We start from the raw sequence: 54,954 nt of genomic DNA, 5'->3' as shown, positions 1-54,954 counted from the left end.
TTCCCGTGTGAAAGTAGGTCATCGTCAGGCTCTTACAGTGAAAACCCCGTAGTCGAAAGATTACGGGGTTTTTTATTTGATCAATCGGTATTCTTGATATTGCTTGCGCAGTAGCGGACAGGGAAGGGATGAGCATGCAGCTGCAGGACATGTTGTATTCACAGGGCTTTGGCATTCGCCGTGTCTGCTCCGGCTTGGTGCAGCAAGGCTGGGTGGAGCTGTGGAACCCGCAGACTTCTGACTGGGAGAAGGTCCTGGATTCCACCCAGCAGGTGGATCCCGAAGGTCTGCGTTTCAGGGTGCAAGGCGTGGAGTGGGAGTATCACGAGCTGGGTTATGTGCTGCTGAACAAGCCAGCCGGCACCGAATGCTCGCAAAAGCCATCGGCCTATCCCAGCATCTATACCTTGCTACCGGCTCCGCTGCGTCAGCGACCCAACAAAGGGGCGGTGCAAGGTGTTCAGGCGGTGGGTCGTCTGGACCAGGATACGACGGGCATGCTGCTGCTCAGCGATGATGGCCAGTTCATCCATCGCATGTCGTCGCCCAAAAAGCATGTCTCCAAAGTTTATCGAGTGACTTGCAAGCATCCGGTGGATGCCAAGCAGATACAGCGGCTGCTGGATGGTGTCGTACTCGATGATGATCCCAAGCCCGTCAAGGCAGCGGCCTGCGAGCAGGTTGACAGCCATGTGCTGGATCTGACGCTGACCGAGGGCAAGTATCACCAGGTCAAGCGCATGATTGCGGCTGTGAGCAACCGGGTCGAAGGTCTGCATCGCAGAAGAATCGGCGGCATGGAGTTGCCCGCAGAGCTGGAGCCTGGCCAATGGCGCTGGCTTACGGCGGATGAGCTGGAATTGTTCAAGCCGGGCAAGTAAGACAAAGCAAGATAAAAAGCCTGCTGGCTTGCGCCAGCAGGCTTTTTGATTGGCGACACGGGAAATCAGTGCCGCTGCGCAGGGAGCATGGACGCCTGCTGGAGCTGGCCCGAAGTTTGCAGCGCAGCGCCGGGCAGGAATTCGATGCCGGTGCGGCGCACCAGCTCCGCATAGCTGATGGGCTCGGTGACGCGGGCTGCGTCATCATTGGCCTGCCAGTGCGCCCAGGTACGCTGGCTCTGAGCGTCGTAAACCAGCTTGTAGAGAAAGCTGGGCACACGCACCTGGTTGTGGCCGACGGAGGCTGCACCGGCCTCAAAGACCGGGCCGGTGATGATGTAGACATCGCCCTGAGCCCGTTGTGCATAGCTGCGCGTGTCTTTCTCGATACGGGCCCAGGGGCCGCCGTTCTGCTTGATGGACTGGGGCACCATATTGGCCAGCGAGAAGCTCTGGGCCATGGCCTGTGCGCTCGGCATGTCGCCAGCGGGAGCCATGTGGCCGCGTGAGTAGCCGGAGCGCTTGTAGTCGTCCAGCTCGGCGCGTTCATCGCGGGGCAGGCGGGCATCGCTGTAGAACTTGTTGGTGCGCTTTTCGTCGGCATCGGCGACCAGGGCCTTGTTCAGACGTTGAGCAACGAAGACGGGCGTCTTGCTCTGGCCGCTGTGCAGCACGGCAAACGCGTCATAGCACAGCGCACGCAGCTTGGGCTGATCGCTGAGCACGGGGGGCTTGCCATTGGCAAAGAACTGCGGGCATTGCTCAAAGCCCTGGGTGCTGCGCGTGGGATTCTTGACCTGGATGAGCGATGCTGGGCCGACCGCTGCCGAGGGTGCAGGCATCCGGGCGGAGCAGGCCACGCTGCCGATGGCCAGCATTGCGATGCCGGCATGGCGCAGCCATAGCGGGACTCGTGAGGAGAAAGAGGAAAGCGGTGCTGAAAAAGCGAAAGACATGCGCGAAGAAGGCCGAGGGAGATGAAAAGAGTGCCAGCAGCCCAGGCGCAAGAGCGAGTCTGGCCGTCATCGAGGAGGAGTGATTGCTACTTGAATAAGAGCTGCTTGCGCAAGCTTTGAAAGCTTTTCAAGGTAAAAATTTCTTGAAAAGCTTTATAATAAAGCGCTAAGTGCTCATATTTTATAAGGGTGGACTTTGCCACAGCCCAGCCCCGGCTTACTTCGCCTAGTTGCGAATCCCCCGAGGGCGTTCCATGCATGAGCAGAATCTGCAGTGCGGCTTGGGTTTGCAGATGCAGCTGCTTGAGCGCCTCATCTTTCTGGGGCGGCAAAATGTACTGGCCCTGTGCGTTCCTGGCGTAGGGCTTGCCCAGAATGTCGGCCATATCGATCTGGTAGTAGCTGCGGTCGCCGTACGGGCGCTTGCCGTCGATATAGGGCAAGGGCCAGATCGCCTGGCCGTCTTCCTCCTCGGCCAAGACATAAGGCAGGTCATCGGTACCGACTTCACGCCACAGGGCGGCATGCAGCAGCGTCAGGTGTTCGGGGCGAAAGTCGAAGCTGCTGTCTGGCGCCTGACCTGAGAAGTCGGGCGGCAAGGCATAGCGACCGGGCGCCAAGGTTGCGGTGGCCACAAACTGCGGCAGCCAAAGGCAGACCTCGGCCAGGAGCCGGGTGGCCAGAGCAGGATCGTGACTGCGCAGCACTTGCTGGGCCGTGTCGAGGGTGGACAGATCGCCGCCAAAGGGCTGCACGGGATCGAAGCCGGGTGCCCCAGACTCTACGGGCATCCACCGCACCCGCAGCAGGCGCATCAGCTGCAGATGCTGGGCGCTCAGCGGCGGCAGCGCCTGGCTGAAGACGGTCTGGATCACGGATCGACGTTCGGTACTGCCCTGACGCTTGCGCAGCCACGACCAGCTCAAGGCGCCGGTTGCCGCAACTGCCAGGGTGGAGAGTGTGGAGATCAGCAGCCTGCGCTTCATGGGCGAAGGTTTTCAGTCATCGATGGAAGCGCTCCAGCGGTCGCCCCAGCCGCTGCGGTCCTGACGCACGCGATCGATTTCGCGGCGGTCGCGCTTGGTGGGGCGGCCGGTGTGCTGGGCCGCCAGTGCTTCGGCGGGCTCGGGTGCCAGACGGCGCTGCTCGGCCAACTGTTCGCGCTGGGCAATGCTTTGCGCCGTTTCCTCGTATAGCTGTTGGGCCACGGGTGCCGGGCCGCGCATGCCGCTCAGCCCGCGCACTATGACTTCCTTGGGAATATTGCCCTGGCGCAGGTGGATGTGGTCGCCCGGGCGGATTTCACGCGAGGCCTTGGCATTGGCGTTGTTGACCGTGACCCGGCCTTTGCCAATCTCCTCCACAGCCAGGCTGCGGGTCTTGTAGAACCGCGCGCACCATAGCCATTTGTCCAGACGCATGGATTCAGTTTCACTCATATCGGTATTTTGCGGCGTGAAGGGATGACGATTCAAGTCAGAGCAGTATCCATGTCCTGGGCATCGCCATTGTGCAGGGGCAGCTGAATCAGCGCCTGCAGGCCACGCACGCGGCCGAGTCCGTCGTGCAGGTTGCGCAGCTCGATCTGGCCGCCCAGGGTCTGCACGATTTCCTGGCAGATGGCCAGGCCCAGGCCGGAGCCGCTGCGCGTATTGCCCGCCGAAAAGGGCTGGAACAGCCGCTGGGCCAGTTCATCGTCGATGCCGCTGCCGCTGTCTTCGATACTCAGCTGCACCATGCCATCGTGCGCGCGCACATCGACCTGCAGACTCCCGTGCCTGGGGGTGTGGCGTATGGCGTTGTGCAGCAGGTTGCGGGTCAGCTCGCGCAGCATCCATTCATGGGCGGCCACGCAGCAGGCCTGGGTTTCGATGCCGAAATCCATGTCGTGATCGGCAATCAGCGGTGACAGCTCCAGCGCCACGTCGCGCACGATATCGTCGAGCTGGGCGAGCATGGAGCTGTTCTGGCTGCTGTCTTCCTGGCGCAGCTGCTCGACCTTGGCCAGGGCCAGCATCTGATTGGCGACGCGGGTGGCGCGGTCCACCGTGTCGTCAATCTCGGCAAAGGCCTGGGCCGGTGGAATATCGCCGCGCTTGGCAGACTGGACCTGAACCTTGAGCACGGCCAGCGGCGTGCGCAGCTGGTGCGAGGCGTCGCGCACAAAGCGCTTCTGATTGCTCAGCAGGCCTTGCAGGCGCTGCATGGTCTGGTTGGTGGCTTCCAGCAGAGGCTGGACTTCGCGCGGGACCTCGGGCGCAGCCAGCGGACTCAGATCCCCCTGGGCACGGCCCTGCAGGTCCTGGCTGAGCTGGCGTATGGGCTGGGTGGCGCGCTGTACCACGATGATGACGATCAGGGCGACGACCAGCACCAGCAGGGCCTGACGAATCAAGGTGTCACGCAGAATCTGCAAGGCCAGGGATTCGCGCAGTTCCAGGGTTTCGGCCACCTGGATCACGGCCATGCCGCGTCCGTCGGCGCTGGCAACCGGCTGCAGCAGCACGGCCACGCGCACGGGGTGGCCGCGAAACTCGTCGTCGTAGAAGTCCACCAGCGCCGCATAGGGCGGGCGCTGAGGAATCCTGCCGTTCCAGACAGGCAGTTCCTCGAAGCCGGAGATCAACTGTCCGTCCAGCGTGGAGACGCGGTAGAACATGCGGCTCTGGTTGTCAGCCTCGAAAATTTCCAGTGCCGAATAGGGAACGATGGCGCGCAACTGTGCCTGATCGTCGTATCCCATGACGCCAATTTGCTCGCTGATGCTTTTGGCCGAGGCCAGCAGGGTTCTGTCGTAAGCCGTGTGCAGCGATGCCAGGGTTTGCTGATAGAGGCTCCAGGCGTTGAGGGCAATCAGCGCCAGCACAGGCAGCAAGATGCCGGTGAGCAGCAGGCGCCGCAGCGACCAGGCTGTCTTGGGCCGCGCTTTGGCCGCAGCGGCTGTCATGCCGCGGCCTCGGCCTTGACCAGATAGCCCAGTCCGCGCAGTGTGACCAGTTGCACGCCGGTGCCGCCCAGCTTTTTGCGCAGCCGGTAGGCCACGACTTCCACGGCCTCGTATTGCACATCGACCTCGCCGGGGAAGACCAGACTGAACAGCCGTTCCTTGGTGACCGCATGGCCTGGGCGGGCCAGCAACGCATGCATCATGGACAGCTCGCGCGGGGTCAGCTCCAGAACCTTGTCGTCGAGATAAATGGCGCCGCTTTCCTTTTCATAGCGCAATGCGCCCAGGGTGATAACTTCAGAGGCCGATCTGGGGGTGAAGCTATCCTGGCTGCGGCGCAGCAGGGCGCGCAGGCGTGCTTCCAGTTCGTCCAGGTCAAAGGGCTTGGCCAGATAGTCGTCGGCACCGGCGTTCAGCCCCATGACGCGGTCGCCCACGGTGCCACGTGCCGTCAGTATCAGCACCGGTGTGCGCAGGCCCAGGGCCCGGGCGCGCTCCAGCACCTGCAGGCCGTCGAGGCCGGGCAGACTCAGGTCCAGCACCACGGCATCGGGTTCGCGGGTCTGCCAGTGAGCAAGGGCACTGGGGCCGTCGGCCGCCACATCCACATGCAGCCCGCGGCGCATCAGGGTGCGCTGCAGCGTGGTGCGCATGGCGGAATCATCTTCAACAAGCAGTAATTGCATGCAGCCGAACATAGCACTGCGCTGCGAATGCGAAGACAAGTCGTGAAACTACCGGGCTTGCTTAAGGGATAGCCCTAGGTGATTGGACAGCCGTTTGACAGGCAGGCTGTCCATGATTGCATTCACCAACTACATAAGGAGTACATCATGCGTCGTGATACGTTTCTGAAGTCTCTGGCAGCCCTGGCGGCGGCCGGTGCTTTGCCCCTGTCGGCCCAGGCAGCGGCAGCCATCAAGATGATGCTGCCCGCCAACCCTGGTGGCGGCTGGGACACGACAGGCCGTGCCCTGGGCAAGGCCTTGCAGGACGCAGGTGTGGCTTCTTCCGTCACTTATGACAACAAGGGCGGCGCTGCCGGCGCCATCGGTCTGGCCCAGTTCGTCAACGGCAGCAAGGGCGATCCCAATGCCATGATGGTCATGGGCGCCGTGATGCTGGGCGGCATCATTACCGGCAAGCCTCCTGTCAACCTGAGCCAGGCCACGCCTTTGGCGCGCCTGACCAGCGAGTACAACGTGTTTGTGCTGCCCGCCAATTCGCCCTACAAGAACATGGCGGAAGTGGTGGCCCAGCTCAAGAAGGACCCTGGCTCCATCAAGTGGGGCGGTGGCTCGCGCGGCTCCACCGAACACATTGCTGCAGCCATGATCGCCCGTGAAGTGGGTGTGGACCCCGCCAAGATCAACTACGTGGCTTTCCGTGGGGGCGGTGAGGCCATCTCCGCCATTCTGGGCGGCAACGTCACCGTGGGCGGCAGCGGCTTCAGCGAGTTTGCCGAGTACATCGCGACCGGCAAGATGAAGCCCATCGGCGTGACTTCGGCTCAACGCCTCAAGGGTGCGGCGTCCAGCATTCCCACGCTCAAGGAGCAGGGCATCAATGTGGAAATCGGCAACTGGCGCGGTGTGTATGGCGCGCCCGGCATTTCCAAGGCCCAGCGCGACGAGCTGGTGGCCCAGATTGAGAAAGCCACCAAGAGCAAGGCCTGGGCTGAAGCGCTGCAGAAGAACGACTGGACACCTGCCTGGCTGAGCGGCGATGCCTTTGGCAAGTTCGTCGACGACGAGTTCGCCAGCCTGCGCGCCACCATGGCCAAGTCCGGCATGATCTGATGATCTCCAGGCCGCTGCGTTCTGCAGCGGCCTTTTCAGGACATGGGACAGGGCTGGCGACTTCAGCCCTGATCGCGTTGTGTCCTGCTGTTTTCCCCCGCACTGATTGATGGCCTGCCCCTGACGGCGCAAGCCAGGGTTTGTGCAACCCCATGATGCCGTGAGAGCTGCTGGCAAGTTTGCTCTGACGGGTTCCGAAAACCATTGAAATCAAACACATTCATCATGTCTGATTCATTCCAAGATCTGGCCCGGGCAGCGGAGGCCGCACAGGTTTCGGCCTATGCAGACCCCGATGAGCCGCAAAGCCCCAATGTACCGTCCAAAAGAGCACAAACCATTGTCGGTTCAGGCGTGCTGCTGGTCGCTGTCGGCCTGGCTGTCGGCGCACTGCAGATTCCTTCCGATTCGGGCTATGGTGGCGTCGGCCCCAACTTTCTGCCCTGGCTGTGCGCCATCGTGCTGGCCGTTTGCGGTGCGTTGCTGATCTGGGAAGCTCGGAGCGGCGGCTTTCGCCATGCGGCGGATCCTGGCGGCCATGCCAAGGCCGATATATTGTCTTTTGTCTGGGTTTCTGCAGGCCTGCTGATCAATGCGGCTTTGATTGGAGCCGTCGGCTTTATCTTCAGCTGCACGATTTGCTATGTCTTGGCCGTGCAAGGCCTGCGCCGCGCCGCGCATCAGCCTCAGGCCTCTGAAATCGGTACCTGGGTGAAGGATGTGATCACTGGCTTGCTGATTTCAGCGCCCGTTTTCTGGATGTTTACTCAGTTCCTGGCAATCAATCTGCCTGGCTTGACTCAGACGGGGTGGCTGTAATGGATATCTTCAATGCTTTGATGGCAGGCTTTGCCACCGCCATCACGCCCGTCAATCTGTTGTGGGCTCTGGTGGGTTGTGCCCTGGGTACGGCTGTGGGCGTGCTGCCCGGTATCGGCCCGGCCGTGGCAGTGGCCATGCTGCTGCCCATCACCGCCAAGGTGGATGTGACGGCTTCCATGATCTTTTTTGCCGGCATCTACTACGGTGCCATGTATGGCGGCTCGACCACCTCGATTCTGCTGAACACGCCCGGCGAAACGGCGTCCATGGTCACGGCCATGGAGGGCAACAAGATGGCCAAGAGCGGCCGAGCGGGCGCGGCGCTGGCAACCGCCGCCATCGGCTCGTTTGTCGCGGGGACCTTTGCCACAGTGGTGGTGACCCTGTTCGCTCCCTATGTCGCCGACTTTGCCGTGAAGCTGGGCCCGCCCGAGTACTTCATGCTGATGGTGCTGGCCTTCACCACCGTGAGCGCCGTGCTGGGCCAAAGCTCGCTGCGCGGCATGACGGCGCTGTTTGTCGGCCTGGCTGCAGGCTGCATCGGCATGGATCAGATCTCCGGTGCCGCGCGCTATACCGGCGGCAAGATGGAACTGCTGGACGGCATCGACATCGTGCTGGTGGCAGTGGGTCTGTTTGCCGTGGCTGAAGTGCTGTATGCCGCCATGTATGAAGGCAAGGTCGAGGAGTCGCAGAACAAGCTGACCCGTGTGCACATGACCAAGCGTGACTGGAAGCGTTCCTGGCCCGCCTGGATGCGCGGCACGCTGCTGGGTACACCGTTTGGCTGCATTCCCGCTGGCGGCACCGAGATCCCGACCTTTCTGAGCTACGCGACCGAGAAGAAGCTGGCCAAGGGCGAAGACAAGGCCGAGTTCGGCGGCAAGGGCGCCATCGAAGGCGTGGCCGGTCCGGAAGCTGCCAACAATGCCACCGTGACCGCAGCCCTGATTCCGCTGCTGACGCTGGGCATTCCTACCAGCAACACCACGGCCGTGCTGCTGGGCGCCTTCCAGAACTACGGCATCAACCCCGGCCCCCAGCTGTTCACCAGTTCGGCGGCCCTGGTCTGGGCGCTGATTGCCTCGCTGTACATCGGTAACGTGATGCTGCTGGTGCTCAACCTGCCCATGGTGGGTCTGTGGGTCAAGCTGCTGAAGATTCCGCGTCCCCAGCTGTATGCCGGCATCTTGATCTTTGCAACGGTCGGTGCCTACGGCATGCGCCAGAGCGCGTTCGATCTGTTCCTGCTCTACGGCATTGGCTTGCTCGGTGTGATCATGCGCCGCTTCGACTTCCCCACCGCTCCCGTGGTGGTGGGCATGATCCTCGGCCCCTTGGCGGAAGCGCAGATGCGCAATGCCGTGTCGATCGGCGAAGGCAGCTGGTGGATCTTCCTGCAGCGTCCCATGTCGCTGACGCTGATCATCATCGTGCTGGCCGTACTGATCATTCCCCGCGTGCTCAAGCGCCTGTCGGAGGCCAAGCAGGCCCGGGAGGCAAGCGCCGCCTGAGTCCCGTTTCCTAGCCTGCTGCGGGTGCTGTACGCATGGAGCCCGTTGCATTCATATCCCCTGTTCGGTGAGCTGGACAGGGGATTTTTTTATGGAGGCCGGCTAAAGCATTGCTTTGAATGCACTAGCTGGAGGTCTGTGCCGATGGTTTTGGGGCAATGTCGCCCTACCATGGCGCAATGATGGAAATGAGCCAACGGCTACCCAACGATTTCGCTTGCGAGCTGCCCGACGATGCCGACGGCATCTATGCATTGGCGGCACGGTCCATGTTTCAGCTGTTCTCGTCAATGAGCCAGGGCATGTTTCTGGTCGACAGAAGCGGGCGCATTGTCTGGGTCAACAAAGGCTACGAGCGTTTTTTGCCACGCCTGGGAGTAGCCGGTGTGGGCGATTTTCTCGGGCATATGGTGGAGGAGGTCATCCCCAACACGCAGATGCGCAGCGTGCTGGAGACCGGCAAGCCGGTCCTGATCGATCTGCTGACCAATAGCGCCGGAACCTTTGTCGTCAGCCGCCTGCCGCTGCATGACGATGAAGGTGGCGTGATCGGTGCCATCGGCATTGTGCTGTTCGACCAGCCCGAGACAACCTTGCAGCCGCTGATCAGCAAGTTTGCGATGCTGCAGCGCGATCTCGATGAAGCGCGGCGCGAGCTGGCTGCCCAGCGCAGCCGCAGCCTGCAGGCGTCCGTACAGGGTTCGCGCCGCAGCAAATACAGCTTTGCCAGCTTTGTGGGCAGCAGCCCGGCTGCGGTCGAGGTCAAGCGCCAGGCGCGACGGGCGGCCCAGTCCATGAGCCCGGTGCTGCTGCTGGGCGAGACCGGTACCGGCAAGGAGGTGCTGGCCCATGCCATCCATGCCGCATCGGCGCGGTCTGCCGGTCCTTTTGTGAGCGTCAATATCGCGGCCATTCCCGAAACGCTGCTGGAGGCCGAATTCTTCGGCGTGGCTCCGGGCGCATTCACCGGAGCCGACCGCAAGACGCGCGATGGCAAGTTCAAGCTCGCCGATGGCGGCACCCTGTTTCTCGACGAAATCGGCGACATGCCCGCCAGTCTGCAGGCCAAGCTGCTGCGGGCCTTGCAGGAGGGAGAGATCGAGCCGCTGGGCTCCAACCAGATCGTGCATTTCGATGTACGCGTGGTGGCCGCCACCTCTCGGGATCTGCTGCAGATGGTGCGCGACGGGCGCTTCCGGGAAGACCTGTTCTACCGGCTGCATGTGCTGCCCGTGCGCGTGCCGCCGCTGCGCGAGCGCAGCAGCGATATCCCGGCCCTGGTGGAAATGCTCTGCGAGGACCTGGCGCTGCGCAACGACATGGTTCCACCGGAGCTGGGAAAGGGGGCGCTGGAATTGCTGGTCGCACAGGCCTGGCGCGGCAATATTCGCGAGCTGCGCAATGTGCTGGAGCAGGCAGCCATGCGCTGCGATGACTCGCACATTGATGCCGGCCTGCTGGCACAGGTGCTGCGCTCGTCCGGGGTAGAGCTGCAGGTTCCGCATCGGCAGCCCTTGACGCAGGAACCCGTGGCTGCGGCGGGCGATTTGCTCAAGCCGCTTGCCGAGCAAATGGCCGAGCTCGAAGCCCGTGCGATAAGGGCCGCGATGCAGGCCCATGGAGGCAACAAGCTGGCCGTTGCAAGGACGCTCGGCATATCGCGCGCCAAGCTCTACGACCGGCTCGAGAAGCTGAATTTCTGAGCCATGCTAGGGATTGCCCTTGGTGGGTAGGACTTGGTTTGTTTTTATAGTTATAAAAAATATCTAATTTGAGTCCGGAGACAGCATGGCATTGGTACAAGGGCAGGAGTTGTGGAGGCCCACGCAGCAGCAGCAGGAGCAAAGCGGCCTGTGGCATTACATGGACTGGCTGCGCGACAGCCGTGGCCGTGACTTCTCCGACTATGAAGCGCTGTGGCAATGGTCGGCGACGGATATCGAAGGCTTTTGGCGCTCCGTCTGGGACTATTTCGGCATTCAGGCCGATGGTGACCCGACGCAGGTGCTGGCCGGCCGCAAGATGCCGGGTGCCGAGTGGTTTCCCGAAACCCGGCTCAACTATGCCGAACACATCTTCCGCCAGGCCAGCGACCAGCGTCCGGCCATCATTGCGCGCTGCGAGGGCCAGACCCCGGTCGAAGTCTCCTGGCAGCAACTGCAGCGCGATGTGGGCGCCCTGGCGGCAAGTCTGCGCGGTCTGGGCATAGTGCGTGGCGATCGCGTGGTGGCCTATCTGCCCAATGTGCCGCAGACCGTGGTGGCGTTTCTGGCCTGTGCCAGCATCGGCGCCATCTGGTCCAGTTGCGCGCCGGAGATGGGCGTATCCGTGGTGCTGGATCGCTTCCAGCAGATTGCGCCCAAGCTGATTTTCGCGACCGACAGCTATAGCTATGCCGGCAGGCAGTTCGATCGCCGTGAAGTGCTGGACGAGGTGCTCCAGGGTCTGCCCGATATTGCCCGGGTGATTCATGTGCCGGGGCCCTTGTTCGGCAGCGATGCCGAACACGCGGCCGTGCCCTGGCGTGACTGCATGAGTTGGGCCGATGCAACGTGCCATGCAGCGCCGCTGCAGTTCGAGCGCCTGCCGTTCTCCCATCCGCTGTGGGTGGTGTACTCGTCGGGAACCACCGGCCTGCCCAAGGCCATGGTGCACAGTCATGGCGGCATCGTGCTCACCCATCTCAAAACCAATCGCCTGCAGCACGACGTGTTGCCCGGCGATCGTTTCATGTTCCTGGGCAGCACGGGCTGGATTGTCTGGAACCTGATGATAGGCAGCCTGCTGGCCGGCGCGACCGTGGTCCTGTCCGATGGCAACCCGACGGCGCCGAGCGACGATGCGCTCTGGGACTTCATCGACCAATACCAGGTCAGCATCTTCGGTTGCGGTGCGGCCTTCCTCACCAAGAGCATGAAGGATGGCGTCTCGCCGAAGAAGGGGCGCCAGTTCGAGAAGCTGCGTGCCATCAACTCCACGGGCTCGCCGCTGCCTCTCGATGCCTATGCCTGGGTCTACGATAACGTCAAAAATGATCTGTGGCTGGCCTCGATCAGCGGCGGCACGGATATCGCCTCGGGCTTTGTGGCCTGCGCGCCCATACTGCCCGTCAACGCGGGCGAGATTCAGTGCCGCGAGCTGGGCGTGGCCGCCTATGCCTTCAATGAACAGGGGCAGAGCGTGGTCGGCGAAGTCGGCGAGCTGGTGATCACCGAGCCCATGCCCTCCATGCCCGTGTTCTTCTGGAACGACAAGAGCGGGGCGCGCTACCACGACAGCTATTTCGACGTGTTTGCCGGCTGCTGGCGCCACGGTGACTGGATCGAGTTCAGCGAGCGCGGCACGGCCGTGATCTACGGACGCTCGGACAGCACCATCAACCGCTTCGGCATACGCATGGGCACGGCGGAGATCTACCGTGTCGTCGAGGAGCTCGACGCCGTCAAGGACAGCCTGGTAGTCGATCTCGAATACCTGGGTCGACCTTCCTTCATGCCGCTGTTCGTGACTCTGGCCGAAGGCCAGGCATTGACGGGCGAGCTGACCGCCCAGATCAAGAACGCCATCAAGACCAAGGCTTCGGCACGCCACGTGCCCAATGTGGTGGTTCAGGTGGCCGAGATTCCGCGCACCCTCACCGGCAAGAAGATGGAGGTGCCGGTGCGCAAGCTGCTGCTGGGAGCGGACGCCGCCAAGGTGGCCAGCCCCGATGCCATGGCCAATCCATCCAGCATTGATTTCTTCATTCAATTTCGAGAGCAGGTACCGCAGGCGTGACAAGCGCTTGAGGCTGATTTGACTCAATACCCAAAGCAGGCCCACCCATGAACCATCAAGATCTGATCGCCATCGACTTCCACACCCATGCGGAAGTCAGCTGCCGTAATCCCTTTGACAGCTACGGCGAGGAGTACGACCGCGCGGCCGACAAATACTTCGGCAGCTCGCTGCGCCCGACGATCGCCGAAACCATTGCCTATTACCGCGAGCGCAAGATCGGTCTGGTGATGTTCACGGTGGACAGCGAGGCGCAACTGGGTCGCCGCCGCATCCCCAACGAAGAGATTGCCGATGCCGCGCGCGAGAACAGCGACATGATGGTGGCGTTCGCCAGCATCGACCCGCACAAGGGCAAGATGGGCGCGCGCGAGGCCGAACGCCTGATCACCGAATGCGGCGTCAAGGGCTTCAAGTTCCATCCCACGGTGCAGGGCTTTCATCCCTACGACCGCATGGCCTGGCCCATCTACGAGGTCATCAACCACTACAAGCTGCCCGCCATCTTCCACACCGGCCACAGCGGCATCGGCAGCGGCATGAAGTGCGGCGGCGGCCTGCGCCTGGCCTACAGCAACCCCATGCTGCTGGACGACGTGGCCGTGGACTTCGGCGATATGCAGATCGTCATGGCCCATCCCAGCTTTCCCTGGCAGGACGAGGCGATCTCGGTGGCGCTGCACAAGCCCAATGTCTGGATCGATCTTTCGGGCTGGAGTCCCAAGTATTTCCCCAAGCAGTTGGTGCAGTACGCCAACACCCTGCTCAAGGACCGTGTGTTGTTCGGCAGCGACTTCCCGCTGATCACGCCCGAGCGCTGGATGAAGGACTTCGAGGTCGCCGGCTTCAAGCCCGAGGTCATGCCCGGCATTCTCAAGGACAACGCCGTGCGGCTGCTGGAGCTGGACGGAAAACGCGATGCCGCATGAAAGCCACAAGGATCACCCCGGTGATCCTTTTTTCATGGCGGATTGAGCAAAGCCTGGGATGGGCCCTAAGGCGGCTGTTGATTTGTATTGAAATCAGTCACTGTATGAATTAAAGACATTAATTGTCTGATTTTCAGTCGATATGGAGCTGCGTATGGTGGCTCTTCAGAGGAAAACCAGACTGGCACGAAGACTGCTGTCTGCACACCATAGAAAGACAAGCGGACAACCGCATCCATCCTCAAGGAGACAATACATGCACAAGCGCAGCCTGCTGCAGGCGGCCGTTCTGGCGGCCATGGTGGTTCATGTTCCCGGCGCCCTGGCGCAATCCGAAATCCGCATTGCCCATGTCTACAGCAAGACCGGGCCTCTGGAAGCCTACGGCAAGCAGACCCAGGCGGGCCTGATGATGGGCCTGGAATATGCGACGGCTGGCAGCATGACGGTGGCGGGCAAGAAGCTGGTGGTGATCGAGAAGGACGACCAGGGCAAGCCCGACCTCGGCAAGAGCCAGCTGGCCACCGCGTATTCGGACGACAAGGCCGATCTGGCCGTGGGGCCCAGCGCTTCGGGCGTGGCGCTGGCCATGCTGCCCGTGGCCGAGGAGTACAAGAAGATCCTGCTCGTCGAGCCTGCCGTGGCCGATTCCATTACGGGCGACAAGTGGAACAAGTACATCTTCCGCACGGGCCGCAATTCCAGCCAGGACGCGATCGGCAATGCCGTGGCCATAGACAAGCCCGGCGTGACCATCGCCACGCTGGCCCAGGACAACGCCTTCGGCCGCGACGGCGTCAAGGCCTTCAAGGAGGCTGTCAAAAAAGGCAAGCTGGTGCATGAGGAGTACCTGCCCGCAGCCACGACCGACTTCACGGCCGGCGCCCAGCGCCTGATCGACAAGCTCAAGGACCAGCCGGGCAAGAAGATCATCTGGATCGTCTGGGCCGGCGCCGGCAATCCGTTCAAGATCGCCGACATGGACCTCAAGCGCTACGGCATCGAGATCGCCACGGGCGGAAACATCCTGCCCGCCATGGCGGCCTACAAGAACCTGCCGGGCATGGAAGGCGCGACCTATTACTACTACGGCATTCCCAAGAACCCGGTCAACGAGGCGCTGGTGTCCATGAACTACAAGCAGTTCAAGGCGCCGCCGGACTTCTTCACGGCGGGTGGCTTCTCGGCCGCCATGGCCATCGTCACGGCTCTCAAGAAGACCAATGGCGACACCAAGGCGAATACGCTGATCAAGGCCATGGAGGGCATGAGCTTCGATACGCCCAAGGGCCAGATGACCTTCCGCAAGCAGGACCACCAGGCCATGCAGAGCATGTACCACTTCAGGATCAAGAACGACCCGGCCTTTGCCTGGGGCGTGCCCGAGCTGGTGCGCGAGATCAAGCCTGAAGAAATGAACGTTCCCGTCCGGAACGGGCGCTAACCCCCTGAGTTACTTCGCCCAGGCGGCCCCGCGCCTTCCCTTAACCGGGCGTCCCCTCTCTCTTTGGGAGGGAGACGACGCCATCGCCGCGAGGCGGCTCTTGCTCGGCGTCTCTGACTTGGTCAGCGCGCGGGCAAGGTTAAGTTCACTTTTTGATAGCTGCATGCGCTTGTGCATAGGGCGCTAGGGGCTGATTTGCCTATTTCTCATGCTGACCACTGACAAGCTCACCATTCGCTTTGGCGGCCATGTGGCGGTCAATAGTGTGACCTGCTCCTTCGAGCCGGGCACGCTGACGGCCATCGTCGGCCCCAATGGCGCGGGCAAGACCACCTACTTCAATCTGATCTCGGGGCAGTTGCGGGCCACGGAGGGCCGGGTGTCGCTGCAGGGGCGCGACCTTACGGGTCTGGCACCCTCGGCGCGCACGCGCGCCGGCCTGGGACGGGCCTTCCAGCTCACGAATCTGTTTCCGGCCCTGTCGGTGCTGGAGAACGTGCGCCTGGCCGTGCAGGCCACGCGCCAGGGCGCGCACCGGCGCGGCATGAACCTCTGGAGCATCTGGAGCGACCACCGCGCATTGCTGGCGCGCGCGCAGCAAATCCTGGAGCAGGTGGCGCTTTGGGCGCGGCGCGATGAGCCGGTTTCGGCCCTGCCGCATGGCGACCAGCGCAAGCTGGAGGTGGCGCTGCTCATGGCGCTGGAGCCGCAGGTCTATATGTTCGACGAGCCCACGGCGGGCATGAGCCATGACGAGGCGCCGGTGATCCTCGACCTGATTCGCGAACTCAAGAAGGACCGCAGCAAGACCATTTTGCTGGTGGAGCACAAGATGGACGTGGTGCGCGAACTGGCCGACCGCATCATCGTGCTGACCAACGGCACGCTGGTGGCTGACGGCAAACCGGCCGAAGTCATTGCCTCGCCCGTGGTGCAGCAGGCGTACCTGGGGCTGACGCCCCAGGATGCCGTTGGCGGCACTGACGCTCCCCCCCATCCCAGCCTTCCCCCGTCCGGGGGAAGGGGAGAACAGCCATGAGCGAGCTACTGTTGGAACTCCAGGGCGTGCACACCCATATAGGCGCCTATCACATCCTCCACGGCGTGGACTTGGCTGTGCCGCGCGGAGAGGTCACCATGCTGCTGGGCCGCAATGGCGCGGGCAAGACCACCACGCTGCGCACCATCATGGGCCTGTGGCAGGCCAGCCAGGGCAGCATCCGTTTCGGCCAGCAGTACATCACGCGCCTGGCCACGCCGGCGATTGCCCAGCTCAACATCGCCTATGTGCCCGAGAACATGGGCATTTTTGCCGACCTCACGGTCAAGGAAAACCTGCTGCTGGCTGCACGCTCGGCCTCGCATGCTGCGCGCATGGACCGCTCGCGCCTGGACTGGATCTACGAGCTGTTCCCGGCCGTGCAGAAATTCTGGGACCATCCGGCCGGCAAGCTCAGCGGCGGGCAAAAGCAGATGGTGGCCGTGGCGCGCGCCATCGTCGAGCCGCGCGATCTGCTCATCGTGGATGAACCCAGCAAAGGTCTGGCTCCGGCCATCATCAACAACATGATCGAGGCCTTCGCCCAGCTCAAGGCCGGCGGCGTGAGCATTTTGCTGGTCGAGCAGAACCTTGCCTTCGCCAAGCGCCTGGGCGACGGCGTGGCCGTAATGGACAACGGCCGTGTCGTACACGCGGGCCGCATGGCCGATCTTGCGGCCGACGAGGAACTGCAGCAGTCGCTGCTGGGGCTGGCGCTATGAGGTCACAAAAATCAAAGCCAAAAGCAGCTCAAGCGCTGGCAGCTATGGATATGAAAGTTGGTGCCGAGGTAAAGACATGATGCGCAAGGACCTGGATTACAAGCCGCTGCTGCTGGTGCCGCTGCTGGCGCTGGCTACCTTGCCCCTGGTGGGCTCTCCCAGCACCTGGCTCACGCTGACGGTGGCGGGCCTGGCCATGGGCATGATCATCTTCGTCATCGCCTCGGGCCTGACTCTGGTGTTCGGCCTCATGGACGTGCTCAACTTCGGCCATGGCGTGTTCATCGCGCTGGGCGCCTTCGTCGCCACCAGCGTGCTCGGTGCCATGGGCGACTGGACGGGCTCGGCGCAGCTGTGGCGCAACCTGGTGGCCGTGCTGCCGGCCATGGTCGTGGCCATGCTGGTGGCGGGGGCCCTGGGCCTGGCCTTCGAACGCTTCATAGTGCGGCCTGTCTACGGTCAGCATCTCAAGCAGATTCTCATCACCATGGGCGGCATGATCATCGGGGAGGAGCTGATCAAGGTCATCTGGGGGCCGCAGCAGATTCCGCTGCCGCTGCCCGAAGCCATGAAGGGCGCCTGGCTGCTGGGCGACGCGGCCGTGGAGAAATACCGGGTCTTTGCCGTGCTGGTGGGGGCTGCCGTGTTCGCCGTGCTGGCCTGGACTCTGGCGCGCACCAAGATTGGTCTGCTGATCCGCGCCGGCGTGCAGGACCGCGAGATGGTCGAGTCCCTGGGCTACCGCGTGCGCCGATTGTTCGTGGCCGTGTTCGTCGCGGGCTCGGCCCTGGCCGGCCTGGGCGGCGTGATGTGGGGCCTGTACCAGCAGAACGTGGTGGCCCAGATGGGCGCCCAGGTCAATGTGCTGATCTTTATCGTCATCATCATCGGCGGTCTGGGCAGCACGGGCGGTGCGCTGATCGGTGCGCTGCTCGTCGGGCTGATGGCCAACTACACGGGCTTCCTCGTGCCCAAAGTGGCGCTGTTCTCCAATATTGCGCTCATGGTGGCCGTCCTGCTGTGGCGGCCCCAGGGCATCTATCCGGTCGCCAACAGATGAGATACCCCTTGAGTCGCTTCGCGCCTTCCCCCTGGAAGGGGGACGCCACCCTCGCTGCGGGGCGACGCGGCCGGCCCAGGCCCTTGCTCGGTGGCAACGGGCTTGGTGCATGCCGGCTGCATACGTGGCGCCATGAAAGTTTGAAAGGCTAGTCTGATGCTCAACCGTTTGCTCTCCGGCGACCTGCCGCGCAGCCGCGTGCTGGCCGTGTTGCTGCTGGCCGTCTTCGCGGGCCTGGCCCTGGCGCCGTTTCTCTTCCCTGGCGTCAAGGCGCTCAATGTGGCGGCCAAGGTGCTGATCTTCGTGGTGCTGGTGGCCAGCTTCGACCTGCTGCTCGGCTATACCGGCATCGTGAGCTTTGCCCACACCATGTTTTTCGGCATAGGCGCCTATGGCGCGGCCATTGCCTCCACGCGCCTGGGCGCGGGCTGGGGCGCGCTGGCCGCGGGGCTGGGCGGTGCGCTCGTGGTCTCGCTGCTGCTGTCGCTGGCCATAGGCCTGTTTTCGTTGCGCGTGCGGGCCATCTTCTTCGCCATGATCACGCTGGCCGTGGCGGCGGCCTTCCAGACTCTGGCATCTCAGCTGTCGGACTGGACCGGGGGCGAGGACGGCCTGACCTTCAAGATGCCCGAATGGCTGTCACCCAGCTTCGAGCCTTTCGAGAACGATATCTTCGGCGTGACCATCGACGGCAAGATCCTCAGCTATTACCTGCTGTTTGCCGTGGCCGTGGCCCTGGTGCTGATGCTGCTGCGCATCGTCAATTCGCCGTTCGGCCGCGTGCTGCAAGCCATCCGCGAGAACGAATTCCGTGCCGAGGCCATTGGCTACCGCGTGGTGGTCTACCGCACCACCTCCAGCGTGCTATCGGCCCTGTTTGCCTGCGTGGCGGGTGCCATGCTGGCTGTCTGGTTGCGCTACAACGGGCCCGATACCTCGCTCTCGTTCGAAATCATGATGGACTGCCTGCTCATCGTGGTGATCGGCGGCATGGGCACCATCTACGGCGCGGTGATAGGCGCGGTGGTGTTCCTGATCGCTCAGAGCTATCTGCAGGATCTGCTGCGCATGGCCAGCGAGGCCAGTGCCGGTCTGCCTTGGCTGGCCGCACTGCTGTCGCCCGACCGCTGGCTGCTGTGGCTGGGCCTGCTGTTCGTGCTTTCGGTCTATTACTTCCCCACGGGTGTCGTGGGGAGGCTGCGCGCGGCTGCGGCGCGCAAGCCCTGACATCTTTTACTGGCATCCCTTCTCTGACTGCTTTCACTACGACAGGAGACAAAGCCCATGCAGAAGACCTATGCGATTGCCTTGCCACCCGCGGCCCTTGCGGTGCTGGCGGCTGCCGTGCTGACCGCCTGCGGGGGCGGTGATGGAGGCGAGCTCAATGCCAAACCCGGTTACCTGGGCACGGTGCGGCAGCAGAGCTATGACGGCAGCAGCGATGACCTGCTGACCGCGGGCCTGGGCAAGAGCGGCCTGGCCGTGGCCACGGCGCCGGGCTTTGCCAGCGCGCTCCAACCCACGGCGGCCGAGCTGCGCCGCCTGGCCATCTATACCAATTACCGCGCCATGCTGGACATGACGGCAGCGGGCGGCTACGGCACGCTCTACGGCCCCAATGTGGATGCGCAGGGCCGGGTGACGGCCGGCGAAGGCAGGATTGCCGGCACCGAGTACATCGCGTTCTCGGACGACGGCACGGGCCGCAAGAACGTCACGCTCATGGTGCAGGTGCCGGACAGCTTCGATCCCAGGAAGGCCTGCATCATCACCGCCACGGCTTCGGGCTCGCGCGGCGTGTACGGCGCCATCACCACGGGCGAATGGGGGCTCAAGCGCGGCTGCGCGGTGGCCTATTCCGACAAGGGCACGGGCGCCGCGCCACATGACCTCATGAACGACACCGTGCCGCTGATCGACGGCACGCGCAGCACGGCTGCCGCAGCGGGCAAGCAGGCTGCATTCAATGCGGGGCTCACGGCTGGCGAACTGGCCGCCTTCAACACTGCCACGCCCAACCGCTTTGCCTTCAAGCATGCGCACTCGGGCCAGAACCCCGAGAAGGACTGGGGCCGCACCACGCTGCAGGCCGTGGAGTTCGCCTACTACGTGCTCAACGAGCGCTATGGGGACCGCAATATTCTGGGCGAACGCCTGCGGACGCTCAAGCCGAGCAACACCATCGTCATCGCGTCCAGCATCTCCAACGGCGGCGGCGCGGCGATTGCCGCCGCCGAGCAGGACTCGCAGGGGCTGATCAACGGCGTGGCCGTGTCCGAGCCTGCGGTGGAGTTGCCCGCCAGCCCCGGCGTGACCGTGCAGCGCGGCGGCACGGCACTGCCAGTGGTGGGCAAGACGCTGGTGGACTTCACGAGCTATGCCAACCTCTATCAATCCTGCGCCTCGCTGGCGGCATCGGTCAGCGGCTCTCCCTATGCGGCTGCGTTTGCTGCGGGGTTTGCCAGCACGGCTCTGCCGATTGCGCCCAACCGCTGCGCGGCACTCAGGACTGCCGGCTTGCTGAATGCCACGACCACGGCGGCCCAGGCCGAAGAAGCTTTGCAGAAGCTGCGCGACTATGGCTGGGAGCCGGAGTCCAGCGAGCTGCATGCCTCGCTGGCCGCCTTTGAGGTGGCGCCCGCCGTGTCGGTCACTTTTGCCAACTCGCTCTCGCGCGCCAGCGTGAAGGACAACCTCTGCGGCTACAGCTATGCCGGTACGACGGCTGCGGGCGCAGTGACGCCGCTGGCCCCAGAGGCGCTGGCCAGCATGTTCTCCACGGGCAACGGCGTGCCGCCATCGAGCGGCGTGCAGCTCATCAACAACAAGGGCAAGTTCGGTGCCGCGCGCGACTTCCTCTCCGTCTCGGTGAACTCGGGCCTGGCCGACTGGAACACGCCGGGTGCGCTATGCCTGCGCAATCTCGTCACGGGCAATGATGGTGCCGCCAGGGCGCTGCAGGCCGGTGTCGACGAGACAAGGCGCAACGGCAATCTGCAGGGCAAGCCGGCCATCATCGTCCATGGCCGCGCGGATGCGCTGCTGCCCGTGAACCACACGACGCGGCCCTATGTGGCGCTCAACCGGAAAGTGGAAGGCGCTGCCAGCAAGCTCAGCTATGTGGAGGTCACGAATGCCCAGCACTTCGACAGCTTCATCGGCCTGCCCACCGTGCTGCCGGGGTACGACACGCGTTACATCCCGCTGCATGTCTATCTGAACCGCGCGCTCGATGCCATGTATGACCACCTTGCCAACGGCAAGGCGCTGCCTCCCAGCCAGGTGGTGCGCACCGTGCCTCGTGGTGGCAACCCGGGCCAGGCACCGGCCATACAGCCAGCCAATCTGCCGCTGATTACCGGCACGCCGGCAGCGGCCGACAGGATAGAGGTCAGTGCCGGAGCCATCCGCGTGCCGGACTGATACGCATGACCGGCCGGTGGCTACGGCTGCCGGCTGACTACCGAAGTTGATAGCTGATAGCGCTTATCACATATGCGCTGGAGGCCTTTTTGATGCTGAAACCTGCCATGCCCAACCACTGCGCTTCTGCGGCCATCGTGCCGGCATCCTGCTATGCGAACTGCGCTGGCTACGAGATTCATTACCTTGACTGGAAGCCGCAAGGCCCGACCAAGGCTACGGTGATCGCCTGGCATGGCCTGGCACGCACGGGGCGCGACATGGATGCACTGGCGCAGTTTCTTACGGTGCAAGGCTATCGCGTCATCTGCCCGGATACGCTGGGCCGCGGTCTGAGCCAATGGAGCCGCAACCCGCGCGAGGAGTATCAGCTGCGCTTCTATGCCCGGCTGGCACGCGAGCTGATGGATGCGCTGGCGCTGCAGCAGGTGCACTGGGTGGGCACCAGCATGGGTGGAGCGATAGGCACGGTCTGTGCATCCGGCCTGTTCGAGCCGGCTCTCAGGCAGCGCATTCTCACGCTCACGCTCAACGACAATGCGCCCGAACTGGCCGAGGCTGCGCTGGCCCGCATCAAGAGCTACGCGGGCCGGCCGCCGGTGTTCGACACCGTCGCCGAGCTGGAAGGTTTTTTCCGCGCGGCCTACAAGCCCTATGGCTGGCTCAGCGATTTCGAGTGGCGCAAGCTGACCGAGACCAGCACGCGTCGTTGCGATGACGGCCGCGTCACCCCGCATTACGATCCGCGCATGATCGAGCAGTTCACCGAGCATGACAACGACTATCTGCTCTGGACTCACTATGACGCGCTGCAACTGCCCGTGCTGTTGCTGCGCGGCGAGGAGTCCGATCTGGTGCTCAAGCCGGTGGCCGAGCAGATGCAGCAGCGTGGCCCCGGTGCTCGAGGTCTGCTGACCTGGCTGGAAGTGCCGGACTGCGGCCATGCGCCGGCGCTCAATGTGAGTACGCATTTCGAGGCCGTTCTGTCCCATTTGCACCAGGCTTGAAGCGCAAAACCTCGCAGCCCCGGGGATGTTCGCGTCTCGCTAGCATCGGTGGCTAACCCTGGTCGGGGTAAGGAGCGTGGGTCATGGGTTTTGTCGTGGATCTGATTCGGGAATACGGCTTCGGCATTGTCTTTCTCAATGTGCTGATAGAGCAGCTGGGCGCGCCCATCCCTGCCTATCCGGTGCTGGTGGTGACCGGAGCGCTGGAGGGGGGCAGCCTGGCACGTCTGGGCTGGCTCACCGTGATTGCAGTGGCCGCAGCGCTGATAGCCGATGTGCTCTGGTACCACGCTGGCAGGGCCTATGGGCACAGGGTGCTGGGACGTATCTGCCGCATTTCGCTCTCGCCCGATGCCTGCATACGCCAGACCGAGTCGGTTTATGGGCGTTGGGGGGCCAAGTCCCTGCTGGTGGCCAAGTTCGTGCCGGGCTTTGCCTCCATTGCCAGTGCGTTGGCCGGTGTGGTGGGCACGCCGCTGCGCACCTTTGTGTTGTTCGATACGCTGGGGGCCCTGATCTGGGTGGGCTCGGCGGTGTTTCTGGGCTCGCTGTTCAGCTCCACGGTGCAGGATCTGCTCGATGTGCTGACGGCGCTGGGCAAATGGGGGCTGCTGCTGCTGTGCGTGGCGTTCGCGGTCTTCGTGGCGCGCAAATGGTGGCAGAGGCAGCGCGTCGTGCGTTCGCTGAAGATGCCGCGCATGTCGGTCGAGGAACTGGCGGGGCTCAACGCCCAGGGCATCACGCCGACGGTGATCGATGTGCGCGAACCCCTGCTCTTCGGTCAGGGTCATATTCCCGGAGCCAGCTCCTGGCTGGAGCATCAGGGCAAGGGCAAGGCGGCCTACGAACATTTGCTGCCGCGCGAGCGGCATGAGCATGGCCTGGTTGTGTACTGCGACTGTCCCGACGAGATCTCCGCCGCGCGCGTGGCCCGGCAATTGCAGCGTGCGGGATTTCACAACGTCCGGCCATTGTCCGGTGGCCTGACGGCCTGGGAGGCAGCGGGCTTCGAGCTGGAAAAGCCCCGGGCCTGAGCAGGCGCCAAAGAAAACGCCCTGACCGTAGGGCAGGGCGTCGGAGCAGGGACTGTGGCGCTTATTTTCCGGCAGGCATGGAGCAATGTCCGCCCTGTGCAGCCTGGCCGGAGCCGGCTGCGATCAGCGGCGCTTCAAAGCGCAGGTCGATGGCCGGCGATGTATGAAAGTCCCAGGCCAGAAAGACGAGCAGCAGAGCCCAGAATACGGTGCGCAAGGTGCTTGGTGAGGTCATGGTTGTTCCTTGCTCAGAAGCCGAAATGGCGGCGGATGCGCAGGCCGAAGATGGTGCCTGCAAATGCCAGCGGCACCCAGATCCAGCCGTGGATGGAGCCGGTGGAGATGCCCGAGAGCATGGCGCCCACATTGCAGCCGAAAGCCAGGCGCGAGCTATAGCCGAGCACCAGTCCCGCCACCAGGGCCACGACCCATTGCGCGCCTGTCAGTGCCTTGGCAGCCGCGGGCTTGCCGGCGGCAATCCACAGTGCGCCGCCCAGAATGCCGATATTGGTGATGCTGGTCACGTCCAGCAGCACGGTTTCGTGCAGGCGCGCCGCATTGCCGGGCTGGCTCCAGAACCAGTTGCTGGCCAGATCGACGGCGCCCGTGGCGTTGACGATCTTGGCGGCCCACAGACCAAAGCCGTAGACCACGCCCCAGGGCTGGCCCGCAATGATCAGATTGAGCGTGGCCAGGATGGCCAGCAGCACGGCGCCGACCAGCCATTTGCGCACCAGCAGCGGCTTGGCCGGGCGGTTCAGGGCGGCATTGGCCTTTTTCACATACAGGGCCACGCCTGCCGCTATCACGGCCAGTGCGACCAGCGTGGCGATCAGCGCTGGAGCCCAGCCCCATTGCGTGACCAGACCCACGGGTGCCGTATTGCCCAGGTCCAGCCACCAGCCCAGGTGCAGGCTGCCCAGAAAGCTGCCGATCGCAAACAGGGGCAGTATGGCCGTGTTCATGGGAATGCCCATGCCGGCTTTGTACAGCGTGCCGCTACCGCAACCGTCGGCGATCTGCATGCACAGGCCAAAGACAAAGGCTCCAACCAGCAGGCTGATGCTGGGGGGGCCGAGAGCTGCCGTCAGCTCGGGGAAATGGCCCAGCAAAGGCATGGCCAGGGCTGCAGCCAGCGCCAGCAGCAGCAACTGGCCAAAGATGCCGCTGCCGTCTTTTTCCTCGACCAGCATGCGCCAGCCCGTGGTGAAACCAAAGCGCTTGCCGGCCAGCACCGCGCCCAGGCCTATGCCCACAGAGAACAGCGCCGCCTGGCGCACCGAGACCGACCACAGCAGCCAGCCAAAGAAAACGGCCAGCAAGGCCGTTATGGGAAGTCGTTTCATGTTTTTAGTGTTAATTCAGTGCCTCAAGAGTTCGAGGCGTGTAATACCGCCACATACCAAGTCAGAGACACCAAGCAAGTCCTAGGCGGCCCCGCTGCCTCGCAGCGAGGGTGTCTGTCCCGCTTGGGGGCGTCCGGATTGGGGAAGGCGCGAAGCGACTCAGGGGCTTACTTGAATGTTTTTTCCCACCATTTTTGGGCGTCATAGGCCAATGACTGGGCGCGGCCTGGCTGGTTGGCCATGCGCGGCGCGTCCTTGGATTGCGTCCAGTCCACCATGGAGCCCGCATACAGCTTCACATTGGGCAGGCCGGCCATTTCGGAGAGGCCGAACCAGTCGGTGGCCGCCCAGTGACCGGTGTTGCAGAAGGCCACCATGTCCTGGCCTTGCGGGCGCTGGACCTTGGCGGCGATCTCCCTGGCCTTGGCGGTATCCACGAACTGCGAAGTACCTGGCACAAACCACTGGTTGAAATCCAGCTGCTGGGCGCCGGGCAGGGTGCCCGAGAGCTTGGCGGCGGGCGCACGGGTCTTGCCCAGATAGAAGGCGTCGGGGCGCGAGTCCACCAGAGCCGCGTTGGACAGGTCGAGATGCCTGCCCACGTCCTGCTGGGTGGCCAGCCAACTGGCGTCAAAGGTCGGTGCGTAGCTGCTGGGTGCGATCTGCGTGCGGGTCTTGGCCAGGGGCTTGCCTGCGCTTTCCCAGGCCTTCATGCCGCCGTTGACGATGGACAACTCCTGGAGACCCAGGCTTTTGAGCGTCCAGTAGACGCGGGCCGCGGCGCCGAAGTCCGTGGCATCGGCTCCGCTGGAGATCACGATGGCATGCGTGGCTGGCGTCAGGCCCAGGGACTGCACCAGTGCCACCAGCTTAGCCTGGTCGGGCAGCTCGCCGGGATTGGTGGCGGGGCCGCGCCATTTGCCGTAGGGGGCGTTGGCGGCCTGGGCGATATGGCCGGCCTCGAAGGCTTTGGGGTCGCGGATATCGATGAGGCGGACATCGGCCTGCTGCAGCAGTGGCTGCAGTTGCTCGGGGTTGAGCAGGGGTTGGGCTGCGAGCGCCCAGGCGCTGGTGCTCAGGCCCAAGCCCAGAACCAGCGCATAGCTTGTCAGAGAGTTTTTCATGGCAGGAGTCGGCAAAGCCGATTCGTCAGGGGCATGGCTATGCCCAGGGCCTCTATTGTCCGGCCTTGCCGCGACAGGGCCAACCAAGAAAAACTTGTCTGCTTATTGCCTGGGGTCATGAACTGGCGAACAAACAGCGTGGTTTCTGATAAATGTGGTTAAAAGTGGATGAGTCGCTTTGTAGGTAAGCGATTGCAGCTATTAATTTTGAATAATCATGCGCTTTGCCCGGCCGGAAACAGCTCCTGCACGGCACGCCGGATGCCGCCATAGCCCGTACAGCGACAAAGGTTTCCGCACATCTGAGCCTCGGCCTCGGCAGCCGTGGGGCGGGGCTGCTGCTGGTGCAGCCAGCTCATGCTCATGACCATGCCGGAGCTGCAATAGCCGCATTGCACGCCGCCGCAGCGCGCCAGCGCCTCACGCACGGGTTCGCTGGCGCTGTCCTGTGCCACGGACTCGATGGTGCGCACGGTCTGGCCCTGGATCTGATAGGCCATCAGCAGGCAGGCATTCACGGGCTCGCCGTTGAGCCAGACTATGCAGGCGCCACAGCGTCCCACTTCGCAGCCGGGTTTGGCCCCGATGAGGTGCCAGTGCTCGCGCAGCAAGGTCAGCAGCCGGGTATCGGGGCTGCAGCTGGCGCTGACCGGCTGGCCGTTCAGATTCAGCTGCAGCACAAAAGCCGAGGCCTCCTTTGCGCTGGCTGCGGGTGGCTTGCCACCGTGCTCCGGGATGTGGGTCGTCGTCATGGTGTGGAGGACTCCGCGCCCGCCTCCAGCAGCGCGATCACACGCTCCGGGGTCATGGGCAGTTGGGTGATGGGGCGCTGCAGTGCGGCGGCCAGGGCATTGGCCACTGCGGGCAGGGCCAGGTTGACGCTGATCTCGCCGGCTCCGCGCGGTCCTATGGGATCGCCCTCGGGAAGGTTCTCGATCGCCAGCACCTGCATATCAGGGGCATCGGCCAGCGTGGGGATCAGATAGCCGTCGAGATTGCGTGCCTGGTAGTGGCCGTCCAGGCAGGCCAGCTCCTCCTGCGTGCCCATGGCCAGGCCCATGAGGGCGCCGCCTTCCATCTGACCCAGATAGCCCTGGGCCGATGCCACGGGTCCCAGGGCCGTGCACATCACCAGCCGCTGCACCCGGACCATGCCGCTCCAGGTGTCGACGCGTACCTGGGCAATGGCGGCGCAGGCTCCGAAGACGAAGTGGGTGTCATGCGCGTTGCCCTCCGGGTCCTCTGCGCGCAGGTCTATGGAGATACAGGGCGCTTGTTCGCCCGATGCCTTTGCCAGATTGGCGTAGCTCAGGCACAGGCCCGCAGCGCTTTCCAGGCCCCATGCGCCGCAGCGCAGAGGGATATCGGGCAGCAGTCTTGCGGCGGCCAGGAGCAAGGCTTGCTGCCAGGGCTGGGCTGCCTCCTGCAAGGCGCGCCATACCAGCGTGGTGGCGCGCGAGGCGGCCACAGGGCCCGAGTCGGGTGTCAGCCGGGTATCGCCCAGCACCGGCCGGATCGCGTCGGCTGCGCAGCCCAGATGCTGCGCGCCCAGGCTCTGGATGGTTCCGACCAGGTTCTGTCCCAGTTCGGTGAAGCCGCAGCGCAGCTCGATCGCACCGTCGGCGGCCAGGGCCAGCTCCATGCGGCAGTCGCTGGGGCCACCCTTGCCAAAGCCGTCGCTGCGATGGATCAGCGTGAGGCCCACGCCGTGCAGATGGCGGCCGTCCGCGCTGGCCCAGCGATGCGGCCCGCGCCACAGCGCTTGCTGGCGGGCGACATCGAGTGCGCGCTGGGCGCCGTCAAATGGCACGACATGCTGGCCCAGCGGGCCGGGTGCTTCCGGAGCGGCGAGATTGATGGCGCGAAACGCGTCAGCTGTCATGCCGACCAGCGCAGCCAGTCTGTCCATCTGCTGCTCGAGTGCAAATTGCACCTGCACGGCACCGAAGCCGCGAAACGCACCGGCGATGCCGTTGTTCGTATAGGCCAGCCTGGCGCCGAGGTCCAGTGCCAGATACCGGTAGGGGCCGGGGGCATGCTCGAGCGCGGCATCCAGCACCTCGGGGCCGTGCGTGGCATAGGCCCCGGTGTCGGCCACTATCTGCACCTGGTGGTAGGTAAGCCGCCCCTGTGCATCGCAGCCTGTCTGCATTTCGATCTGCATGGGATGTCGCTTGACACCCAGATCCACCGATTGCGGGCGTGTCAGATGCAGCCGTACGGGGCGCTGCGCCTTCCAGGCCAGCAGGGCCGCAATCGGCTGAATCGTCAGCTCGTCCTTACCGCCATAGGAGCCGCCCACGGGGGTGCCCACGGCATGCACTCTGTCGTGAGGCAGGCCCAGCATGTCGGCGATGACCTGCTTGTCCCGCGCGGGATTGTGGCCGCCGAAGAACAGCTGCAGGCCGCCCGCGCCATCGGGCTCGGCGACACCGCCTTCGGTCTCGAGAAAGGCATGCATCTGGCGCGGCGTCACATAGCTGTCCTGCACCCGGTGCACTGTGCTTGTCCGGGCCGCAGATATATCGCCCTGGCGGTGGCTGGCGGCATGCAGCATATTGCCGCCCTGATGGACCGGATGGGCGGCGGCCACCGTGTCGTCAAGGGCAGCGACCGGGTCGCAGACCGGGGGCAGGGGTTCGTAGTCAACCCGGATGAGCGCCAGAGCCTGGCGCGCCGTCTCCATGTCCACGGCCGCAACGGCGGCGACCGGGTCGCCCACATGGCGCACCTTGTCGATGCAGAGCACGGGCCGGTCCACCTTGCGCAAGCCATAGTGCTTGATGCCGGGAATATCGGCATGGGTCACCACGGCATGGACGCCTGGTAGGGCTTGGGCGGCGCTGGTGTCGATGCTCAGAATGCGCGCATGGGGGTGGGGGCTGCCGAGAATCGCTGCGCGCAGCTGACCCGGTCGAATGCGGTCGGTCAGAAAGCCCGGGTTGCCGCCGAGCTTGGCCCTGGCATCGGGCCGGACCGGCAAAGTCTCCAGGCCCAGCTCGCGGATGTGATGAGAGGTGAGGAATTCCATGACGGTTCAGGCCAGCAGCCCGCAATGTCCGGCAATCAGGCGGCTGGCAATCCGGGCCAGATCGGGAGGCAGGCTTTGCTCGCAGGTGGTGCGTACATCGCCGAGGGAGGGACGGATCTGCAGCTCCTGCGCATAGCTCAGCAGCTTTTCCGTGGCTTGCAGACGGTGCACGCCTATGCCGGGGGCCGCCACGGCGATTCGGTCCACGCTCAGCAGCTGTTGTGCATCGCTCCAGCGCAAGGCCATGCGCAGGCGCGCGGGGGAGAATGCCGCGCGGTAGCCGACCTTCTCGAACACCAGTGGCCGGGGCTCCATCACATCGCTGCGTGGCAGCAGGAACGACAGCATCAGAGGCCGGTCCATGAGCTTCAATGTCTGCGCCAGCGACTGCAGGTTGCCGTCCGTCAATTCGACCTGTGCATCCATGGCCAGCAATACCGGGCAGCAGTCGCCTTCGCCCCAGCCTATATTGCCGCCCAGGGTTCCCAGACGGCGTATCCCCATGGCTCCGAGCTGAGCCAGGGCCTGGACGAGCACGGGCGCGTGCTGCTGTACCCAGGGGTGACAGCGGACGGCTTCCAGCCGCATGCCTGCACCGATATGCAAATACTGCGGGCCGAGGCTGATCTGCTGCATCTCGGGCCAGTGCATCACATTGATGAAATGCGTGGCCGACGGCGCCAGGCGAGGCTCTGCCCATGACTGCTGCAGCAGCGTGCCCCCGGCGATGAAGCAGGCGGCATTGCCGAGCTTGCGGGCCAGGGCCTGCGCGGCCTGGGGTGACGAGGGGTGGGTGAGCAGCATGGCAGCCTCCTGCTGGCGTGGCCCTCAGCGCTGCGCCCAGAAGGCTTGCTGCTGGGCGGCGATCTCGGCCTCCATCTCGGGTATCGGGCCGATCAGCTCTACGGCCTTCTGGCAATGGTCGAAGACATAGCGCGACGAGACACTCATGGTCGGGTTCTCGCCATGGCTGCCCGTGCATTCCAGCAGGCGATGCTCGGTCATGCCGAACACGATGCGACCGATATTGGCCCAGTAGGCCGTACCGGCGCACATGCAGCAGGGCTCCACATTGGTGTAGAGCGTGCAGCTCCAGAGAAACTCGGCCGTGTAATTGGTGGCCGCCATGCGCGCCAGGGTCGATTCCGCGTGATTGACGGTGTCGATATTGCACTGCTCCATGAGCACGGTCTCCTGATCGGGGCCCACCAGCACGGCACCGAAGGGGTGGTGGCCCATTTGCGTGGCGCGCTGGGCCACCGCCTGGGCGCGACGCAGATTGCGCTGGATTTGTTCGGCAGAGGGCGTCAGGCCCTGCGGGGGGAAGTTCTGGTCTGTCATGGTGGCGGTCCTTGTGTTGATCAGGCGGGAGTGCTCTGGCTCCAGGGAAAGAGGCGCTTGTGCAGCTGCTGTACGCCACCATAGAGCAGCAGGCTGCACAGCACCAGCAGTGCCAGTGCGGCAAAGGCCACGGATACCTTGAAGGAGGAGGTGGCAAACAGAATCAGATAGCCCAGGCCTTTTTCCGCAGCCACGAACTCGGCGACCACGGCGCCCACAATGGCCAGCGTGATGGAGACCTTGAGGGCCGAAAACACATAGGGCACGGCAAACGGCATGCGAATCTGCCAGTACTGGCGGCTGGTGGTGGCGCGCAGCGAGCGCGAAAGCTCCACCAGCTCTGCCGGCACCGAAGCCAGGCCCAGGGCCGTGGAAACCACCAGCGGGAAAAAGGCAATCAGCGTGGTGATGACCACGCGGGGCAGCAGGCCTGCACCCAGCGTGACGACGATGATGGGGGCGACGGCCACGATGGGGGTGGACTGGATCACCACCAGCCAGGGCATGATGATTTTCGAGAGCAACTGCGATCGCGTGATGGCAATGGCCAGCGGAATGGCCAGTGCGATCGCCAGCGCATAGCCTATGAGCGCGACCTGCAAGGTGGCCGTGACATGTTCCAGCCAGCGCTGCAGCCCCATCTCGGCAGCAGAGCGCCAGATCTGGCTGGGAGCAGGAAAAATGTACTCGGGTATATGCGCCAGGCGGCAGGCGCACTCCCAGAACAGTAGTACGGCGAGGAAGACCAGCAGCGAAGCATGGCGTTGTATGAGGGCAGACATAGGGGGCCTCTTGGGGCTGCGGGAGGATCTTCAGGCGTGTGCGGGGTGTTTGCTGAAGACCTGGAGACGAATCTCGTTGGCCATTTCGGTGAACACGGGATCGGCCAGAGTGGCCATGCTGCGCGGGCGTGCCAGCGGCACATCGATGATGTCGGCCACACGGCCCGGGCGGGCGCTCATGACCACGATGCGGTCGGACAGCAGCAAGGCCTCCTGGATGGAGTGGGTCACAAAGACCACGGTCTTGGGGCGCTCGTTCCAGATACGCAGCAGCTCCAGGCTCATTTCGTCGCGTGTGAGTGCGTCCAGCGCCGAAAAAGGCTCGTCCATCAGCAGGATGTCCGGGTCATGCAGCAAGGACCGTGCGATCGCGACGCGCTGCTGCATGCCGCCCGAGAGTTCGTGGGGCCGCTTGTGGCCGAAGTCCCTGAGGCCGATCATCTCCAGCAATTGCTGGGCGCGGGCCTCTTCCTTCATTTCCACATGGCCGTATTTGTGGCGCATGGGGAAGGTGATGTTGTCCAGCACCGAGAGCCATGGCAGCAGCGTGGGCTTCTGGAACACCATGCCGATCTCGTCGCGTGGTTCGGTCACGGGCAGATCGAAGATACGTACCTCGCCGCTGCTGGGGCGGATCAGGCCCGCAATCAGGCGCAGTATGGTGGACTTGCCGCAGCCCGAGGGGCCGATCAGCGAGACGAATTCGTGGCGGCGTAGATGGAGGTCCACGCCCTGCAGGGCCGTGACAGGGCTGCCATCGCTGGAGACAAAGGTCTGGGTGACCGCGTTCAGATCGATTACGTATTGCATGGCAGGCGATCAAGGAAAGAACAAGGGCGGGAGCGCGAGGGCGGTGCTGCGCCGCCCTCGCATGGGATTTACTGGCTCAGAAAGCGGCGATCCACCAGCGTTTCCGGGTCGACCTTCTTGAGGTCGTAACTCATGGACTGGGCCACCCAGCCCCAGGTGGCAGCCAGCAGCCGGGGCTCGAATTTGCCCAGGCTGTCGCGCTGGCTGATCTCGTTCCTGAGCAGCGGGATGGAGGCTTCAAATTCGGCCTTGACCACGGCAGTGTCGGCTTCGGGCACCAGGGCCTTCAGCGACTCGGCCGCCTTTTGCGGGTTCTGGATGGAGAACTCCAGCGACTTGCCCAGTGCCCGCACATAGCGCTTGAGCACCTCGGGGCGTTCCTTGATGGTCTTGTCGCTGGCCATGACGGACCAGCCATAGCCGTCCAGACCGAACTGCGTCCAGGGCAGGACCGACAGTTCCCTGCTGGCCTGCTTGAGCACGGCGCCGAAGGCCGGAGCCACGGTCACCCAGTTGATGGTCGCGTCCACGCGGCCCTGAGCCAGCATGGGAGCCAGCGTGGCCGGGTCCGACTTGATGACCTTGATCTTGCTGGCGTCCACGCCGTTCTTCTGCAGCACGATGGGCCACAGCGCATTCGACGAGGAGAAGGTGGGCATGGCCACCGTCTTGCCTTCCATGTCCTTCAGGTTCCTGATCTTGCTGTCGGCGCGCGTGAACAGCGCATCGGGCTGTTTGGAATACAGCGACATCACGGCCTTGACGGGAATCCTGCCTTCGGCAGCGGCCATCATCAGCGCCGAGATGCCGCCAAAACCCACATCGGCAGAGCCCGAGGCCACCTTGGTGACGGCATCGGCCGAACCTCGGCCGGGAACAATCTTCACGTCCAGGCCTTCGTCCTTGAAAAAGCCCTGCTGCACGCCGGCATAGACAAAGGACTTGTCGCCCCCGGGCAGCCAGTCGAGTTGTACCGTGAGCTTGTCGGCCGCCTGGGCCGCTGCGCCACAGGCGACGAGCATGGCGAAAAGGGCGCAGCGTTTGAAGTGGGTGGTGGGACGCGTCATGAATAACTCCTGAAGAATGCGAGTTCGGGGCAATTGTTTGCTATACATTGATGAGCGGAATGCGTAAGCTCATAAAAGGTTTCGATTGGATTTCATCTAAAGCCGGCAGCAAGGCGTCGCTCAGGGCCTGAGGGCAGGCCAGCTGGGGCACATGGCCGCAATCGAGGCTGATGCGCCTGGCGCCCGGCGTGAGCTGCTGCATGCGTTGCTGCAGCGGCAGCGTCACGGAGCGGTCCTGGCGACATTCCACATAGATACGTGGCACCCGGCCAAAACGCTCGGCGCTGAGCCGGTTCACCATGGTCCGGCCCGCTTCGGGCTGGACGCAGAGACGGCTGGCCGCCTTGAGCGCTGCGGTTGGAGGGCAGTCATGCAGGAACAAAGCCATGGCGGCTTCCAGCGGCACGCTGCTGGAATTGCGCTGCTCGTTCCAGGCCAGATGCGGGCCTATGCCCTGGTAGTCAAAGCCCGGATCGGCGGCGCGGCATTGTGCGATCACATCGCCGTAGCTCACGCCGCTGGGCAGCATCATTCCGGCCAGGTAGACCAGGGCGCTGACCCGCTCGGGGGCGGCCTGGGCGACCTGAGACGCCGTCATGCCGCCACCGCTGTGACCGACCACCACGGCAGGGCCGTCCAGCGATTCCAGCACGCGCAGCACATGGGCGGTGTAGCCGTCGAGATTGGCGCAGCTGTCGTCTTCGGCGGCGGCATCGTTGCCCGGCAGATTGACGGCAAGCACCTTCCAGCCTCGGGCCTGCAGCAGCGGCGTCCAGGCCGCAAAAGCCCAGCTGCCTTGCCAGGCCCCGTGGATCAGCACCATATTGCGTGAGCTTGTCATCGTGGCCTCCGTCAACCGTAGGTGCGGCGATAGCATTCGATCTGGTGCTGCTCCACCGTGACAGCCGGGTATCTGGGCAGCTCGCCCTCGTCCAGGCAGGTGGGAATGCATTCCACCTTGTGCAGCGGGTTGCCCGTGAAGAAAAAGGGCACGGAATAGCGTTCGCGACCCGAGACATTGATGACCCGGTGCAAGGTGGAGACATAGCGGTCGTTGGTCCAGCGCGCGAACAGGTCGCCGATGTTGACGACGAAGGCGCCGGGCATGGGGGGCGCGTCGATCCAGCTGCCGAGATCCTTGTCCCAGACCTGCAGGCCGCCGGCCTCGTCCTGCAGCAGCAAGGTCACGCCGCCGAAGTCCGTGTGCTCGCCGCAGCCTTTCTCGCCGGGTTCGGGGTTGGCAGGCTGGGGCGGGTAATGCAGCAGGCGCAGGGTCGCGGCGGCCTCCTTGAGATAGCCGTCGAAGTGGCTGACCGGCACGCCCAGCGACAAGGCCAGGCCGCGCACAATGGTCGCGCCCAGGCCGTAGGCGGCCTGGTAATAGTTCTGCATCACGGCGCGGAAGTCGGGCAGGGTTTCGGGCCATTGGTTGGGGCCGGTATTGAAGCGGCCGGCCAGCACGCGCGCATCGTTGGCCGCGACCTCGGCGCCGGCGTAAAAGCTTTCCTTGAGATCGGGCGGTGCGCCGCTCTCCAGCGTCTGGGCACGCAGCGGCTCATAGCCGCGATTGCAGCGGGAGAGCTTTTTGTCCACGGCCAGCTTTTCGGTCATGGGCAGGTCGAAGAAGCGCTGGCTGGCGGCAAACAGGCTGCTGATCAGCGCCGGGTCTATGCCATGGCCGGTGATATAGAAGAAGCCGCGCTGTTCGCAAGCCTGGCGCAGTTGCTCGGCCACCAGATGCTGATCCACAGGGTCATGGCTGTGCAGGCCGCTGATGTCGATGAGGGGGAGGGCAGAGATGCTCACAAATGGCGTCCAGAAACTGAAGAACTGGAGTCAGTTTAGAAAGCGCAGCCCGTGCTGGATAGCGCAGCTTTTGCTGCGGGGTGATCTAAAAATGTGAGCGCCAGTCGCTGATGGGTAAAGCGCTGCACGGCATTGGTGCATTCGCAAAAAGCGATGCGCACAATGCCGGTGCAAGCGTAGGAGAGGGCGGGCTCAGCTACTGGCGGAAGCCGCCGTAGCGGCGGCCTGCGTGCGGGCCACCCATTCACGTAGGGCGACGCTTTCCTCGTCCTCGCGGCTTTCTATGGCATCGGCTGCGATGCGGTTGAAGGCGTCGAGTGCCGATGGCAGCGTGCGTCCTGCACGCACATAGACGCCGAGTTCGGAGTACAGCGTGGTGGGCGTATCCAGCGGCACATGGACCAGCCTGCCTTCGCGCAGCTCGCGCTCCAGTCCCAGCCTGCTCTGGAAGAAAATGCCCACGCCGCGTTCGGCAAGACTCTTGGCCAGCTCGATGGACGAGGTTTCCAGCAACACCTGCAATGCACGCTTGTGGTGCGCCAGCAAGGGCTGCAGCAAGTCGTGCATGGAGAGTTCGGGCGTTGGCAGAATCAGAGGAAAGGCTGCGCATTGCGCAAAGTCCACGCGCTCCAGCTGGGCAATCGGGTGCTTGGGCGGCACGATGGCACCCAGCGCAAAGCGGCCCATGGTGCATTGGCGCAGATTGTCGTGGCGCTTGACCGAAAAGCCTATGCCCACGTCCGCATCGCCCTGAATCACGGCCTGTGCCGCCTGCTGGGAGCCGCAGGTGCGCACATGAATCTGAATCGTGGGGTAGCGCCTGTGCATCTGCGTGAGCACGGCCGGCATCAGGTCGGCGTTCAGGCCTTCCACGGCAGCCACGCTGACCGAGCCGCGACGCACGCCGCGCAGCAGCTCCAGCTCGGTGCTGAGGCGGTGCTCGTCCTGCAGCACCGTGATCACATGGCGCGAAAAAACTTCGCCGGCGGCCGTGAGCCGCAGGCCCGAGCTCAGGCGCTCGAACAGCGGGCTGCCGATTTCGTCCTCGAGCTGCAGCAGCTGGCGGTTGACTGCTGATGATGCCACATGCAGATGGCGTGCGGCTTCGCGTATGGAGCCGCAACGGCGGATCATGTCGAAATAGCGAATGGAGCGGGCGTGAATATGCATGCTGCCGGAGGCAGCATATGCCGTGCCAGTTCGCTGGATGGCCGCCTACTGCGGCGCGCCGGCCGCCTTGGCGTGCTGGGCGCGGGCCTTGAGATCGACATCGTCCTCGCGCCCGGTGGGCCAGCCTTGCATATGCTGCTGGGCAATATCGCTGAGGGCGGTGATCCAGGGCGCACTGTCGTTGAGGCAGTCTATGTACTCGAACTGCTGGCCGCCCGCATGCAAAAAGGCCTCGCGCGCTTCCTGCTTGATTTCCTCCAGCGTCTCCAGGCAGTCGCTGGTAAAGCCGGGGCAGACCACGTCGACGCGCCGAGTGCCAGCCTGGGCCATGGCAATCAGCGAAGGCTCGGTATAGGGTTCCAGCCATTTGGCCTTGCCAAAACGCGATTGGAAGGTCACCAGATACTGCTCGTTGCCGAGCTTGAGTCGCTCGGCCAGCAGGCGTGCCGTCTTGTGCGATTCGCAGTGATAGGGGTCGCCCAGATGCAGGGTGCGCTCTGGCACACCATGAAAGCTCATGACCAGCTTCTCCCCGCGACCATGGCCGCGCCAGTGGGCTTCGATGCGCTGCGCCAGTGCTTCGATGTAGCCGGCATCGTCGTGGTAGCGGTTGACAAAACGCAGCTCGGGAATATGGCGCTGGGTTCTGGCCCAGTCGTAGACGGCATCGAACACGCTGGCCGTGGTCGTGCCCGAATACTGGGGGTACAGCGGCAGGATCAGGATGCGCGTCGCGCCGTCTTTCTTGAGTGCATCCAGCTGGGCCGCAATGGATGGCGTGCCGTAGCGCATGGCCGGCAGCACCAGCACATTGTGGCCGCGCTCGCCCAGCCAGCCGCGCAGCAAAGTGGCCTGGCGCGTGGTCCAGTGCAGCAGCGGGGAGCCGTCCTTTTCATGCCAGACGGTGGCGTACTTGGCGGCCGACTTGGCCGGACGGGTGCGCAGGATGATGCCGTGCAGAATCGGCCACCAGGCGAGCTTGGGAATCTCGACCACGCGATCGTCACCGAGAAACTCCGCCAGATAAGGGCGCACTGCGGCGGCCGTGGGGGCGGCCGGCGTGCCCAGATTGCACAGCAGGATGCCGGTGCGTGCGGATTGGTCGTGACGGAAGCGGGGTTCGGGCGCAAAGCGTGATGGCATGGCGCAATTGTGTCAGCTAATCGGATAGGCGCAGCCGCTCTGCGGCATTAGCCGGGCCGCTATTCTTCGGGACATGCAATCCCAAGACACCCCCGCCCCTGCCATTGAAACCCTTCAGCGCCTGCGCCGCAGCGGCCAGATTCGCGCCATCAGCCTGGATCTGGACGATACGCTCTGGCCTATCTGGCCCACGATTGCCAAGGCAGAGGGCGTTTTGCTGCAGTGGCTCGCGCAGCATGCTCCCGGTACGGCCAAGCACCTGGGCGATACGGACAAGGTGCGTGCCTTGCGCCATGAAATCGTGACATTGCGCCCGGATCTGAAAGCCGACCTCAGCGGCCTGCGCCGCGAGTCTATCCGGCTGGCGCTGACCCGCGCTGGCGACGATCCTGCCCTGGCCGAACCGGCCTTTGACGAGTTCTTTGCCGCTCGCCAGCGGGTCGAACTGTTTGACGACGCCTTGCCGGCGCTGCAGTTTCTCTCGCAGCGCTGGCCGGTGGTGGCCCTGTCCAATGGCAATGCGAATGTGCATGTGGTGGGGATAGGCGAGCATTTTCGCGCCTCGCTGTCTGCAAGCGGAGCCGGGATGGCCAAGCCCGAGACGCGGTTTTTCCAGGCCGCGGCCGATGCGGCCGGCGTGGCTCCCGAGCATGTGCTGCACATCGGTGACGATGCGGAGCTGGATGCCCGGGGCGCCATGGATGCGGGTATGCACGCAGTCTGGCTCAACCGCGGGCAGGTAGCATGGCCTTGCGTGGGTCCTGAACCCCACGTCACAGTCGCCAGCCTTTGGCAGTTGTGTCAGGGGCTGGCAGATCGTTGACCGGGACGAGCGGGAGCTTTGCGGGTCAGCGAACAAGGACCGCCTATGCCTACCTGCCTGTCTGCCTGCCTTCTCACCCCGCCTCCGCTGGCACCTGTGCGAACCATTGCCTGGAGCCGGCCTCTGGTGTGGCTGTCCAGAGCCTTGCAGGACATTTCTAAGGCTCCGCTCATCAGTCTGGCGCATGGTCTGGCCTTGATCCTGATCGGTGCAGCAATCCTGACCCTGGGGCACAATCGCTTCTGGTTGATGGCAGGAGCCTTGTCGGGCTTTCTGGTGGTGGGGCCTCTGGTGGCTACCAGCCTCTATGCCATCAGCCGGGCCATCGAGCGCGGTGAGGTGGCAGACTGGGGTCTGATCCGCCGCACCTGGACGCAATGGCAGAGCTGCCATGCCACGGGCCGGGGAGGGTACTGGTGCATGGTTCGGTTCGGCGCCTTGCTGGCGCTGGCGGCCACGGGCTGGGTGCTGATTTCTGCGTCGCTGATCACCGTGATGTCGCCCGTGCGTGTGCAAACCCTGCAGGATTTCATTGCGCATGTGGTGCTGGCCAGAGATGGTCAGCTGTTTGTGCAATGGATGGCTTTGGGCAGCTTTCTGGCTGCTCCGATTTTTGCGTCCAGTGTGGTGGCCATGCCGCTGATGCTGGACAGGCGAGTGACCGTGCGTCAGGCCGTGTTGACCAGTTGGTCCGTGGTGCTGGCCAACCCGGGCCCTATGGCCTTGTGGGCGGCGCTGATTGTGATGTTGACTTTGCTGGGCCTTGGCAGCTATCTGCTGGGGCTGGTGGTTGTGATGCCCCTGCTGGGCCATGCCAGCTGGCACGCCTATCGGGACCTGGTGGATGCCTCTGCATTCCCTGCCAGGGATGACGCGATAGTGCCTGCCGTCTGAGCGCTGCGCGACCAGGGCCTGGCAAAGGCTGTAAGGACCTGGTTGTCGTGATATTCGGTTATACGGAAGAGCAGCTTGCCCACTTTTTCCTGACCTGGGGCGTGGGCGCCTTCATCTTGTTCATGGTGTTCATCATCCTGCAGCTGGCGCGTCAGTCCAAGGCAGGCAAGTTCGGCACCTTTGTGATTTTTCTGGGTCTGGGCGTGGGCTTTGTCGGCTATCTCGCCAAAATCATCATCCAGTGGTGGATAGAGAGCCACTGAGCCGCGCTACGCGTTGTGCCACGCGGCGCTGACCGGCCCAGTACATCCAGCAAGGCCGGCCCCGCAATGAGGATCTCTCACCCCTTCTGAAAAGAAGGGGGGAAGGCGAGATGCCTCGGGGTTCAACCCGGTTTCACCTGTGCGCGCTTGAGCACTTTTTGCCAGCGGTTCTGCTCGATGCTGATGAACTGGGCAAACTGCTCCGGCGTGCTGCCAATGGGTTCGGCCGCGTCGCCTTGCAGGCGTTTGAGCGCATCGGGTGCCTTGACGGCCTTGGCGCATTCTGCGGCCAGCTTGTCCACATGGGCGCGGGGCAGGCTGGAAGGGGCCAGCATGCCATACCACTGGGTCATCTCGAAGCCTGCAAAGCCCTGCTCGGCCACCGTGGGCACATCGGGCAGCTGTGGCAGGCGCCTGGTCGAGCCGGTGGCGATACAGCGCACCTTGCCGGCCTTGATGAAGGGCAGCAGCGCGGCGGCGCCGACCGAGGCCGCATCAAGACGGCCCGAGAGCAGGTCGGTCATCATGGGGCCGGTGCCGCGATAAGGCACGTGGAGCATGAAGATGTCGGCCGTCATCTTCAGATATTCGAATGCCAGATGCCCCGCGCTGCCGTTGCCGGCCGAGCCATAGCTGAGCTTGCCGGGGTTCTTCTTGGCATAGGCCACCAGATCGGCAATGTTCTTGACGGGCAGGTCGGGGTGCACCACATAGAGGCTGGGCACCTTGGCCAGCAGGCTCACGGGCACAAAGTCCTTTTTAGGGTCCCAGGGCAGCTTGTCGAAAATATAAGGGTTGACGGCCAGTGTGCCGATATGGCCGAGGATGACCGTGCTCTGGTCATCGGCGCGAGCCACTTCCTGCATGGCGATATTGCCCGCGGCACCGGGCTTGTTGTCCACGAATACGTTCTGGCCTATGGTCTTGGACAGCTCGGCTGCGGTGGAGCGGGCCACGATTTCAGAGCTGCCGCCGGGCGCGAACGGCACGACAAAGCGAATCGGGCGGTTGGGCCAGCTGTCATCGGCAGCGCGGGCCATGCCGGGCAGCAGGCCGCTGCAGGCCAGGGCTCCGGCGCCGGTCAGCAGATGGCGGCGCGAGATGCTCAGAACTTCGTGAGTGGACTTGTCGAACGTGGATGCCATGTTGTCTCCGTTGCTTTTGGCTTTATGCGGCTGAGAGATTGCCTCTCAAGCCATGGTTGCAACTGTGGCTGTCAAATCGCTGTCAAACCGGCTGCGGCAGCGCGATCCGGGCATCAGGATTGTGCTGATAGGGTTTGCGCTAGAGCTGCTCAGTCCTGGTCCATCCGGACCAGTTCGTCAGCTGCCGTAATCCCGCAACGCACCGCACCTTCCAGCGTCGCTGGATAGGGGCCGTTCACATAGTCACCGCAAGCCCAGAGGCCATGGCCCAGTTCCATGCCTGGGCGCTTCACGTTGGGCATGCAGGCAAATGTGGCGCGCTTTTCAACCACGGTCAGCACAGCTTGAATGTCCTGCCAGCCCAGCTGTTGCCGGGCTTGTTCCAGCACCTGCTGCTCCAGGGCTTGGCGGTCCGTGCGGCAGTCGCTGACGACAAAGGCCATCAGGCCTTGCTGGGTGCCATCTGATGGCTGTAGGTGCCCGCGGTCAAAAACAAACTGGGCTGGAGCCTGCTCGCCGGGTTGCAGTGCCAGCCAGGGCAGCCCGGCGGCAAGGCGATGGCTGGTGCGCGCATAGACCGTGGCAATGGCCGTGTGCTCCAGCGCCTGCGCGGTCTGTGCCCAGTGCTGGTAAGCCACCGCGTCGCGTGCGGGCAGGCGCTGGTCTTCGGCCGCCAGCAGGGCCAGGCGGACGGCTTCCTGAGGTGGGCAGGCCAGCAGCACGGCATCAAAGCGCGATTGCTCCAGCTCCGCGGCAATGGCTGGATTGGAGCTGCGCAGCAGCCATTGCCGGCCTTGGGGGATCAGCTCCTGAATCCGGCTGGCCGTATGCACCGCATGCCCACGGCCTTGCAGCCATTGCGCGGCCGGATTCGGAAACAGATCGCCGAGTCCGCAGCGCGGCAGCAGAAAATGGGAGCCGCCTGTGCCCGCGAACAGCGCGTCATGCAGAACGCGCAAGAAGATGCTGCCGCTGGCCTGTGCGGCTGGCAGATTGAGGGCCGACACGCACAGCGGCTCGATGAATTCGTCGAGCAGGCGCATTGGCAAACCGCTGCAGATATCGGCAACGGTTGCAGCCTCTGCGCAGCGAAAGCCCTGAACGCGCCAGCGCAGGGCACGGCCCAGCAGGGCGGCACGTTCGCGTAGCGACCAGCCGTTGGCTGTGGCAATGCCGATCAAGGCGTCCAGCGGCGCCGGCAGGTCGGGGAAGGACAGGCCGTTGCCATCGGCGTAGCGCATGACCAGTGGCCTGCGCAGCAGGGCTTGTTCCGGCGCCACGCCCACGGCGCGCATGAGTCGCAGGCATTCGGCATAGGCGCCGATCAGAATATGCTGGCCGTTGTCGGCGAAGCTGCCGCCCGGCAGTTCCAGATTGCGGGCCCGGCCACCGAGCTGGCGGCCGGCTTCGAAAACCGTGGGTTGATGGCCGCTTAGCGAGAGCTGTACTGCGGCGGCCATGCCGGCCCAGCCGCCACCGATGATGGCAACTTGCATGGCGCGCTTACATGCGGCCCAGCGCCTGCATCTTCCAGACCAGCCAGAATTTGCGCAGCGGCGTGAGGCTGATGCGCTGGTGCAGCACCTGGAAGTTCTCGGACTCGATTTCGCGCAGCAGGGTGCGATAGATGCTGGCCATCATGAGGCCGGGCTTTTGAGCGTGGCGATCGGCATCGGGCAGCAGGCCCAGCGCCTTGTCATACAGGCTGTGGGCGCGCTCGGCCTGAAAGCGCATCAGCGCCGTGAAGCGATCCGAATACTCGCGCTTGTTGATCTCGTGGGCCTTGACGTCGAACTGTTGCAGCTCGCTGATGGGCAGGTAGATGCGGCCGCGCATGGCGTCTTCGCCCACGTCGCGGATGATATTGGTCAGCTGCAGGGCCTGGCCCAACGTGTGGGCGTATTCGGTGGTGCGCTCATCGGTCTGGCCGAAGATGCGGGCGGCGACTTCGCCGACCACGCCGGCGACCAGATGGCAGTAGCGCTGCAGACCGGTAAAGTCCAGATAGCGGGTCTGATCCAGATCCATCTGGCAGCCTTCGATGACGGCCTGCAGATGGCGCTCTTCGATGCCATAGGTCTTGGCGTGGGGCATCAGTGCCTGCATCACGGGATGAGCGGACTGGCTGGTGAAGGTCCTGTGCACCTCGGTCTTCCACCAGGCCAGCTTGGTGGCTGCCACGCCGGGGTCCGTGACCTCGTCGACCACGTCATCCACTTCGCGGCAGAAGGCATAGAAAGCCGTGATGGCGGCGCGGCGCTCCTTGGGCAAGAAGAGAAAGGCGTAATAGAAGCTGCTGCCCGAAGAGGCGGCTTTGTCTTGGACGTACTGATCCGGATTCATAGGGGGAGCATTGTCCCATGACGCGGGTCGTTGGCCGACACAACAGTGAAATGCGCGGCATGCACCTGGTTGGACTTCAAATTCAATAGCGAACTGCGCATATACAGAAAGGGGTCAGGGCTATCTGCTTCGCTTACATGCGCAGGGCTTGCCAGAGCATGGCGGCCATATCGAGCTTGCCCAGCTTGATGCGCTGATAGAGGTTGCGCCCCTGCATGGCGTCCAGTCTGTCCAGCATGCGCAGGCCGCCTTGAACGACCAGACGCAGCTCCCAGCCCGTACGACCGGGCAGTTGATGCACCAGAGGCGCGCCATGGTTCATCAGGCTGCGGGCCTGGCGGTTGAGCTCGCCGAGCAAAGATTGAAGCTCGGGCGTCAATGCCGTTGCTTCTGGCTTGATGGCACTGCGCACCAGGCCGTGGCGGGCCAGATCGGCATCCGGCAGGTAGTGGCGCTGGCGCGGCAAGTCCTGGCTCAGGTCCTGCCAGAAGTTGATCAGCTGCAGTGCGGTGCAGATGGCGTCACTCTGAATCAGTGCCTTGGCGTTGACCACGCCATACAGATGCAGCAGCAGGCGGCCGACCGGGTTGGCCGAGCGGCGGCAGTAATCCAGCAACTGGGCTATGTCGGTGTAGCGGGCCTGGGCGGCCGTCATGCGTACATCCTGCTCGAAGGCGCTGAGCAGGTCGGCCAGCAAGGGCTTGGGCAGACCATGGGCCTGAACCTGAATTGCCAGCGGGCCAAAGATATGCGGCCAGGCGGTACGCATCAGCATGGCGGCTTCGCCGGCGCTGCCCAACTGCTGCAGATCGGCCGCATATTGCTGCAACTGAGTCAGGCGCTGCTCTGCGCAGTGATTGCCTTCGTCTGCCAGATCGTCGGCGGTGCGCGCAAAGTGGTAGATGGCGGCGATGGGCGCACGCAGTCGTGGCGGGCATAGCCAGGAAGCGACAGGGAAGTTTTCGTAATGGGTGATGCTGGCCGGCGCGTTGGGGGCGGGGCTCGCTGGGGGCATATGGTTCACGCCCGTATTGTGGACCGGGCGGGCTTGCCGGCTTGCGCCAGCCCATAAAAAGACGGCGCAAAAGCGCACGTGCGTGCACAATCAGCGCTGACTTGGGTGCAGCGGCCTGCCCGGCGGCTGCGCTTTTCCTATTTTTACAAGCCCAGAACACCATGGCTGTTTCGTCTTCTCGTCGTTTTGCAATGTTGTCTTTGCCGCGCCGGCCTGCCGTGCCCCTGGCTGCGCTGTCCATAGTGGCGGCGGCTGTCATGTTGTCGGCCTGTTCCAAGAAGGAGGCTGCGCCCGAGCCGGTGCGTGCCGTCAAGCTGGTGACCGTGGGTGAGGGGCAGATCGAATCTGCACAGGAATATTCGGGCGATGTGCGGGCCCGTGTGGAGTCTCGCCTCGGCTTTCGCGTGGCGGGCAAGATCACCAGGCGCGAGGTGGAGCTGGGCCAGCATGTGAAGGCCGGGCAGGTGCTGGCGCGCCTGGATGCGCGTGACTATCAGCTCAGTGCCGATGCCGCGCGCGCCCAGTTGGCCTCGGCCACCACGCAGCGTGATCTGGCCGATGCCAATGCCAAGCGTTTTCGTACCCTGCGTGCACAGAACTTCATCAGCGCCGCTGAGATGGAACGCTACGAGGCCAATCTGAAGGCGGCCCAGGCATCGCTCGACCAGGCGCGGGCTCAGCTCTCCAGTCAGTCCAATCAGGAGAACTACACCCAGTTGCTGGCCGATGCCGATGGCGTGGTCACCAGCGTGGAGGCCGAGCCCGGTCAGGTGGTTGCGGCCGGAACACCCGTGGTGCGGATTGCCCAGGATGGTGCGCGCGACGCGGTGTTCAGCGTGCCGGAAGACCGGCGTAGCGCCATCAAGCAGGGGCAGGGCGTCAAGGTCAGGCCCTGGTCGGATGAGTCGCGTGTGATCAGCGCCCTGGTGCGTGAGGTGGCGGCCAGCGCCGATCTGGCCACACGCACCTATGTGGTCAAGGCCGCTCTGCAGGGAACGGACCTGCCTGCATTGGGAGCCACCGTGCATGTCATGCCCGAGGGCATGGGCGTGAGCCGCGAAGCCGTAGGCAGCCAGGTCATCAAGTTGCCAACCACGGCCTTGCGCCAGGAGGGTGGTAACGGTCAGGGTACGGCCGTCTGGCTCTATGACGCGGCCAGCAGCTCGGTCAAGCTGCAGCCGGTGCAGATTGCCAGCGCCGACGGCAACGAGGCGGTGATTGCCTCGGGTCTGCAACCGGGCATGCAGGTGGTGGCCACAGGCGCCCATGTGCTGACCCCGGGCCAGAAGGTGACGGTATATCGCGACAAATACGCCAAGCCGCCACAAAACTCTGTATTAAATCAGCCCAAAACGCAGGTGGATAAAACGCAGAATGCTCCTGAATCTGGAGCGTCCCAGCCTGCAGTCGCTGCGGAGGCGGGCAAATGAGCGGCACTGGACACAAAAAGACCGGTGGTGCGCATTTCAATTTGTCCCGCTGGGCGCTCGATCATGTGGCGCTGACGCGCTATTTCATCGTCGTGCTGATGCTGCTGGGCTTTACGGCCTTTTTTCAGCTGGGCCAGGATGAGGACCCGCCGTTCACCTTCCGGGCCATGGTCATTCGTACCTACTGGCCTGGCGCGACGGCCGAGCAGGTGGCCCAGCAGGTGACGGACAAGATCGAGCGCACGCTGCAGGAAGTGCCTTATGCCGACAAGATCAGCAGCTATTCCAAGCCTGGCGAGTCGCAAGTCATCTTCCAGGTCAAGGACTACTCTCCCCCCAAGGAAGTGCCGCAGCTCTGGTATACGGTGCGCAAGAAAGTGGGCGACATGCGCTACACCCTGCCGCAGGGCGTGCAGGGGCCGTTCTTCAATGACGACTTTGGCGATGTCTATGGCGTGATCTATGCGCTGCAGGCCAAGGGCTTCAGCTACGCCGAACTCAAGACCCTGGCTGACGATGTGCGCCAGCAACTGCTGCAGGTGCCCGATGTGGCCAAGGTCGAGCAGTTTGGCGTGCAGGACGAAAAGGTCTATGTGGAGCTGTCGCACAAAGCCACGCAGATGGGGCTGAACCTCAAGCAGGTACTCGACCAGCTCAACCAGCAAAATGCCGTGGCATCGGCCGGTACCTTGCAGACGCCTGCTGAAACCATTGTGTTGCGTGTGCAGGGCCAGTTCAACGACCTGGAGCAATTGCGTGCCATGCCCATCATCGGTCAGGGAGGAGCGCAGTTCAGGTTGGGCGATATCGCCGAAGTGCGCCGAGGCTATGCCGATCCGGCCAATGTCATGGTGCGTTTTCAGGGAGAGCCGACGGTGGCCCTGGGGGTTTCCATGGTCAAGGGCGGCGACATCATTGCCCTGGGCAAGGCGTTGACGCAGGCTACGGAGCGCATCGCCAAAAGCCTGCCCGTGGGCGTGACGTTGAGCAATATGCAGAACCAGCCCAAGGCGGTGGCGGATTCGGTCAGCGAGTTTCTCCAGGTGCTGGTCGAAGCCGTGGTCGTGGTGCTGGCTGTGAGTTTTTTGAGCCTGGGTCTGCACAAGCGCCCGGGGCAGCATCCGCTGTGGAAGCGCTGGTATATCGACCCCCGTCCCGGACTGGTGGTGGGCATCACCATTCCGCTGGTGCTCGCCGCGACCTTCCTGGCCATGTGGTACTGGAATATCGGTCTGCACAAGGTGTCGCTGGGCTCGCTCATCATTGCGCTGGGACTGCTGGTGGACGACGCCATCATTGCGGTGGAGATGATGGTGCGCAAAATGGAGGAAGGCTACGACAAGTACCGTGCGGCCACCTTTGCTTATGAGATCACCTCCAAGCCCATGCTGACCGGCACACTGATCACGGCTGCCGGCTTTCTGCCCATCGGCATGGCCAAATCCATGACGGGCGAATACACCTTCGCCATCTTCGCGGTGACGGTGATTGCCCTGGTACTCAGCTGGTTCGCCTCCGTGTACTTCGTGCCCTATCTGGGTCTGCTGCTGCTCAAGAAACCGCCGCATGCGGCCAAGCTGCCGCCTGAGGTAGCGTCCGGAGAGGTGTCGGCCGAAGAGGCCGGAATCAACACCGATGCGGGCGAGCATGAGCTGTTCGACACGCCGTTCTACAACCGCTTCCGCCGCACGGTGAACTGGTGCGTGCAGCACCGCTGGCTGACGATAGCTGCCACGGTGCTGGTGTTCGTGCTGGGCCTGGCGGGCATGGGCAAGGTGCAGCAGCAGTTCTTCCCCGATTCCAGCCGTCCCGAAGTGCTGGTGGATATATGGTTTCCCGAGGGCACTTCCCTGCAGGCCAACAAGGAAGTGACGCTGCGCGTGGAAAAGCGCTTCTTGCAGCTCGACGGCGTGGAGTCCGTCAGCGAGTGGATAGGTTCCGGAGCGCCGCGCTTCTACCTGCCGCTGGACCAGGTTTTTCCGCAGAACAACGTTTCCCAATTCATTCTGGTGACCAAGGATCTGAAGGCGCGCGAGGAAATCCGCAAGCAGCTGCCGGCGTTGATGGCCGAGGAATTCCCCGAGGTGCGTGCGCGTTCCAAGCTGCTGCCCAATGGGCCGCCCGTGCAATATCCGGTGCAGTTCCGTGTCATGGGCTCGGACCCGGCCAAGCTGCGCACCTACGCCGATGAAGTCAAGGCGCTGATGCAGGCCAATGCCGACATGCGTGGCGTGAACGACAACTGGAACGAGTCCGTCAAGGTCATCCGCCTGCAGGTTGACCAGGACAAGGCCCGTGCCCTGGGTGTGACCAGCCAGTCGATCGCCGAAGCCACGGGCATGAATTTCAGCGGCACCACCGTGGGGCAGTTCCGTGAAGGCGACAAGCTGATCGATATCGTGATGCGCCCGCCCAAGCAGGACCGCGATGCCATCACTGATATCGCGACTGTCTATGTCACCACGGCAAACGGGCAGTCCATTCCACTCACGCAGATTGCCAAGCCCGTCATGGTCTGGGAGCCGGGCGTGATGTGGCGCGAAAAGCGCAACTTCGCGATTACCGTTCAAGGTGATGTGCGTGAGGGCCTGCAGGGCGCCACGCTGACCAACGAGCTGTTGCCGCAACTGCGCAAGATGGAAGCCGGCTGGCATGCTGCGGGTGACACCGGTTATCGCATCGAGGTGGCCGGTGCCGTGGAAGAAAGCTCCAAGGGCTCCGGCGCCATCGTGGCGGGTATCCCGGTGTTGCTTTTCCTGACTTTCACCCTGCTTATGTTGCAGTTGCGCAGCGTCAGCCGTTCGCTGCTGGTCTTTATCACCGGCCCGCTGGGCATCCCTGGTGTGGCTGCGGCCTTGCTGCTGCTGAATCGCCCCTTTGGCTTTGTGGCTCTGCTGGGCGTTGTGGCCTTGATGGGCATGATTCAGCGCAATTCGGTGATTCTGATCGATCAGATCGAGAGCGGACGAGCCCAGGGCGTGCCGGCATGGGATGCGATTGTGGAGGCTGCCGTGCATCGCCTGCGCCCCATCGTGCTGACTGCAGCGGCTGCCGTACTGGCCATGATTCCGCTGTCGCGCAGTGTGTTCTGGGGCCCCATGGCTGTGGCCATCATGGGCGGTCTGATTGTGGCGACCGTGCTGACCCTGCTGGCCTTGCCCGCCATGTATGCGGCGGCTTTCCGCATCAGAAAGGACACGGCCTGAGCCTGTTATGAAAGAAAGACAGCCAATTTTGCGGCTAGAATCTGCGTCTTGACCTCAGTAAGCGTAAATTTGCGCATTGCTGACCGCGCGGGTGGCGAAATTGGTAGACGCACCAGGTTTAGGTCCTGACGGTGGCAACACCGTGCCGGTTCGAGTCCGGCTCCGCGCACCAGACATTGGCGGTCCCTGCTGCCTCAAGCCCGTAACCCCAAGCTGTTACGGGCTTTTTCTTTTCCTGCTTTGCAGGCGCGGCGTCAGCTTTTAAGGCAAACCCCTGTAGGGCGATGGCGGAGCCTGCGCGGCGCCTCGTTATAATGGTCGGCTTCGCCTGTTCCTGATTTGAACAAATGCCTGGCGCCAGACGCTGGGGCAAATGACCAGGGCAGGCTCTGGAAATTTGTGGTGCCGCATGTCGTTGGGTATGCGCGCACTGTGACTTTGCGCAATACGGTGCGGGTTGCTTGGCAATCTGCACGGTCCTCATCCCTCTTAGGAAAAATCATGGCCGTTAACGTTGAAACTCTTGAAAAGCTCGAGCGCAAGATCACGCTGAGCGTGCCCCTGTCTGCGATCCAGTCTGAAGTTGATGCTCGCCTGAAGAAGGTGGCACGCACCGTGAAGATGGACGGCTTCCGTCCTGGCAAGGTGCCCATGAGCGTTGTGGCTCAGCGTTATGGCTACTCCGTGCAATATGAAGTGCTGAACGACAAGGTGGGCGAGGCTTTTGCCGCTGCCGTGAACGAAGCCGATCTGCGAGTTGCCGGTCAGCCCAAGATCACCGAGAAGGAAGGCGCTCCCGAAGGCGAAGCACAATTCGATGCCGTGTTCGAAGTCATGCCCGAAGTCAAGATCGGCGATCTGACTGCAGCCGAAGTGGAAAAGCTGTCCACCAGCGTGGACGACGCAGCCATCGACAAGACCGTGGACATTCTGCGCAAGCAGCGTCGCACCTTCACCGAGCGCGCTGCCGGTGAAGCAGCCGTGGACGGCGACCGCGTGACTGTGGACTTCGAAGGCAAGATTGACGGCGAGACTTTCTCCGGCGGCAAGGCTGAAGACTTCCAGTTCCTGGTCGGCGAAGGCCAGATGCTCAAGGAATTCGAAGACGCAACCCGCGGCATGAAGGCTGGCGAGTCCAAGACTTTCCCCCTGGCCTTCCCTGCTGACTACCACGGCGCCGATGTGGCTGGCAAGACCGCCGACTTCCTGGTGACCGTCAAGAAGGTGGAAGCTCCCAACCTGCCCGAAGTGAACGAAGAGTTCGTCAAGACTCTGGGTGTGGACGGCGGCTCTGTTGAAGCCCTGCGCGACGACATCAAGAAGAACCTGGAGCGCGAAGTGAAGTTCCGCGTTCAAGGCCGCAACAAGCAAGCCGTGATGGACGCCCTGGTGTCCGTGGCCGAGCTGGATCTGCCCAAGGCTTCCGTGCAAGCTGAAGTGGGCCGCCTGCTGGAAGGCGCACGCGCCGAACTGGAACAGCGCGGCATCAAGGACGCAGCCAAGGCTGAAATCCCTGAAGACATCTTCCTGCCCCAAGCCGAGCGTCGCGTGCGCCTGGGCCTGGTGGTGGCCGAGCTGGTCAAGACCAACAACCTGCAAGCCACTGCCGAACAGATCAAGGCTCATGTGGAAGAGCTGGCATCCAGCTACGAGAAGCCCGAAGACGTGGTGCGCTGGTACTTCGGCGACCGCAATCGTCTGGCTGAAGTGGAAGCCGTTGTGATCGAAAACAACGTGACCGAGTTCGTTCTGGGCAAGGCCAAGGTGACCGACAAGGCCGTTTCCTTCGACGAGCTGATGGGTCAAGCCTAAGGGCTGGATCTTTTATCGGTGCTTGCCCTAGGCGAGTTCCGATAACTTGAATTGCGGGGCTTGTGCTTTTGCGCGCAAGCCCCATTTTCTTTTCAGAATGCGGCTACAGTAGGCGCATAGCACTGGAGAAAACATGAGCGCATTGGATACATTGGGTTTGGGCATGGTGCCCATGGTCATTGAACAGTCGGGTCGCGGTGAGCGCTCCTATGACATTTATTCGCGTCTGCTCAAGGAGCGCGTGATTTTCCTGGTGGGCGAGGTTAACGATCAGACCGCCAACCTGGTGGTAGCCCAGTTGTTGTTCCTGGAAAGCGAAAATCCTGACAAGGACATTTCCTTCTATATCAACTCCCCCGGCGGCAGCGTGACGGCAGGCATGGCGATTTTTGACACCATGAACTTCATCAAGCCTGATGTCTCGACGCTGTGCACCGGCATGGCGGCGAGCATGGGCGCTTTCCTGCTGTCGGCCGGAGCCAAGGGCAAGCGCTATGCACTGCCCAATGCCCAGGTCATGATTCACCAGCCTCTGGGTGGTGCACGTGGTCAGGCGACCGAAATCGAAATTCATGCCCGCGAAATCATCAAGACCCGCGAGCGCCTGAACAAAATACTCGCCGAGCGTACCGGTCAGCCCCTGGAAAAGATTCAGAACGACACCGAGCGCGACTATTTCCTTTCCGCCGATGAGGCTAAGGAATACGGCCTGGTCGACCAGGTAATCAGCAAGCGTTCCTGAAATGCATAGCACCGAGTCCCATGTCTGATTGGGATTGCGGGTGCTGGCAATGAAAAACCTGGGAGCTGCTGACTGGCTCCCGGGACTTGCTCGGCGGCGTTTGTCCCTGATGGCCTACGCCGCCTTGTCTTTGGTTATCATTAATTTTCGTTTTTTCGTAACGAGGCACAGCCCCCATGGCCGATAAAAAAGGCTCTTCCACCGAAAAGAATTTGTATTGCACCTTCTGCGGCAAAAGCCAGCACGAGGTCAAGAAGCTGATCGCCGGCCCGTCCGTGTTCATCTGCGACGAGTGCATCGACTTGTGCAATGAGATCATTCGCGACGAACAGCCTGCCGTCGATGCCAAGGAAGGTCGCGGCGATCTGCCTACGCCCGCCGAAATCAAGGCCAATCTCGACAACTATGTGATCGGTCAGGAGCAGGCCAAGCGCACGCTGGCCGTGGCGGTCTACAACCACTACAAGCGCCTGAACCACAAGGACAAGGCCGGCAAGGACGATGTGGAGCTCAGCAAGAGCAATATCTTGCTGATCGGTCCCACGGGTTCGGGCAAGACCTTGCTGGCCCAGACGCTGGCGCGTCAGCTCAATGTGCCATTCGTGATGGCCGATGCCACCACGCTGACCGAGGCTGGCTATGTGGGCGAGGACGTCGAGAACATCATTCAGAAGCTGCTGCAAAGCTGTGAGTACGACGTCGAGCGTGCTCAGCGTGGCATTGTCTACATCGATGAAATCGACAAGATCTCCCGGAAGTCGGACAACCCCAGCATCACGCGCGACGTATCGGGCGAGGGCGTGCAGCAGGCGCTGCTCAAGCTGATCGAAGGCACGATGGCCAGCATTCCTCCCCAGGGTGGACGCAAGCATCCGAACCAGGACTTTCTGCAGATCGACACCACCAATATCCTGTTCATCTGCAGCGGCGCGTTCGCGGGACTGGAGAAAGTCATCGAGAACCGCACCGAGGCTTCGGGCATAGGCTTTGGCGCTACCGTCAAGAGCAAGAAGCAGCGCTCCATCTCGGAGATGTTCCTCGAGATCGAGCCTGAGGACCTGATCAAGTTCGGCATCATCCCCGAGCTGGTGGGGCGTATGCCCGTGGTGACGGCGCTGGCTGAACTCAGCGAAGATGCACTGGTACAGATCCTGACCGAGCCCAAGAATGCGCTGGTCAAGCAGTACAGCAAGCTGCTGGCCATGGAGGGTGTGGAGTTGGAGATCCGCCCCGCGGCCCTGAAGGCGATCGCCCGCAAGGCCCTGGCTCGCAAGACCGGTGCCCGTGGCCTGCGCTCCATTGTCGAGCAGGCACTGATCAGCACCATGTTCGAGTTGCCGACCGCCGAGAATGTGGAAAAGGTAGTGGTGGAAGAAGCCACCATTGAAGACGGCAAGGAGCCGCTGCTGGTTTACCGCGAAGCGGCCAAAAAGGCCTGATACTGTGCTTGCGTGCAAGGCGGGCCCTCCAATGGGCTCGTTTTGTCGCCTGCGGCTGAAAGGCAATGCCCCTGAGGCGGCAAAAACAATTTGCCCCCAGGGGTTGAAATACACCGGTAAGCGGACCATCTTCCGCTGAGAAACCGAGGATACCTATGTCTGGACAAACCCCTTTGCCTTCTACCGAGCTGGACCTGCCACTGCTGCCGCTGCGCGATGTGGTGGTGTTTCCGCATATGGTGATTCCGCTGTTCGTGGGGCGTGCCAAGAGCATCAAGGCTCTGGAGCTGGCCATGGAAGGCGACCGCCGCATCATGCTGGTGGCGCAGAAGACGGCCTCCAAGGACGAGCCTGCAGCGGAAGACATGTTTGATGTGGGCTGTGTCTCCACCATCTTGCAGATGCTCAAGCTGCCCGACGGCACCGTGAAGGTGCTGGTGGAAGGCCAGCAGCGCGCGCTGGTCAAGCAGGTTGCCGACGAAGAGTCTCACTTCACGGCATCTGTGACGCCCGTGGAGCCCGAAGGCGATGCCCATGAGCAAAGCGAAATCGAAGCGTTGCGCCGTGCCGTGACCCAGCAGTTTGACCAGTACGTCAAACTCAACAAGAAAATTCCTCAGGAAATCCTGACTTCGATCGCCAGCATCGACGATGCCGGTCGTCTGACGGACACCATTGCGGCGCACCTGCCTCTCAAGCTCGAGAGCAAGCAGGCGGTGCTGGATCTGGTGGACATCAAGGAGCGTCTGGAAAACCTGTTCGAGCAACTCGAGCGCGAGGTTGACATCCTCAACGTTGACAAGCGCATCCGTGGCCGCGTCAAGCGCCAGATGGAGAAAAATCAGCGCGACTTCTATCTGAATGAGCAGGTCAAGGCCATTCAGAAGGAGCTGGGCGAGGGTGAAGACGGTGCCGACATCGAGGAGATCGAGAAAAAGATCAAGCTCGCCAAGATGCCTGCCGATGCTCGCAAAAAGGCTGAGGCCGAGCTCAAGAAGCTCAAGCTGATGTCGCCCATGTCAGCTGAAGCTTCGGTGGTGCGCAACTACATCGAAGTGCTGACTGGACTGCCCTGGAGCAAGAAGACCAAGATCAAGCACAATCTGGCGAATGCCGAGGAAGTGCTGAACGAAGATCACTTCGGCCTGGAAAAGGTCAAGGACCGCATTCTTGAGTATCTTGCCGTGCAGCAGCGTGTGGACAAGGTCAAGGCGCCCATTCTGTGCCTGGTGGGTCCTCCCGGCGTGGGCAAGACCTCGCTGGGGCAGTCCATTGCCAAGGCCACAGGACGCAAGTACGTGCGCATGGCGCTGGGCGGCATGCGAGACGAGGCGGAAATTCGTGGTCACCGCCGTACCTATATTGGCGCCATGCCCGGCAAGGTGCTGCAGAGCCTGGAGAAGGTCGGTACGCGTAATCCTCTGTTCCTGCTGGACGAAATCGACAAGCTGGGCATGGACTTCCGTGGCGATCCTTCGAGCGCGCTGCTGGAAGTGCTGGACCCCGAGCAGAACAACAAGTTTGGTGACCACTACGTGGAGGTCGACTTCGACCTGTCCGACGTGATGTTTGTGGCGACCTCCAACTCCATGAACATTCCTTCGGCCTTGCTGGATCGCATGGAGGTGATTCGTCTGTCGGGCTATACCGAAGACGAAAAGACCAATATTGCCATCCGCTATCTGCTGCCCAAGCAGATCACCAACAACGGCGTGAAGGACGGCGAGCTGGAAGTGACCGAAGCCGCGATTCGTGACATCGTGCGCTATTACACCCGCGAAGCGGGCGTGCGTTCGCTTGAGCGCGAGCTGTCCAAGATTTGCCGCAAGGTGGTCAAGGGCTTGCAACTTGGCAAGCTTCAGCCCAAGGTGGAGGTGAATGCCGGCAACCTCAATGAATATCTGGGCGTGCGCAAGTTCAGCTATGGCCGTGCCGAGCATGCCAATCAGGTGGGGCAGGTTGTGGGTCTGGCCTGGACCGAAGTCGGCGGCGATCTGCTGACCATCGAAGCCGCCACCATGCCAGGCAAGGGCGTCATTACGCGTACAGGTTCTCTGGGCGATGTGATGAAGGAGTCGGTCGAAGCTGCTCGCACCGTGGTGCGTAGCCGCGCTCGTCTGCTTGGTATCAAGGATGAAGCCTTCGAGAAAAAGGATATCCATGTGCACGTGCCTGACGGCGCTACACCCAAGGATGGCCCCAGCGCCGGTGCTGCGATGACGACAGCTTTTGTCTCGGCTCTCACTGGTATTCCCGTGCGAGCTGATGTGGCCATGACCGGTGAAATCACCTTGCGCGGTGAAGTCACGGCGATCGGCGGCCTCAAGGAAAAGCTGCTGGCTGCTCTGCGTGGTGGCATCAAGACCGTGCTCATTCCTGAAGAGAATGCCAAGGATTTGCAGGACATTCCCGATAATGTGAAGAGCGGTCTGGAAATCGTTCCTGTGAAATGGATCGATCAGGTTCTCAAGGTGGCGCTGGAGCGCGTGCCGGATCCCTTGACTGAGGAAGCTGTAGCTGCCGTGGCGTCCACCGATGCCAAGCCGGTAGAGGCGGCCATCAAGCATTGATGCTTGTTTTGTGAAAATTGTGGCGTTTTTTCTGGGAGGGCTCAGAACTGCGCTACAATTCATCCATCGCAGCAAACAACGTTGTACAATGTTGGGCTTCGGTAGATATGCGGGAATAGCTCAGTTGGTAGAGCGATACCTTGCCAAGGTATAGGTCGACGGTTCGAACCCGTTTTCCCGCTCCAGGTTTTCGGAACCTGTAGCAATACAGGTTCGCTCAAAAGGCGAAAGCTTTTTGAATGCGGGAATAGCTCAGTTGGTAGAGCGATACCTTGCCAAGGTATAGGTCGACGGTTCG

General features: G+C 63.1%; 46 protein-coding genes, 2 tRNA genes and 1 pseudogene. 26 read left to right on the top strand and 23 right to left on the bottom strand.

Going from position 1 to position 54,954, the window contains the following annotated elements:
• The first annotated feature begins 134 nt into the window (after positions 1-134).
• Positions 135-881 (top strand): 16S rRNA pseudouridine(516) synthase, encoded by a 747-nt coding sequence (locus JAO85_RS22980; RefSeq protein ID WP_202789124.1) that lies wholly within the window; start codon positions 135-137, stop codon positions 879-881.
• Between the two features lie 65 nt (positions 882-946).
• On the opposite strand, the gene JAO85_RS22975 is transcribed toward JAO85_RS22980, so the two are convergent.
• From JAO85_RS22975 to JAO85_RS22955, 5 genes and pseudogenes are all read right to left on the bottom strand, one after another.
• A complete protein-coding gene (locus tag JAO85_RS22975; RefSeq protein WP_202789123.1) occupies positions 947-1,759 on the bottom strand; it encodes a DNA/RNA non-specific endonuclease in 813 nt (270 codons plus the stop codon).
• 317 nt (positions 1,760-2,076) lie between these two features.
• Positions 2,077-2,823, bottom strand: a pseudogene (locus JAO85_RS22970) (hypothetical protein); the annotation flags it as partial.
• 12 nt (positions 2,824-2,835) lie between these two features.
• Positions 2,836-3,276, bottom strand: a complete 441-nt coding sequence (locus tag JAO85_RS22965) for an RNA-binding S4 domain-containing protein (RefSeq protein WP_202789122.1) — start codon at positions 3,274-3,276, stop codon at positions 2,836-2,838.
• Positions 3,277-3,308: 32 nt separating this feature from the next.
• Positions 3,309-4,784, bottom strand: a complete 1,476-nt coding sequence (locus tag JAO85_RS22960) for a sensor histidine kinase (protein WP_202789121.1) — start codon at positions 4,782-4,784, stop codon at positions 3,309-3,311.
• Positions 4,781-5,482, bottom strand: coding sequence for a response regulator (locus JAO85_RS22955; protein WP_003068809.1), 702 nt, complete (start codon positions 5,480-5,482; stop codon positions 4,781-4,783). Before JAO85_RS22955 ends, JAO85_RS22960 begins: the two co-directional genes overlap by 4 nt.
• 135 nt (positions 5,483-5,617) lie before the next feature.
• On the opposite strand from JAO85_RS22955, the gene JAO85_RS22950 reads away from it, so the two are divergent.
• The 14 genes from JAO85_RS22950 (at position 5,618) to JAO85_RS22885 (ending at position 23,354) form a co-directional block, all read left to right on the top strand.
• Positions 5,618-6,583 carry a tripartite tricarboxylate transporter substrate binding protein gene (locus JAO85_RS22950; protein WP_003068811.1) on the top strand — a complete coding sequence of 322 codons (966 nt, stop codon included), beginning with the start codon at positions 5,618-5,620 and terminating at the stop codon, positions 6,581-6,583.
• Positions 6,584-6,808: 225 nt separating this feature from the next.
• Complete coding sequence (locus JAO85_RS22945) at positions 6,809-7,402, top strand: tripartite tricarboxylate transporter TctB family protein (protein ID WP_034392729.1); 594 nt, start codon at positions 6,809-6,811, stop codon at positions 7,400-7,402.
• Complete coding sequence (locus tag JAO85_RS22940) at positions 7,402-8,919, top strand: tripartite tricarboxylate transporter permease (protein WP_003068815.1); 1,518 nt, start codon at positions 7,402-7,404, stop codon at positions 8,917-8,919. The genes JAO85_RS22945 and JAO85_RS22940 overlap by 1 nt, the downstream gene beginning before the upstream one ends.
• Positions 8,920-9,107: 188 nt before the next feature.
• Positions 9,108-10,622, top strand: coding sequence for a sigma-54-dependent Fis family transcriptional regulator (locus JAO85_RS22935; RefSeq protein ID WP_202789120.1), 1,515 nt, complete (start codon positions 9,108-9,110; stop codon positions 10,620-10,622).
• Positions 10,623-10,707: 85 nt separating this feature from the next.
• Positions 10,708-12,696: an acetoacetate--CoA ligase gene (locus JAO85_RS22930; RefSeq protein WP_202789119.1), complete on the top strand. Its 1,989-nt coding sequence runs from the start codon at positions 10,708-10,710 to the stop codon at positions 12,694-12,696.
• 47 nt (positions 12,697-12,743) lie between these two features.
• Positions 12,744-13,625: a 4-hydroxyphenyl-beta-ketoacyl-CoA hydrolase gene (locus JAO85_RS22925; protein ID WP_012837423.1), complete on the top strand. Its 882-nt coding sequence runs from the start codon at positions 12,744-12,746 to the stop codon at positions 13,623-13,625.
• Between the two features lie 256 nt (positions 13,626-13,881).
• Positions 13,882-15,069 carry a substrate-binding domain-containing protein gene (locus JAO85_RS22920; protein WP_202789118.1) on the top strand — a complete coding sequence of 396 codons (1,188 nt, stop codon included), beginning with the start codon at positions 13,882-13,884 and terminating at the stop codon, positions 15,067-15,069.
• A 208-nt stretch (positions 15,070-15,277) separates the two neighbouring features.
• Entirely contained in the window at positions 15,278-16,108 is an 831-nt protein-coding gene (locus tag JAO85_RS22915) for an ABC transporter ATP-binding protein (protein ID WP_012837425.1), read from the top strand.
• Complete coding sequence (locus JAO85_RS22910; RefSeq protein WP_202789117.1) at positions 16,105-16,830, top strand: ABC transporter ATP-binding protein; 726 nt, start codon at positions 16,105-16,107, stop codon at positions 16,828-16,830. Before JAO85_RS22915 ends, JAO85_RS22910 begins: the two co-directional genes overlap by 4 nt.
• Positions 16,831-16,906: 76 nt before the next feature.
• Entirely contained in the window at positions 16,907-17,890 is a 984-nt protein-coding gene (locus JAO85_RS22905; RefSeq protein ID WP_003068832.1) for a branched-chain amino acid ABC transporter permease, read from the top strand.
• Between the two features lie 156 nt (positions 17,891-18,046).
• Positions 18,047-19,117, top strand: a complete 1,071-nt coding sequence (locus tag JAO85_RS22900) for a branched-chain amino acid ABC transporter permease (RefSeq protein ID WP_202789116.1) — start codon at positions 18,047-18,049, stop codon at positions 19,115-19,117.
• Between the two features lie 57 nt (positions 19,118-19,174).
• Entirely contained in the window at positions 19,175-21,313 is a 2,139-nt protein-coding gene (locus tag JAO85_RS22895; RefSeq protein WP_202789115.1) for a D-(-)-3-hydroxybutyrate oligomer hydrolase, read from the top strand.
• A gap of 92 nt (positions 21,314-21,405) precedes the next feature.
• Entirely contained in the window at positions 21,406-22,320 is a 915-nt protein-coding gene (locus tag JAO85_RS22890; protein ID WP_039050518.1) for an alpha/beta fold hydrolase, read from the top strand.
• Positions 22,321-22,403: 83 nt separating this feature from the next.
• Positions 22,404-23,354, top strand: coding sequence for a VTT domain-containing protein (locus JAO85_RS22885; RefSeq protein ID WP_003068843.1), 951 nt, complete (start codon positions 22,404-22,406; stop codon positions 23,352-23,354).
• 61 nt (positions 23,355-23,415) lie between these two features.
• Here the strand turns inward: JAO85_RS22885 and JAO85_RS22880 are convergent, their stop codons facing one another.
• The 14 genes from JAO85_RS22880 to hemH form a co-directional block, all read right to left on the bottom strand.
• Complete coding sequence (locus tag JAO85_RS22880) at positions 23,416-23,589, bottom strand: hypothetical protein (RefSeq protein WP_012837430.1); 174 nt, start codon at positions 23,587-23,589, stop codon at positions 23,416-23,418.
• 13 nt (positions 23,590-23,602) lie between these two features.
• The gene (locus JAO85_RS22875; protein WP_202789114.1) at positions 23,603-24,700 is read right to left on the bottom strand and encodes a YeeE/YedE thiosulfate transporter family protein; all 1,098 of its coding nucleotides are present in this window, start codon (positions 24,698-24,700) and stop codon (positions 23,603-23,605) included.
• 167 nt (positions 24,701-24,867) lie between these two features.
• Complete coding sequence (locus JAO85_RS22870; RefSeq protein ID WP_202789113.1) at positions 24,868-25,824, bottom strand: sulfurtransferase; 957 nt, start codon at positions 25,822-25,824, stop codon at positions 24,868-24,870.
• Positions 25,825-26,039: 215 nt separating this feature from the next.
• Entirely contained in the window at positions 26,040-26,576 is a 537-nt protein-coding gene (locus JAO85_RS22865; RefSeq protein WP_202789112.1) for a (2Fe-2S)-binding protein, read from the bottom strand.
• Positions 26,573-28,855, bottom strand: a complete 2,283-nt coding sequence (locus JAO85_RS22860; RefSeq protein ID WP_202789111.1) for a xanthine dehydrogenase family protein molybdopterin-binding subunit — start codon at positions 28,853-28,855, stop codon at positions 26,573-26,575. The genes JAO85_RS22865 and JAO85_RS22860 overlap by 4 nt, the downstream gene beginning before the upstream one ends.
• 6 nt (positions 28,856-28,861) lie before the next feature.
• Positions 28,862-29,659: a xanthine dehydrogenase family protein subunit M gene (locus tag JAO85_RS22855; protein WP_054075713.1), complete on the bottom strand. Its 798-nt coding sequence runs from the start codon at positions 29,657-29,659 to the stop codon at positions 28,862-28,864.
• Between the two features lie 24 nt (positions 29,660-29,683).
• Complete coding sequence (locus JAO85_RS22850) at positions 29,684-30,196, bottom strand: nucleoside deaminase (protein ID WP_054075714.1); 513 nt, start codon at positions 30,194-30,196, stop codon at positions 29,684-29,686.
• 20 nt (positions 30,197-30,216) lie between these two features.
• Complete coding sequence (locus JAO85_RS22845) at positions 30,217-30,978, bottom strand: ABC transporter permease (RefSeq protein ID WP_202789110.1); 762 nt, start codon at positions 30,976-30,978, stop codon at positions 30,217-30,219.
• A gap of 30 nt (positions 30,979-31,008) precedes the next feature.
• Positions 31,009-31,788, bottom strand: a complete 780-nt coding sequence (locus JAO85_RS22840; RefSeq protein ID WP_003078463.1) for an ABC transporter ATP-binding protein — start codon at positions 31,786-31,788, stop codon at positions 31,009-31,011.
• A gap of 68 nt (positions 31,789-31,856) precedes the next feature.
• Positions 31,857-32,855 carry an ABC transporter substrate-binding protein gene (locus JAO85_RS22835; RefSeq protein WP_202789109.1) on the bottom strand — a complete coding sequence of 333 codons (999 nt, stop codon included), beginning with the start codon at positions 32,853-32,855 and terminating at the stop codon, positions 31,857-31,859.
• A gap of 40 nt (positions 32,856-32,895) precedes the next feature.
• Positions 32,896-33,696 (bottom strand): alpha/beta fold hydrolase, encoded by an 801-nt coding sequence (locus JAO85_RS22830; protein WP_202789108.1) that lies wholly within the window; start codon positions 33,694-33,696, stop codon positions 32,896-32,898.
• 11 nt (positions 33,697-33,707) lie between these two features.
• Complete coding sequence (locus JAO85_RS25835) at positions 33,708-34,661, bottom strand: isopenicillin N synthase family oxygenase (RefSeq protein ID WP_039050525.1); 954 nt, start codon at positions 34,659-34,661, stop codon at positions 33,708-33,710.
• Between the two features lie 192 nt (positions 34,662-34,853).
• Positions 34,854-35,831 carry a LysR family transcriptional regulator gene (locus tag JAO85_RS22820; protein WP_003068880.1) on the bottom strand — a complete coding sequence of 326 codons (978 nt, stop codon included), beginning with the start codon at positions 35,829-35,831 and terminating at the stop codon, positions 34,854-34,856.
• A 45-nt stretch (positions 35,832-35,876) separates the two neighbouring features.
• On the bottom strand, positions 35,877-36,974 hold the full coding sequence (gene hemH, locus JAO85_RS22815) for a ferrochelatase (RefSeq protein ID WP_003068882.1): 1,098 nt from the start codon (positions 36,972-36,974) through the stop codon (positions 35,877-35,879).
• Positions 36,975-37,047: 73 nt separating this feature from the next.
• Between hemH and JAO85_RS22810 the strand changes: the two genes are divergently transcribed.
• From JAO85_RS22810 to JAO85_RS22800, 3 genes are read left to right on the top strand one after another with little or no spacing between them, the layout of a single operon-like run.
• Positions 37,048-37,797, top strand: a complete 750-nt coding sequence (locus tag JAO85_RS22810; RefSeq protein ID WP_202789107.1) for an HAD family hydrolase — start codon at positions 37,048-37,050, stop codon at positions 37,795-37,797.
• A gap of 45 nt (positions 37,798-37,842) precedes the next feature.
• On the top strand, positions 37,843-38,691 hold the full coding sequence (locus tag JAO85_RS22805; protein WP_202789106.1) for a DUF2189 domain-containing protein: 849 nt from the start codon (positions 37,843-37,845) through the stop codon (positions 38,689-38,691).
• Between the two features lie 47 nt (positions 38,692-38,738).
• Positions 38,739-38,954 carry a DUF2788 domain-containing protein gene (locus JAO85_RS22800; protein ID WP_158390524.1) on the top strand — a complete coding sequence of 72 codons (216 nt, stop codon included), beginning with the start codon at positions 38,739-38,741 and terminating at the stop codon, positions 38,952-38,954.
• A gap of 122 nt (positions 38,955-39,076) precedes the next feature.
• On the opposite strand, the gene JAO85_RS22795 is transcribed toward JAO85_RS22800, so the two are convergent.
• The 4 genes from JAO85_RS22795 to hpnC form a co-directional block, all read right to left on the bottom strand.
• On the bottom strand, positions 39,077-40,099 hold the full coding sequence (locus tag JAO85_RS22795; protein WP_202789105.1) for a tripartite tricarboxylate transporter substrate binding protein: 1,023 nt from the start codon (positions 40,097-40,099) through the stop codon (positions 39,077-39,079).
• Between the two features lie 149 nt (positions 40,100-40,248).
• Positions 40,249-41,595: a hydroxysqualene dehydroxylase HpnE gene (gene hpnE, locus JAO85_RS22790; RefSeq protein ID WP_202789104.1), complete on the bottom strand. Its 1,347-nt coding sequence runs from the start codon at positions 41,593-41,595 to the stop codon at positions 40,249-40,251.
• Between the two features lie 7 nt (positions 41,596-41,602).
• Positions 41,603-42,442 carry a presqualene diphosphate synthase HpnD gene (gene hpnD, locus JAO85_RS22785; RefSeq protein WP_202789103.1) on the bottom strand — a complete coding sequence of 280 codons (840 nt, stop codon included), beginning with the start codon at positions 42,440-42,442 and terminating at the stop codon, positions 41,603-41,605.
• 133 nt (positions 42,443-42,575) lie between these two features.
• A complete protein-coding gene (hpnC, locus tag JAO85_RS22780; RefSeq protein WP_202789102.1) occupies positions 42,576-43,457 on the bottom strand; it encodes a squalene synthase HpnC in 882 nt (293 codons plus the stop codon).
• A 191-nt stretch (positions 43,458-43,648) separates the two neighbouring features.
• Between hpnC and JAO85_RS22775 the strand changes: the two genes are divergently transcribed.
• From JAO85_RS22775 to JAO85_RS22740, 8 genes are all read left to right on the top strand, one after another.
• Entirely contained in the window at positions 43,649-44,887 is a 1,239-nt protein-coding gene (locus JAO85_RS22775; protein WP_202789101.1) for an efflux RND transporter periplasmic adaptor subunit, read from the top strand.
• Positions 44,884-48,093: an efflux RND transporter permease subunit gene (locus JAO85_RS22770; RefSeq protein ID WP_202789100.1), complete on the top strand. Its 3,210-nt coding sequence runs from the start codon at positions 44,884-44,886 to the stop codon at positions 48,091-48,093. The genes JAO85_RS22775 and JAO85_RS22770 overlap by 4 nt, the downstream gene beginning before the upstream one ends.
• Positions 48,094-48,178: 85 nt before the next feature.
• Positions 48,179-48,265: transfer RNA gene (locus JAO85_RS22765), tRNA-Leu, on the top strand.
• Positions 48,266-48,594: 329 nt separating this feature from the next.
• A complete protein-coding gene (gene tig, locus JAO85_RS22760) occupies positions 48,595-49,905 on the top strand; it encodes a trigger factor (protein WP_003068908.1) in 1,311 nt (436 codons plus the stop codon).
• Positions 49,906-50,038: 133 nt separating this feature from the next.
• Positions 50,039-50,647 (top strand): ATP-dependent Clp endopeptidase proteolytic subunit ClpP, encoded by a 609-nt coding sequence (gene clpP, locus JAO85_RS22755; protein WP_003068910.1) that lies wholly within the window; start codon positions 50,039-50,041, stop codon positions 50,645-50,647.
• A 176-nt stretch (positions 50,648-50,823) separates the two neighbouring features.
• A complete protein-coding gene (gene clpX / locus JAO85_RS22750; RefSeq protein WP_202789099.1) occupies positions 50,824-52,086 on the top strand; it encodes an ATP-dependent Clp protease ATP-binding subunit ClpX in 1,263 nt (420 codons plus the stop codon).
• A 155-nt stretch (positions 52,087-52,241) separates the two neighbouring features.
• Positions 52,242-54,656: an endopeptidase La gene (lon, locus tag JAO85_RS22745; RefSeq protein WP_202789098.1), complete on the top strand. Its 2,415-nt coding sequence runs from the start codon at positions 52,242-52,244 to the stop codon at positions 54,654-54,656.
• 109 nt (positions 54,657-54,765) lie between these two features.
• Positions 54,766-54,841 (top strand) — tRNA-Gly (locus JAO85_RS22740).
• Positions 54,842-54,954 lie beyond the last annotated feature (113 nt).

Source organism: Comamonas sp. NyZ500, from assembly GCF_016772095.1.
GTDB lineage: Bacteria > Pseudomonadota > Gammaproteobacteria > Burkholderiales > Burkholderiaceae_C > Comamonas > Comamonas thiooxydans.
This window is presented reverse-complemented; position numbering and strand designations above follow the sequence as displayed.

What these genes read in the sequence shown, in the direction of transcription:
- JAO85_RS22810 (WP_202789107.1), top strand. Translation starts at nt 37,048, where the DNA reads ATGCAATCCCAAGACACCCCCGCCCCTGCCATTGAAACCCTTCAGCGC.
- hpnD (WP_202789103.1), bottom strand. Translation starts at nt 42,442, where the DNA reads ATGAATCCGGATCAGTACGTCCAAGACAAAGCCGCCTCTTCGGGCAGC.
- JAO85_RS22910 (WP_202789117.1), top strand. Translation starts at nt 16,105, where the DNA reads ATGAGCGAGCTACTGTTGGAACTCCAGGGCGTGCACACCCATATAGGC.
- JAO85_RS22875 (WP_202789114.1), bottom strand. Translation starts at nt 24,700, where the DNA reads ATGAAACGACTTCCCATAACGGCCTTGCTGGCCGTTTTCTTTGGCTGG.
- clpP (WP_003068910.1), top strand. Translation starts at nt 50,039, where the DNA reads ATGAGCGCATTGGATACATTGGGTTTGGGCATGGTGCCCATGGTCATT.
- JAO85_RS22860 (WP_202789111.1), bottom strand. Translation starts at nt 28,855, where the DNA reads ATGGAATTCCTCACCTCTCATCACATCCGCGAGCTGGGCCTGGAGACT.
- hpnC (WP_202789102.1), bottom strand. Translation starts at nt 43,457, where the DNA reads ATGCCCCCAGCGAGCCCCGCCCCCAACGCGCCGGCCAGCATCACCCAT.
- JAO85_RS22930 (WP_202789119.1), top strand. Translation starts at nt 10,708, where the DNA reads ATGGCATTGGTACAAGGGCAGGAGTTGTGGAGGCCCACGCAGCAGCAG.
- JAO85_RS22840 (WP_003078463.1), bottom strand. Translation starts at nt 31,788, where the DNA reads ATGCAATACGTAATCGATCTGAACGCGGTCACCCAGACCTTTGTCTCC.
- JAO85_RS22975 (WP_202789123.1), bottom strand. Translation starts at nt 1,759, where the DNA reads ATGCTGGCCATCGGCAGCGTGGCCTGCTCCGCCCGGATGCCTGCACCC.
- JAO85_RS22900 (WP_202789116.1), top strand. Translation starts at nt 18,047, where the DNA reads ATGCTCAACCGTTTGCTCTCCGGCGACCTGCCGCGCAGCCGCGTGCTG.
- JAO85_RS22890 (WP_039050518.1), top strand. Translation starts at nt 21,406, where the DNA reads ATGCTGAAACCTGCCATGCCCAACCACTGCGCTTCTGCGGCCATCGTG.
- JAO85_RS22830 (WP_202789108.1), bottom strand. Translation starts at nt 33,696, where the DNA reads ATGACAAGCTCACGCAATATGGTGCTGATCCACGGGGCCTGGCAAGGC.
- JAO85_RS22880 (WP_012837430.1), bottom strand. Translation starts at nt 23,589, where the DNA reads ATGACCTCACCAAGCACCTTGCGCACCGTATTCTGGGCTCTGCTGCTC.
- JAO85_RS22870 (WP_202789113.1), bottom strand. Translation starts at nt 25,824, where the DNA reads ATGAAAAACTCTCTGACAAGCTATGCGCTGGTTCTGGGCTTGGGCCTG.
- JAO85_RS22915 (WP_012837425.1), top strand. Translation starts at nt 15,278, where the DNA reads ATGCTGACCACTGACAAGCTCACCATTCGCTTTGGCGGCCATGTGGCG.
- lon (WP_202789098.1), top strand. Translation starts at nt 52,242, where the DNA reads ATGTCTGGACAAACCCCTTTGCCTTCTACCGAGCTGGACCTGCCACTG.
- JAO85_RS22865 (WP_202789112.1), bottom strand. Translation starts at nt 26,576, where the DNA reads ATGACGACGACCCACATCCCGGAGCACGGTGGCAAGCCACCCGCAGCC.
- JAO85_RS22895 (WP_202789115.1), top strand. Translation starts at nt 19,175, where the DNA reads ATGCAGAAGACCTATGCGATTGCCTTGCCACCCGCGGCCCTTGCGGTG.
- JAO85_RS22980 (WP_202789124.1), top strand. Translation starts at nt 135, where the DNA reads ATGCAGCTGCAGGACATGTTGTATTCACAGGGCTTTGGCATTCGCCGT.
- JAO85_RS22850 (WP_054075714.1), bottom strand. Translation starts at nt 30,196, where the DNA reads ATGACAGACCAGAACTTCCCCCCGCAGGGCCTGACGCCCTCTGCCGAA.
- JAO85_RS22805 (WP_202789106.1), top strand. Translation starts at nt 37,843, where the DNA reads ATGCCTACCTGCCTGTCTGCCTGCCTTCTCACCCCGCCTCCGCTGGCA.
- JAO85_RS22905 (WP_003068832.1), top strand. Translation starts at nt 16,907, where the DNA reads ATGATGCGCAAGGACCTGGATTACAAGCCGCTGCTGCTGGTGCCGCTG.
- JAO85_RS22820 (WP_003068880.1), bottom strand. Translation starts at nt 35,831, where the DNA reads ATGCATATTCACGCCCGCTCCATTCGCTATTTCGACATGATCCGCCGT.
- JAO85_RS22945 (WP_034392729.1), top strand. Translation starts at nt 6,809, where the DNA reads ATGTCTGATTCATTCCAAGATCTGGCCCGGGCAGCGGAGGCCGCACAG.
- hemH (WP_003068882.1), bottom strand. Translation starts at nt 36,974, where the DNA reads ATGCCATCACGCTTTGCGCCCGAACCCCGCTTCCGTCACGACCAATCC.
- JAO85_RS22925 (WP_012837423.1), top strand. Translation starts at nt 12,744, where the DNA reads ATGAACCATCAAGATCTGATCGCCATCGACTTCCACACCCATGCGGAA.
- JAO85_RS22845 (WP_202789110.1), bottom strand. Translation starts at nt 30,978, where the DNA reads ATGTCTGCCCTCATACAACGCCATGCTTCGCTGCTGGTCTTCCTCGCC.
- JAO85_RS22775 (WP_202789101.1), top strand. Translation starts at nt 43,649, where the DNA reads ATGTTGTCTTTGCCGCGCCGGCCTGCCGTGCCCCTGGCTGCGCTGTCC.
- JAO85_RS22885 (WP_003068843.1), top strand. Translation starts at nt 22,404, where the DNA reads ATGGGTTTTGTCGTGGATCTGATTCGGGAATACGGCTTCGGCATTGTC.
- hpnE (WP_202789104.1), bottom strand. Translation starts at nt 41,595, where the DNA reads ATGCAAGTTGCCATCATCGGTGGCGGCTGGGCCGGCATGGCCGCCGCA.
- JAO85_RS22795 (WP_202789105.1), bottom strand. Translation starts at nt 40,099, where the DNA reads ATGGCATCCACGTTCGACAAGTCCACTCACGAAGTTCTGAGCATCTCG.
- JAO85_RS22935 (WP_202789120.1), top strand. Translation starts at nt 9,108, where the DNA reads ATGAGCCAACGGCTACCCAACGATTTCGCTTGCGAGCTGCCCGACGAT.
- JAO85_RS22835 (WP_202789109.1), bottom strand. Translation starts at nt 32,855, where the DNA reads ATGACGCGTCCCACCACCCACTTCAAACGCTGCGCCCTTTTCGCCATG.
- JAO85_RS22950 (WP_003068811.1), top strand. Translation starts at nt 5,618, where the DNA reads ATGCGTCGTGATACGTTTCTGAAGTCTCTGGCAGCCCTGGCGGCGGCC.
- JAO85_RS22955 (WP_003068809.1), bottom strand. Translation starts at nt 5,482, where the DNA reads ATGTTCGGCTGCATGCAATTACTGCTTGTTGAAGATGATTCCGCCATG.
- JAO85_RS22940 (WP_003068815.1), top strand. Translation starts at nt 7,402, where the DNA reads ATGGATATCTTCAATGCTTTGATGGCAGGCTTTGCCACCGCCATCACG.
- clpX (WP_202789099.1), top strand. Translation starts at nt 50,824, where the DNA reads ATGGCCGATAAAAAAGGCTCTTCCACCGAAAAGAATTTGTATTGCACC.
- tig (WP_003068908.1), top strand. Translation starts at nt 48,595, where the DNA reads ATGGCCGTTAACGTTGAAACTCTTGAAAAGCTCGAGCGCAAGATCACG.
- JAO85_RS22965 (WP_202789122.1), bottom strand. Translation starts at nt 3,276, where the DNA reads ATGAGTGAAACTGAATCCATGCGTCTGGACAAATGGCTATGGTGCGCG.
- JAO85_RS22770 (WP_202789100.1), top strand. Translation starts at nt 44,884, where the DNA reads ATGAGCGGCACTGGACACAAAAAGACCGGTGGTGCGCATTTCAATTTG.
- JAO85_RS22920 (WP_202789118.1), top strand. Translation starts at nt 13,882, where the DNA reads ATGCACAAGCGCAGCCTGCTGCAGGCGGCCGTTCTGGCGGCCATGGTG.
- JAO85_RS22960 (WP_202789121.1), bottom strand. Translation starts at nt 4,784, where the DNA reads ATGACAGCCGCTGCGGCCAAAGCGCGGCCCAAGACAGCCTGGTCGCTG.
- JAO85_RS22855 (WP_054075713.1), bottom strand. Translation starts at nt 29,659, where the DNA reads ATGCTGCTCACCCACCCCTCGTCACCCCAGGCCGCGCAGGCCCTGGCC.